The following is a 57671-nucleotide window of genomic DNA, read 5'->3' on the forward strand; positions in this document are numbered from 1 at the left end:
ATCTTCTTCAGTGTAAAAAGGCTTGCCTTCAACACCAGCAATTTTCCAATTGAGCTCTTCAATAGGTTTGCCCTTCAGTTCTTTAATAATTTGGTTCTGCCAAGCCTTGGGCTCTGGCTTTTTAAAGTCATCGAAAAGTCTTTGCTCCATACTCCTTCAATTTAATGACACGAAAATAAGGGATTTCAAATCGCCATGCTGATTTAAAGTGAAATTCACCTCTATCAACTGTATATTGAAAACGCTTTGTGCCATTTAACAGGCACTGAGGCACATAGCTGACGGGGTACATTTTAACGGCTAAATTATTTTCGCCTCTCTTATGAATTCGCCTTTCATGTTCGTCTTATTTTTATCATTTTTGTCGTCCCCCAAAAATCACTTTGGGGTTTTTTATCCAATTTGCATAATCAATTGATGGTGAAAGATTGCGTATCGGTTTGGGAAGACTGTCTCCGATTTATTAGGAGTCAGGTTGGCGACCAAAGTTTCAAAACTTGGTTTGAACCTATAGCTCCGCTCAAGCTGCACGAAGGTATTCTTACAATTCAGGTACCTAGCCAGTTTTTTTACGAGTACCTAGAAGAACATTACGTTCAACTTTTAAGACAAGTAATTCATACTGAATTGGGGCCAAATGGTAGGCTTGAATATTCTGTAATTGTAGATAGTGGAAGTGCTCAGAATCAGGCTTACTCTGTAACTCTGCCAAATCAGACACCAAAAAACAAATGGGAGCAAGACAAACCTGCTAAAATACATAGCCCGTTTGACATGCCTTCGGTCGAGGATGAATTCAGACATTCTAACCTGAACCCAAACTACGATTTCGAAAATTATATTGAAGGGGACTGTAATCGTTTGGCAAGATCTGCGGGTATTGCAGTAGCCGAAAAGCCCGGTGTCACCTCTTTTAATCCATTGATGGTTTATGGCGGTGTTGGCTTGGGAAAAACCCACCTCATTCAATCTATTGGAAATAAAATTAGAAGAGACGATAAAAGGCATTTTGTGCTTTATGTGTCTTCCGAAAAGTTTACTACCCAGTTTACTGACGCAATTAAGAACAACAGCATCCAAAGCTTTACCAACTTCTACTTACAAGTAGATACTTTGATTATAGATGATGTGCAGTTCTTCTCGGGTAAAGAGAAAACTCAGGAAATGTTTTTCCATATTTTCAATCATCTGCACCAGAGCGGCAAGCAAATCATTATGTCGAGCGACAGACCTCCAAGAGATTTGAAAGGCTTGCAAGACAGGTTACTTTCTAGGTTTAAATGGGGGCTAACTGCCGATTTGCAGATGCCTGATTTTGAAACTCGAATTGCCATTATTTCTCGGAAAATGCAGTCTGACGGGATTTATATTCCTGAAGATGTGGTGGAATACTTGGCCTATAGCGTGGACACCAACGTGCGTGAACTGGAAGGTGTTTTAATCTCTTTGATTGCGCATGCTACGCTAAACAAAACAGAAATCAGTCTTGAGCTGGCAAAGCAAACGCTTAAAAACATTGTTCACGACATTGAGTCTGAGGTTGGAGTGGATTACATCCAAAAGTCGGTGGGTGAATACTTCCAAATTAGTGTGGAAGACTTAAAGGATAAAACTAGAAAGAAGGAAATAGTAATTGCAAGGCAGGTAGCGATGTACCTCTGCAAAGAATATACAAATCACTCCTTAAAATCTATTGGTTACCACTTTGGTGGCCGAGATCATTCTACCGTGATTCATGCGGTGCAATCTGTTAGCGATATGATTGAAATTGACGCTAAATTCTGCCATAGTATGGATGAGTTGAAAAAGAAGATGAGGATGAAATCAGTATAATAGAAAAGGGGCTTAAGCCCCTTTTTTAATTCTGTTTATCCCATTACTGAAACCTATACCTCAATGTATTCTGCTTTCCTTTGGCGTCAAGAATATCTATTTGTATTCTGCCGGAATAGCGCTCTAGGTAATTGGCAACAGCCGATGGGTCTCCAGCCCATCTTTGGTTAATCGCTACAATAATATCTCCTTCTTTAAGATCATTAAGCTTTCTCATAAAGCCTGTGTCTTTATTAATTTTAGTAATCTTAACTCCATACTTCAAGCCATTCTTTTCAAGCTCTACTTGAGTTAGCTTTCTCATTTCCGCTCCTAAAAAATCAGAGAAGTGAATATCGTCTTCGCTCAACCCAGATTGGCTATCCAAAATATCTGTATTTCCTAAAACATTCTCCAAGGTCAAGTATGTTTCGGCTACACGCTGATTTCTCCTATACTCTATAAGAACTTTATCTCCAGGTGACATATAAGTGAGTAACTCATCAAAAGTGGATTTGCTATTAATATGTCTTCCATTTAAAGTTAGAATCACATCACCGGCCTCAAGTCCTGCCCTATCTGCTGCACTTTCTCTTTTAATAGATTGTACGAACACTCCTTTTAAATCTTTCAGGTTCTCTCGTTTTGCTAATTCTTCATTGATTTCTGCCACATCGGCACCTGTATAAGCCTTCTGTACATACTTGTACTTCTTCAAATCTTCCACTGCTTTTACAACAATGTCGGAAGGCACAGCAAAACCATAACCTGCATAAGATCCTGTTCTGGAAATGATTGAAGAGTTAATCCCTACCAATTCGCCATCCGTATTTACCAAAGCTCCACCACTGTTTCCAGGGTTAATTGCCGCATCGGTTTGAATGTAAAGTTCTAAGGGAAAGTTCTCTCTTAGGGCTGCGGTTTCGCTACCAATTGCACTTACGATTCCGGCCGTTACGGTAGAGGTTAAGTTGAAAGGATTACCTACTGCCAATACCCAATCTCCAATTCTTACATCTGAGCTACTGCCAATTTCAATGGATGGTAAATTCTTTGCATCAATTTTCAATACCGCCAAATCGAGGTTTGGATCAGTACCTACAAGCGTTGCTCTATAGGTTCTTTTTTCATGCATTACCTCAATTTCATCGGCTCCTTTAATTACATGGTTATTGGTAATAATGTAGCCATCTTTTGAGTAAATCACTCCAGAACCAGAGCCAATGGCCACTTCAGAGCCTGCTCCTTCGCGCCCATAGATATAATCGAAGAAAGACATACTTCTTCTGTTGCGTTGTAGGTTTTTAATATAGACTACACTACGAATCGACTTATCTGCGGCAGTTCTAAAATCGGCCGGGGCTTCAAATGGTCTACTTGTTATTGCTTCACTCGATTTATCATTAGTGTAGCTTGCTTGCCTAAAGCTAGTTGGCACCTCTCTTATAACTTCATTTATTTGAGCAGGGCTCAAGTATTGTTGGAAAACAAAGGCTCCGGCCAATCCGGCCATAAAAGCCAGAAGAATAATCTTTGCTGCGCTTTTCATATCTGTATCCTAAATATTTATTTTATCTAAATTCAAAAATGTAAAAGAGGTTCACAAAAGTCATGTCAACTTTCATTTTACATTATTCAAACATACGTAACGCACATATTGTTGGTAATCTGTGCATTGTTAATTAAGGTTAAAAGCAAAAACAGATTCACTGAGATTCTTGGGTTTCGGTGTTTTCAGGATTCCAAAAAACATATCTTTGCCTCTTATGGGAATACGGTCAATATTTAGCAAGCCTTTGGCAGCCTACATGGCAGCGCAACAGCGCAAATGGTCTTTGAACCCTAGCGCCTCGCAAACCAAGGTTTTTCAGCAAAACATTAAAGCGGCCAGTAGTACCGTTTTTGGCAAAGACCATAATTTTGAAAAAATCAAAACTTATGATGATTTCAAAAAATACGTACCCATTCGTGACTACGAAGAGCTCAAGCCTTATATAGAGAAAATCCTTAATGGCGAATCGGACGTGCTTTGGCCAGGCAAGCCCGCTTACTTTGCAAAAACATCGGGCACTACTTCAGGCACCAAATACATTCCCATTACAAAAGACTCTATCCCCAACCACATTGGGAGCGCTAAAAATGCCTTGCTCAGTTATGTAGCCGAAACAGGAAAATCTAAGTTTTTAGATAACAAACTTATATTTCTTTCTGGCAGTCCAGAAACCTATAAAACTGCGGGAATCAATACAGGAAGACTTTCTGGAATTGTAAACCATCATGTACCAAGCTATTTGCGTGGCAATCAATTGCCGAGTTACGAAACCAATTGTATTGAAGATTGGGAACAAAAACTCGATGCCATTATTGACGAAACGCTTGATCAGCCTATGAGCTTGATTTCAGGCATTCCACCTTGGGTACAAATGTATTTCGACCGCATTCAAGCCAGAACTGGCAAGAAGATAAAAGACGTTTTCCCCAAGTTTGAGCTCTTCATTTATGGTGGGGTAAATTTTGAGCCTTACCGCCAAAAGCTGTTCGAAAGTATTGGAAAAGAAATTGACAGTATTGAGCTATACCCAGCTTCTGAAGGGTTTATTGCCTATCAGGACTCTCAAAAGGAAAAGGGTTTGTTGCTGCTGTTAAATAGTGGCATCTTCTTCGAGTTTGTTCCGGCAGATGAATACTTTGATGAAAACCCAACACGCCTTTCTATTGACGATGTAGAATTGGATAAAAACTACGCTCTCATAATCAATAACAACGCTGGGCTTTGGGGCTATTCTATTGGCGATACGGTAAAATTTGTATCGAAAGACCCGTATCGTATTGTGGTATCGGGCCGAATCAAACATTTTATCTCTGCCTTTGGCGAACACGTAATTGGCGAAGAAGTAGAAAAGGCCATGAAATACGCGGTTGAAAAGCAACCAGAAACTGAATTGGTAGAGTTTACAGTAGCTCCCAACGTAACTCCAGCTAGCGGTTTACCTCTGCACGAATGGTATGTTGAATTTGCCAAAGAACCATCTGATTTGGAGGCCTTTGAAAAAGACCTAAATTTGCAGCTTCGAAAACTGAATTCTTACTACGATGACTTAATTTCGGGTAGCATTCTAAAAAATCTGGAAGTAAAATCATTGTCGCGCGATGCTTTCAGAAATTACATGAAATCGCAGGGCAAGTTAGGTGGGCAAAATAAAGTACCTCGCCTTTCAAACGACCGTAAACTTGCAGATGCACTTTTACATTATCTGAAATAGTTAAGCATTACGTGGAAGAAATTAAGAAGAAGCACATTGCCATTTTGGGCTCAACCGGTTCTATTGGCACACAAGCCTTAGAGGTGATTCAAGCCAACCCAAACCGTTTTCAGGTAGAAGTGCTTACCGCGCAAAACAACTGCGATTTACTGATTCAGCAAGCCATTGCCTTCAAACCCAATGCGGTGGTTATTGGTAATGACGATTATTACGACAAAGTTTTTGATGCTCTAGATCGCCATGACATTAAGGTTTATGCTGGCGAAAATGCACTTTCTTCGGTAGTACAAATGGACAGCATTGATTTGGTACTTACTGCTTTGGTAGGTTATGCTGGGCTAAAGCCTACCATAAAAGCCATTGAAAGCGGAAAGCCAATTGCCTTGGCCAATAAAGAAACCATGGTAGTGGCGGGAGAACTGGTTACCGCATTGGCCGAACAATATGGAGTGAATATTTACCCCGTAGACTCCGAGCATTCGGCTATTTTCCAATGCTTGGTGGGAGAATTTCATAACCCAATCGAAAAAATCATACTTACTGCTTCTGGTGGTCCGTTCCGAGGAAAAGACATCAATTTCCTTAAAACAGTAACCAAAGAACAAGCCTTGAAACATCCCAACTGGGACATGGGCGCAAAAATTACAATCGATTCTGCTTCTTTAATGAACAAAGGGCTTGAGGTAATTGAAGCCAAGTGGCTCTTCAACCTAAAGCAAGAACAGATTGAAGTCATTGTGCATCCACAATCAATCATTCACTCGATTGTGCAGTTTGAGGATGGTAGTATGAAAGCACAAATGGGTTTGCCAGACATGAAGCTGCCCATTCAGTTTGCCATGACCTACCCAGAAAGAATCAAAACGGACTTTCCAAGGTTCGATTTCTTGAATTATCCTGCCCTTACTTTTGAGCAGGCCGATACAAAGACTTTCCGTAACTTGGCCCTGGCGTATGAAGCCCTTAAGCAAGGCGGAAACATGGCTTGTATATTAAATGCTGCCAATGAAGTGGCGGTAGAAAAATTTCTTAAGGATGAAATCAGCTTCTTAGGAATGTCCGATGTAGTTGAAGCTTGTATGCAAAAGGTATCCTTTGTTAAAAAGCCAACGTATGAGGACTATGTCTTTACAGACGAGGAGACGAGAAAAATAGCATTTGAACACATAATTTAATTAATGGAAACTATAGTACAGATTGCTCAGCTGTTGCTGGCCCTATCAATTTTGGTAGGAATTCACGAAGCAGGCCATATGCTTGCCGCTCGTTTTTTTGGAATGAAAGTGGAGAAATTCTTCATTGGCTTTCCTCCAAAAATATTCAGTTTCAAAAAAGGAGATACAGAATACGGTTTAGGTGCTATTCCTCTTGGTGGCTTTGTTAAAATATCTGGGATGATCGATGAATCCATGGATAAAGAGCAAATGAAACAAGAGCCACAACCATGGGAATTTCGTTCTAAACCAGCTTGGCAGCGCTTAATCGTAATGTTGGGAGGTATTATCGTGAATGTAATTGCAGGTATTATTGCCTTTGTAATTCTTACTTACAATCAGGGAGAAGCTTATATTCCAGCCAAACTTTCAAAAGAATACGGTGTAGTTGCTGGTGAAATTGCCCAAGAAGTAGGCTTCCAAACTGGCGACAAGGTAATCAAGGTAAATGGTACTGATTACGACCGTTTTGGTGACATCACCAGTGGTGAAACACTACTTACTACCGATGGTTACTGGACAGTAGAGCGTAGCGGACAGCAGCTTGATATTCCAATCCCAAAAGGCTTTTTGAATAACCTGAGCGATGAAGAATTTCACGACAAGTTCTTAGAGCCAAGACAGCTTTCAATGGTAGGTGGCTTTCAAAAAGGCTTTGATATTCCATTAAAAGAAGGAGATAAAATCTTAAAAGCCAATGGCGTTGAAGTTCAGTATTACGACCAACTGAGGTCTGAAATGGAAAACTATGCGGGTCAAAATGTTGCTTTTTTAATCGATAGAAATGGTCAGGAAATGACTGTAGATATTGATGTTAATGAAGATAAGCAAATAGGTATTGCATTGCCATCGCCTTTAGAAGTAAATGAATATACTTTAGCAGAAGCCATTCCAAGAGGCACTTCAAAAGCATTTGGCGCTGTAATTCTTAACGCCAAGGCCATGGGCAAAATGTTCAAGTTCAATGGCGAAATGTCTGCCAGAAATATGAGTGGGCCAATTGGTATTGTAAACATGTTCCCTAAAACTTGGGACTGGAATGCATTCTGGGGAATCACAGGCTTTATTTCTATGGTATTAGCCTTTATGAACTTATTACCAATTCCAGCATTGGATGGTGGACACGTAATGTTCTTGCTTTTCGAAATGGTATCGGGCAAAGCGCCTTCAGATCAATTTCTTGAAAACGCCCAAAAAGTAGGTATGGCCATTCTCCTTTTACTAATGGTATTTGTATTCGGAAATGATATTCTAAAGCTTTTCGGAATTTAGAACAGAAGCAAAAATTTTAAATAAGGAAGATACCTCACAAGGGTATCTTTTTTTGTTTTTACGAGTGAGGTAAAAGTGATAAATTATTGTGGCGCATGATTATAGCCAGTGTGGCAGCAATAAAATTCAATATATTTATGGCTAACAGTCATATTCGTGGCTGTTAGCCAACATCATAGCTCATAGAATCACAGGTCGAAAATCAATGAAAATAATAAACAAAATATTATTACTTACCCTGACTTTTATTTCTATAAATGTTAATGGTCAAGACAGAAATCAGGATTCAATCTTAGTTGCAGAAACTGTCTATGATTTTTTCGAATGGTATATCTATTCAAACAAATATGAAAACAATGAAGAAAATAGACCTGTTTTCAGAATTAATTCAAGCGATACTGCTCAGTTAGATCTAACAAAGTATTTAGCGAATTTGACCAAATATAAGTTCTCAGAGACTTTGTTAAATAAAGAAAGATTGGCTTACAAAGCCTGCGAGGATAATCTTAATAAAATGACAAAAGAGAAGTTCTTAAGCTTTGATGACATTTTTGAGTATGAAAATATTGGATGCGATTTTGACAACTCCTACAAATGGATTGGAGGTCAGGAGTTATGTGATGGAATCAAAATAAACAGGCAAATTTTTATAGATAATACATCACGCCAAGTAGAGATTGAATACTACAGTATTAACGGAGAGGAAAAATCATTTTGGAGAAACAGCATAGTTATATCGCTGATTAAAGTTAAAAATGAATGGATAATCACTGACGTTGACATTTAAATTACTTTGCGCAGTCTCGATTGTATAGAGGATGCCACACCAAGTCACTTTCAAACCGATAACTGACTGAGCAAACTCTCATACTTTTAGGGCTTTCAATCCGCACTCATCATTCTTAAGTCGCCACCAACAACCAAATCCTCCGCTAAAGCGTTTTTATAATACGTCTAATATATTTATATTTGTACGTATAATAAAAGGATTGCTATGGATACAAAATTGACTTTAAAGCTTGACAAACAAGTGATTGACAAAGCAAAGGCATATGCTTCATCTCAAAAGAGAAGTCTCTCTCGCCTGATTGAATCCTACTTAAAAACATTAATTGATAAGGAAGACGCCTCTTCACAAGACAATATTAAGATATCTCCCTTTGTGAAAAGCATGCAAACAGGAGTTAAAATACCTGCCGATTTAGATTATAAAAAAGACTACGGTGACCACCTTGCAGAGAAGTACAAATGAAAGACAGACTATTTCTCGACACCAATATAGTGATTGATTTATTGGGTGAACGTGCACCTTTTTACGAATCTGCGGCAAAAATTGCAACACTTGCAGACAAAGGGAAAGTACAGATTATCGTCTCTGCTTTAACCTACTCCACAGTGTATTACCTTCTCTCTAGGTATGAGAACAATGAGCTTGTAAAAGAGAAGATAAGGAAACTTAAAGTCATTGCCGAAACTTCAGATTTAACGGACAAAATTATCGACCAAGGACTTTCGTCAAAATTCGCTGACTTTGAAGATGCTTTACAATACTATTCCGCAGTAAAAACAGAGTGCAATTTACTCATTACTCGAAATGGGAAAGATTTTAAAGTATCAGAAATTCCCGTTTTGACTCCAGATGAATATTTGAAGAGCAGAAAAATAAAACCTTAGAAAATGAATTTAGAAGCTCAGAAAACAATCAATTTAAAAGCAGTTCAAATCTTCTAGCCAAATACAAATTATTCGAAATTACTTGGCCTAGAAGAAACTAATTCCCACCCTCCTGCGCCTCTCTATAGATTTCAAACTCTACCCTGCGGTTGACTGCGCGGTCTTCATCCGTTTTTTCTTCTTTAACAATGGGGCGTTGGCTTCCGTAGCCAATGGCATTAATGCGTTGACTATCAACTCCCCCATCTACAATCCAGTTTTTTATCGATTGGGCCCTTTGTTGAGAAAGGGCAAGATTTAAAACTGCATCGCCACTAGAATCGGTATGGCCAGATACATTGAGTTTGAATGACGGATGATCAATTAAAAAATCTACCACTTTCTTTAGGTCACCTTCCATGTCTGGAAGAATGTCTGATTTACCATTTTCAAACTCTAAAGAGGCAAATTCAATTTTACTGGCCACACGTTCTACAATACCCTCATATTCAGTATCGCCATCCAGAAAAAACATTTTCTCTAATCGGAAGAAGTCATCTCCTTGAATCACCACCAAATAATTTCTTTGGTTGATCAAGTCAAATTCAAAAGTACCGTCTTCTCTGGCGAATTTTGGTGCTACTTCCACACCCTCATCCAAATCGATGATTGAGACCACCATATTTTGAGGGATTTTTCCTGTTACGCTCTGTATTCGTCCCATAAATCGGGTAGTGGCCAAAGGTTGCCCACCCATGGGCAATGGAAAAGAAAAAAGGTCCAGATTTTTCATGCTCTTTTCCTCTGAACGAGAATAAAAAATATCTTTAGAAGCCTTATCAATTGTAAAGTAAAACTCTGTTCCAGGTCCGTTCACCAAAGGCCCAATATTGATCGGTTCAGAAAAATTAATTCCTTCTTTATAGGCTTTATAGATGTCGTAATCGCCAAAATTCAACAAGTGACCATTGCTGCTAAAGTAGAGCACATTGTGTTCTGGATGATAAAAAGGACTAACTTCGTTCTGGCGCGTATTTACAATTGGCCCTAGGTTTTGTGGCTGAGCCCATTTGTTTTGCTGGTTCTTATAAGTGTAGTACAAATCTGCCAAGCCAAAGCCACCTTGGCGATCAGATGAAAAGTAGAGGGTATCTTCCGTGGGCGAAAGCGTAGGGTGCGAGTCCCAACCTTTTGAGTTAATCAACTGCCCCATGTTTTTAGGTTCCGTCCAAATGGTGTCACCCTGAAAAACAGAAGTGTACAAATCGCAATTGCCAAAGCTATCGGGTGCATCGCAGCGTGAAAAGAAAATGGTATTTCCATCCTTGGTCATTGCAGCCGAACCTTCATTGTATTTGCTGTTGATTGCTTCAAAAGGCTTAGCTTCGCCCCAACCATTTTCGGTATTCTGGGCTATAAAAATATCTTCATTACTAATTACTTTAATGCCTTCATTGTGTGCATTTCTTTTGGAAGTAAGTAGTAGAATTTCATCGCCTTTGGCTACGCTTGGCGCATAATCCTCCATTAAAGAATTGATTTTATTTCCCATAGTAGTAAGCACACCGCGCGGAGGTATAAGCGTGTCCACCTGTCTGCGATACTCCACTAGTTCATAGTAATACTCTAACGGAACATAATATTCCATTTTATTGGGATTGATGGAATCATACCGCGCTAGTACATCTTCAATTGGGAGCCCTCTTCTATGGTGCTTCAAAACAAGGCTGTAAAGAGGCCGAGCCTGATCTACTGTACCAAAAACTTCCGTCAGCTTCGCAAGCCGCCATAAATAGTAGGTTTGATACGCAAAATTCTGAATACCGAAATTAGATACATATTCCTTCAGTTCAGGGTAAAGTTCCTTCCAGTTCTTCTCCCTATCTAGCTTATCAATCCTTTTAAGTTGCTTATCGTTGGTGTAAAGACCAACCTTGTTTATATTTCTAAAAATGATATCCGTAACCTCCACAGATACCGAATCAGAATTCAATTCTACAAGCTCAGCTTTCTTATTGTCTTTCTTTTTTTTGAAAAACTGTCCATGTACTGTAGAGGTACAGCATAACAGTACGACCGCAATGAGGAATATCGGTCTCATCTTTTTCAAGTGCTCTGGTCTCTTTGGAGTGAAAGATGCATCAAATTACGTGTTTTTCGCCACAATTAAAAAACGGTTCATGACACATTGCCGTTTGGCACACGGCTTGCAATTTAGGTCGTCCAAATTTATTTAAGCACAAACGTGTCATTCTGGCACTTTATATATGAAAATTAATAACCAAATGTTCGGATCTATCATGGCTGGTGACATCGATGACGATGAAGCTGGAGACCTTATTCAGGTAATTGGTGGGGAAGATGAGGACGAATTAAATGAGGATAATCAACCAGAAGAGTTGCCAATTTTAGCGGTTCGAAACACGGTGTTATTTCCAGGCGTACTGATTCCAATAACGGTTGGTCGTCAAAAGTCTATAAAAGTAGTTAAGAACGCTTATAAGGGAAATCGCCTTGTAGGTGTGCTTACACAAGAAAATCCAAAAATAGACGACCCCGCCCAAAAAGACCTTTTCAGGGTAGGAACAGCCGCCAAAATTGTGAAAATGTTGGTTTTGCCTGATGGAAACACTACCATTATTATTCAAGGTAAAAGTAGGTTTGAGGTAGAAGAATATACAGCCGATGCCCCTTACATGAAGGCCAAGGTCAAATACCTTAGTGAGAACTTCCCAAAAAGACTGAGCAAAGAGGTTAAAGCAATCCTTCAGTCGGTTAGAGATGCGGCCAATAAAATCATGTCGCTCAATCCTGAAATTCCAAAAGAGGCACAAGTAGCCTTAGACAACATAGACAAAACGAGTTTCCTGATCCATTTCCTTTGCAGCAACATTAACACTGAAGCCAAGGAAAAGCAGAAGCTTTTAGAGATCAACGATGGTATTGAAAGGGCTACGGCTCTACTTCAATACATGTTGAAAGAAGTACAGCTGCTTGAACTCAAGCACGAAATTCACAGCAGAGTTCATTCAGATATTGACCAGCAGCAGCGCGATTATTTCTTGCGTCAACAAATGAAAGTGTTGCAAGATGAATTGGGAGAAGATGGCCCAGAGCGTGAAGTTGAAGCACTTCGTAAAAAAGGAGAAAGCAAGGTATGGCCCGAAAAGGTTGGCACGCATTTCAACAAAGAATTAGATAAAATTCTTCGCATGAACCCTATGGCAGCGGAATACCCAATTGCCATGAACTATGCAGAATTAATGACCGACCTACCTTGGGGCGACTATTCTGACGATAATTTAGACCTAAAGAGAGCAAAGAAGATTCTTGACAAAGATCACTTTGGTTTGGAAAAGGTCAAAGATAGAATTCTAGAGTACTTGGCTGTACTCAAATTAAAGAACGATTTAAAAGGCCCAATTCTTTGTTTATATGGCCCTCCGGGAGTAGGTAAAACCTCATTGGGAAAAAGCATAGCCAAAGCATTGAACCGTCAGTATGTCAGGATGTCGTTGGGAGGTGTTCACGATGAAGCTGAAATCAGAGGTCACCGTAAAACCTATGTAGGCGCTATGCCGGGTAAAGTGATTCAAAACATCAAGAAATCGAAAACTTCGAACCCAGTATTTGTGCTGGACGAAATAGATAAGGTAAACTCCAACTTCCGTGGCGATCCATCTTCAGCCTTGCTAGAGGTGCTTGACCCCGAACAAAATGCGGAATTTACGGACAACTACTTAGAGGTGGAATACGACCTTTCTAAGGTGTTATTTGTGGCCACAGCCAACTCTTTGGACACCATTCAGCCAGCTTTGCGCGATAGAATGGAGATCATTGAAGTGTCGGGCTATACGGTAGAAGAAAAAATGGAGATTGCCAAAAGACACCTTGTTCCGAAACAAAAAGAGGAACATGGCTTAAAATCTACGGACCTGGTTTTCGATAAAAAATCGCTTCAGAAAATTGTGGATGAGTACACTCGCGAATCGGGTGTTCGAAGTCTGGAAAGAAAAATTGGTTCGGTAGTACGAAGTGCTGCTAAATCAATTGCTTTAGAAGAAGAATACCCTAAAAAGGTGACGGCTGAGTTTATCGAAAAAGTACTTGGCGGCCCTGTTTTCGATAAAGAAACTTACGATAACAACGATTTAGCTGGTGTAGTTACGGGCTTGGCTTGGACCTCAGTTGGCGGTGAAATTCTTTTCATCGAAACTAATTTGAGTCGAGGTAAAGGCAAGTTGACACTTTCAGGTCAGTTGGGTGATGTAATGAAAGAATCAGCCATGGCTGCACTTTCTTATCTAAAATCAGAAGCGCACAAGTATAATATCGACTACCGAGTTTTCGATAAATACGATTTGCATATTCACGTGCCTGCTGGTGCTGTACCAAAGGATGGTCCTTCTGCAGGTATCACTATGCTCACTGCCATTACCTCGGTATTTACGCAACGCAAAGTGAAGAACAAATTGGCAATGACAGGCGAAATCACATTACGTGGTAGAGTGCTGCCGGTAGGTGGAATCAAGGAAAAAATTCTTGCTGCACGAAGAGCAGGCATTAAGGAATTGATTCTGAGCAAAAAGAATGAAAAAGACATTCTAGAAATTGACGAACGATATACCAAAGGCCTTAGCATTCATTATGTTGAAACAGCCGAAGAGGTATTGGCAATGGCATTGATGAAACAAAAAGTAAGCGATGCCATTGAATTAGTAGTAGAAGACTAAAATTCAAACTATTTTCAGGGGAAGAACTTCAATTCTTCCCTGTTTAAATTTCAGAGTATTGAAGCAAACCGTCCGTCTTGTTTTGGTTGTTGGGCTTTTTATCCCTCAGCTTCTCAGTGCCCAGTTAGGCGGGCAGCGGGCTTTTGAATTTCTAAACCTCCCGAATAGTGCTCGCCAAGCAGCTTTAGGGGGTGTAAACCTTACCTCTGGCTGGAATGACCCTGGCATGTTGGCTTCCAATCCAGCATTACTAAATAGCGATTGGCACAACCAATTGGTAATAGACAGACTGGGCTATTTTGCCGACATCGCTCAAACATCCGTTTCCTATGCCCGAAACATTGAAAAAGCTGGGCTTTGGGCGGCCAATCTTACTTACCTGAACTACGGCACCATCGAAAGCTACGATGAAAATGGTTTTCTGAATGGCGATTTCAGAGCGTCCGAATTCGTTTTTGGCTTAAGCCATTCCATGGCTTTTGGCCCTTTTCAAGCGGGTTCTACATTGAAAATTGCTGCTTCCGATTTAGGTTCTTATAAAGCTTCTGCATTGCTCTTCGATTTTGGAGGTACCTTCAAACATCCAGAAAAAGATTTGACTGTGGGCCTAGCCGTGAAAAACTTAGGAGTTCTATTGAGCGACTATACGGAAGACAATCAAAGCGAATTACCTTTAGATGTTCAGTTAGGGGTAACCTACAAACCAGAATTTATGCCCTTTCGGTTTTCGCTTACAGCTCGAAATTTAAATCGCTCCGATGTGGTTTTTTTCGACCCAAAAGGAAATACACTCGTTGGTGCTACAGAAAAGGAACCGGGCTTTAGTGAGGAAGTGTTTCGAAGATTGGTTTTCGGTACGGAATTACTCTTGAGCGACAATTTTCAATTGCGCTTTGGGTATAACCATTTATTAAGAAAAGAGCTTAAACAAGAAGCCACTTCGGGAGGCGCAGGATTTTCATTTGGGCTGATGTTTAAAGTAAAAAGATTTGAATTTTCTTATGCCAGAGCACTTTATCACTCGGCAGGAGGAAGCAACACCATACAATTGACCACCAATTTGAGTGGGATCGTAAAGAAAAAAAACTAAGATGTTAGACGCGAAATATTTAACCCCAAGGCAAATTGTTGCCGAATTAGATAAATACATTATTGGCCAAGCAGACGCCAAGAAAAACGTGGCCATTGCCCTTCGAAATCGTTGGAGAAGAATGCATGTGAAGCCAGAGATGCAGCGCGAAATTGCTCCAAACAATATTCTTATGATTGGAGCAACAGGTGTGGGTAAAACGGAAATTGCCCGAAGACTGGCCAAAATTGCGGATGCTCCTTTCACTAAAGTGGAAGCTTCTAAATTTACGGAAGTGGGTTACGTTGGCCGAGATGTAGAAAGCATGGTGCGCGACTTGGTAGAACAGTCTGTCAACTTGGTGCGCCAGTCCAAAAAAGAAGAAGTAAAAGGCAGGGCCGAACAGGCGGTTGAAGATGTAATTCTTGACGCACTCATTCCCCCAATCAAAAATACACGCCCTTCGGCTACTGTGGTTGAAAATGGAGAGGAACCCGATAAAATGTCGGATGCGGAATTAAATGAAAGAACCCGTGAACGTTTCCGTGAAAAAATTCGCTCTGGCGAAATCGATGACCGCAAAATAGAAATCAGTATTACCTCTTCTGGCGGTGGTATGGGCATGGTAGGTGGCGGCATGGACGAGGTTTCCATGATGAACCTTCAGGACATGTTGAGCAATGTGATGCCCAAGAAATCGAAAAAGCGCAAGGTGACCATTGGCGAAGCAAAAAAGCTGCTTTTAGATGAAGAAAGCGCCAAGCTGATCGATATGGATGAAGTGAAAGAAGAGGCCATTCGCAAAGCTGAAAATACGGGCATCATCTTTATCGATGAAATTGATAAAGTAGCTGGTAGTTCTAAAAAAGGCGGTGGCGGACCTGATGTAAGTCGTGAAGGTGTACAACGCGATCTTTTACCCATTGTGGAAGGCAGTTCTGTAAACACCAAGCACGGCATTATCAATACCGACCATATTCTATTTATTGCTGCGGGTGCTTTCCATGTAGCGAAACCTTCAGATTTGATTCCTGAATTGCAGGGTCGTTTCCCTATCCGTGTGGAATTGAACAGCCTTACAAGAGATGACTTCTACCGCATTTTGAAAGAGCCAAAAAATGCACTTACAAAGCAGTATGAAGCTTTAATGAATTCTGAAGATGTATCTTTAGAGTTTACTGATGAGTCCTTATTGGAATTGGCAGATATTTCTTTCAAGGTAAACGAAGAAGTAGAAAATATTGGCGCCAGACGTTTGTATACCGTGATGAGCAAATTGCTCAACGATATTCTTTTCGATATTCCAGAGAAAATTCCGAACAATGCGAAGGTGGTCGTAACCAAAGAATTGGTGCAAGAAAGACTCGCTGGCTTGGTACAAAGCAAAGACTTGAGCGAGTTTATGCTGTAATGCTTGAATATAAACTTTCCAAAAGTTATTGATTAAACAGTCTGCTAACGAATATCTTACCCATATTCAATGAGTAAAACTTTTGGAAAGTTCAGAGATCACTAATTTTGAATTACTAATTTCGCCCAAAATAGAAACACATGAAACTCTGGCAAAAGGAAACCCGCGTATCTGAAATTGTAGAACGATTTACGGTTGGTCGCGACCTGGAGTTTGATATTCATTTGGCGCCTTATGATGTGCTGGGTTCTTTGGCCCATACCGAAATGTTGGCCAGCATTGGCTTGCTTACTGTGGAAGAAAAAGAGGCCATTCATGTGGAGTTGAAGAATATTTTTAAGTCCATTCAAGCGGGTGAGTTTTCGATTGAAGCAGGTGTGGAAGACATTCATTCTCAAGTGGAATTTATCCTTACCGAACGACTGGGCGATGTAGGAAAGAAAATCCATAGTGGCCGTTCGCGCAACGACCAAGTTTTGGTAGATATGAAGCTTTTCATGCGTTCCGAAATCAAGGCTTTGGTGGAAGGCGTGAATACGCTTTTCGATCGCTTGATGAATTTGAGTAACCAGCACAAAAACACTTTAATGCCGGGCTATACTCACATGCAAGTGGCCATGCCGTCCTCTTTCGGGCTTTGGTTTGGTGCTTATGCCGAAAGCTTGGTGGATGATCTATACGCCCTAGAGGCAGCTTATAAAGTAGTGAACAAAAACCCACTGGGTTCTGGTGCTGGCTTTGGCTCTTCTTTCCCCTTAAATAGAAAAATGACTACGGAGCTTTTGGGCTTCGAAGACCTGAATTATAACGTGGTGTATGCCATGATGGGCCGAGGCAAGGCCGAACGTTCATTGGCGACTGGAATGGCGGCTGTGGCAGCCACTTTGGGCAAATTCGCTATGGATATATGCCTTTACATGGGCTCTGATTTCGGCTTTATCGGTTTCCCCGATGAACTTACCACGGGTTCTAGCATTATGCCACACAAGAAAAACCCTGACGTTTTTGAACTGATGCGCGGCAAATGCAATAAACTACAGGCGGCACCGAATGATATCGCTATGATGTGCACCAATTTGCCAGTGGGTTATCACCGCGAAATGCAGTTGATCAAGGAAGTTATTTTCCCTGCCATTCAAGATTTAAAAGATTGCCTTTTCATGGCTGATTTTATGTTGGAAAAAATCAAGATTAACGACCAACTCATTCAGCAAGACAAATACAATTATCTGTTTACGGTAGAAGAAGTAAATCGCTTAGTGCTTTCTGGCGTTCCATTCAGAGATGCGTATAAGCAAGTCGGCATGGCCATTGAACGAGGCGAATTTAAGCCAGAACGAAGCGTAAACCATAGCCACGAAGGCAGCATTGGCCAATTGAATCATGCAGAAATTAAAGCCATGATGAACAAAGCCACCGCGAACTTCAATTTTACTAAATGGGAAAAGGCTTTTGAGGGGCTAGTAGGTTAAAATAGTTTAGGGTTTAAAGTTCAAGGAGATATTCTCAACTAAGCTGTTCGAGTTGATAGACCAGTTCACCTATATCATCTTGGATTATTGACCAGACTATTTCTAAATCAATGCCAAAATAATCGTGCACAATACGATTTCTGAAACCACGCATCTTCGTCCACTCAATTTGAGGGTTTAAGATTTTAAAGTCGCTCTCAATTCTATTGGCAGCCTCTCCTATAATCTCAAAATTTCGAATTACAGCGTCAACTGTTTTGTCATCTGCTTCAAATTGATCAAAACTCAATCCTTCTGCATACTTAATGATTTTCATTGCTGATTCCAGCATGTCTTGAATAAGAGCTGAGTTGTCCCGCTTAGACATAAATCAAGTCGGATTTGATCTTCTGAAAGTAGCGATCTTTTATTCCTTTTCTAGAAACCAGATCCACTTTGAAGCCTATATAGCTCTCTAGTTCTTCTGCTAACAGAATAAAATCAGAGCCAATTTTATCATTGAATTCTACGACCAGATCGAGGTCACTATGATCATTTTGTTCATTTCGAGCGAAAGAACCAAAAATAGCCAAGGACTGAATAGGATACTTTTTGAAAAGAAAAGTTTTTCTTTCCGCTAAGGCTGCCTTTATTTCAGTCAAGGATTTCATATTTCAAATATATTGATTCCTTGGGACATATTGAATTGGAAAAATACGCCTACTCGCTCACCTCGAACAAATCTGTGCTGGGCCAGCTTTTGATTTGCTTGAAAGATTCGCGCATGGCCCAACGGCTGGTACTCCAAAAGCTACCTCTGCGCGGTGTAGTGTTAGAAATTACTACCCATGAAACTCCATTCAGGTCGCGGGTAAGCAAGGCTGAGGTGCCTGAAAGGGTGCCGGTTCGCCACCAATGCTCACCACTTACACTACGCCAGCCCAAAGGCTGATTTACCCCTCCAACTCCCTTGATCATTTTGTCCATGGAGTCTTTGCTCAAAATATCTTTGTAGCGCTTAGAATAGCCATCTACTATAACAAGCAAGCGCATCATGTCTATTGAATTGGATACCCATCCGCCTGCAGGCCCTAGCATTTTTACATCATCAGCACCATATGGTTTGTCTACCATTTTGCCAGATCCCGTATAGGCCAATTGCTTATTGTCGGGGCTGTAGTCGTAGTATTTCACTTCGTTTTTGAGTCGGTCGCTTTCAAAATTCCCGGCAATTTTCATGTGGCTAATTCCGTTGGGCTTGAGGATATTCTTCTGAACCCATTCTTCATAACCTTCCCCAGTCTTTTCTTCTATAATTCTACCCAACAGGCAATAGCCAAAATTGGAGTAATTATAATGTGTTCCTGGTGTGTAAGGTAAGTGTCGCGTAATTACGAAATGAATTACTTCATCAAAATCAATAGGATAAGCCGCCTTGTCCATTTTATTGATCTTGGCTGGAATAAACATGGGGTCGCCATAGGTAATTAAACTCCAGCCAGCAGTATGGTTGAGCAAATGTTTGACCTTGATTTTATAAAAGTTACGGTTACTTATTCCTTTATACTTAGCGCCTTTTAGAATACCGTTATCTCCAAAAACATAATCGTCTAAGCCAATTTTTCCTTCGTCTACCATTTTTAGAATTGCAATGGCAGTAATCAATTTGGAGATGCTTCCAATCCTGAACAGGCTACTAGGTTCTACTGGCACTTTGTTCTCACTATCGGCATAGCCAAAACCTTTGGCATACACTAGTTTTTCGTTTTTCACTACTGCTACGGTAGCGCCTGTAAGCTTTAGGCTAGTCAAAAGTCGCTCAGCCATTTTATCTATGGGGGCTAATGCGGGATTGTCGGAGTCTTTATTGGTAAGGGTTCGTTTTGCAGGTTTGTTTTCGGTAGGTAGTTCTGGCTTTGTGGGGGCTAGTGAGAGTAGGGATACAAAAATACCCATGGTAAGAATAACCAAAATTACTTTGCCTTTATGCTGCATATTTTAAGAAACGACCCTTTTCGAAAAGCAATTATAAGAAAACTAGAGTTAAACGTAAAGGCCAATGGACAGTCTCTTGCGGTTAGTCCTGAATGAGCCTCTTTTTTACGCTAATAATCGCATTCTTCAGGCGGTTTTAAAGGCTTGGGGTTTAATTTATTATTCACCTACTTTTTTGAGGCATCGTTCAGGCTCCATTCATAGTCCATAAAATCAATATCGGCACTCTTGCTTATTTTTACTTTTGAGTATTTATTCAAGAATTGAATCAAGGTTTGACCTTCCTTAAAATCTCCATCAAACCAGCTAAATATTTTAGATAGTTCTAGTTTATCTTTTGTGATTCTATTTCGGTCGGGATCATTAATAAATGCTTTTGTTTGCTCTACCAATTGTGTTTCTATCTTTTCAGCCTTAAAAGCTTCGGGCCTTAAAACGGGACAAGAAAAGGAAGCGCAGTTAATGACAAAATGGATTCTGGGTTCTTTAAATTCTTTGCGTAGAATGTCATGTTCTATCTTATCTAAACTGAAATCTTCATCTCCAATTTTAAACCATTTCTTTGTCCAAACTGTATAGACTGTTGGAATATTGAGAATGGGATTCAAATCCTTAATGCTTTCAAGCGGATAGTTATCGACAATCAGCTTTACAGTAAAGGCATTGTAAGCATTGATCCAATAGGCTAGTTTCTCATTCTCGCTCCAATTGTTTGATGGGGCGTTGTTACTTAACAAATCAAGATATTTCTCAAACTTATCCTTCTCAGAAATAATCCCTTTGTAATCGATAAAGCCCTCTTCGTTTACATATTTTTTAAGGAGTTCATCCCAAATTTTATGTTCTGGAGCAGTATCAACTCCATTAAAAGCTACTGAATTGCTTTCAGCTAAAACTAGTACCAAAGCCATCAATATCCAGACGATTTTAAATCTCTTCATATTTATACTCATTATGGCTTATACTAGAAAAGAGGCCGATTGTTTTTTCTAAGGCATAAGACATGTCGGCCAAATGATATAAGACAGAGAATAAGAGGGCCTAAAACACTATTTTGCTTGCTAGGGAGCTACCTGTTAAAAAAGTCGACCTGAAATCTGTCTTCTGAATAACTCAATTTTGATACGCTTCCATAATCAATGCTTAATCGAAAAGCATTTTCAGAAGGAATATTAAGCGCCTTAACAAGCATGGCTCTGATTATACCAGCATGACAAACCAAGGCTACTTGTTTTTGACCTATGTTTTTTAATTGTTCAAGAAAACTATCTACACGCTGAATAAGGTCTGAAAATGCTTCTCCGTTTGGCACTTTATGGGTTACAAAGTTTGACATCCAAGGGTTTAATTCTTCTTTCGGAATGTCATCCCAGGCTTTCATTTCCCAATCGCCAAAATTCAATTCTTTTAACAAGCTATCTTGCTTTAGGGTGCCTCCACTGCTAATTAGGTTTGCGAGTTTAAGGCATCTCATTGATGGGCTGGTGAAAACGGTATCAAAAAACTTTGGCAACTTTGATAACACAAGCTTGCTTTCTGCGGGAAATGTGTCCTTAAGTGGAATATCCGTTTGTCCATAACAAATACCCGAGGGAATTTCAGGGCGTGTATGCCTGATTAAAAAAACTTCCATAATAGAATGAGTGATAAGTAAAAAATAACCTCTATGAGTTGTTGAGTAGCTCCTAAACAATCGCCAGTATAACCGTTTATCCACTTTTGAAAATACTTACCAAGGCGCCATTTCACTAAAACAAGTGGTAAAACAAGGGTGAATACCCACGCATTCTGAAAAAGTAACAGGGGCGCTATTCCAAACAGAGCGGCAATTGCCAATTCTGATAATGAAATTTGCTTGCTTACGGGCTTTACTTTTGAAGTAGCATCATCGCGAGAATACTCATGTGTATAAATAAAAGTGGCGGCTACAAAGCGACTTAAGCTATGTCCACTAAAAATTGCGGCAAGTATAAAAATTAGGTTTTCTTCAAATAGGTTGGCTATTCTTACCAACAATACAAGTTTAAAAGTGAGCATAAGCCCAATACCTATGGCGCCATAAGCTCCCACCTGACTGTCTTTCATAATGGTCAGTATTTTCTCTTTGGTCCAGCCTCCTCCAAAGCCATCGCAAACATCTGCAAACCCATCTTCATGAAATGCTCCTGTAATCCAAATAGAGGCTACCATTGAAAGCAAAACACCGATTATTGGTTCATCTAAATACCAAAACGCAGCAAATACAAGACTGGAAAAACTGGCTACAATCCAGCCAACTAAAGGAAAATACCGCGTGGCCTTATTCAAATACTCTTCTGAATGATCTACCCATTTTGGACAGGGGATTCGAGAATAAAACATGACTGCGGTAAAGAAAATCCGTATTTGCTCTTTAAGCATTTGCTAATGGGTACTTACATGGGCAGATTTAAAACTGGCCATTTGGTTTAAAAAATTAACTGAAGACTGTAAAATAGGGTAAGCCAAAGCGCAGCCTGTTCCTTCACCAAGGCGCATATCTAGTTTTAAAACGGGTGTTGCGTTCAAAAATTCTAAAAGCTTCTTGTGCCCTTTTTCTTCAGATTCATGACAAAAAATAGCGTAGTGCTTGATATTGGCATTAAAACGATATGCTGCCAAGTATGCTGCTGTAGCAATAAAACCATCGACAAGGACAATCATTTTTAGTGAAGCGGCCTTGAGCATAGCTCCGCACATCATGGCTATTTCAAAGCCACCATAGGTACGCATAACTTCTATCGCCTCTTCTGGTACTTTATTCTTTTCTAGGGCCGCTTCTAAAATTCTGAATTTGTTTTCTAGTTCTGCTGGATTAAGTCCCGTTCCAAAGCCCACACAATCGGCCAAGGGAAACCCGGTAAACGCATGCATGAGCAATGCTGCCGAAGAGGTATTGCCAATTCCCATTTCGCCAAAACCAATTACATTACAGCCTGTGTTTTTAATCTCATCTACCAGTTCTCCTCCTTTTTTCAAGGCGGCCACGCATTCATCTGCGGTCATGGCTGGTTCGTTTAAAAAACTTTTAGTGCCATTACCAATTTTCGCGTTAATCAGGTTTGGCATATTTCCAAAATCGTGATTTACCCCAGCATCCACTACTTTCAATGTGATCTGGTTTTGCTTCGCGAAAACATTAATGGCGGCTCCTTCATATAGAAAATTAACCACCATTTGATAGGTGACTTCTTGAGGGTAGGCGCTCACTCCATGTTTTGCAATTCCATGGTCTGCAGCAAAAACGAACAAGTGGGGAGCTCTAAGCTCTGGGCTTAAGCTTTGTTGGATCAAACCTATCTGAGTCGCCAGTTTTTCTAATTGGCCTAAGGCTCCAAGCGGTTTTGTTTTTGTATCAATCTTGGCTTTAAGCGACTTATTTATTGCTTGATTGGGGATGGTGATTTTTAGATTTTCCATAGGCTAAAGCAGGTCTTGGAACCAATAGGTTACTTTTTCTTGAGTTTGATTTGATAGTGTGTATTCTTTTGGCACCACTTGGCCTTTTTCGAATATCACTGGGTGCTCAAAGATTGGGCCATCAAAAACAAAACTGTGAAACTCTCCATTTTCTCCGCAGGGGTCTACGGTTTTAGGCAATTCTTTAAGCAAATCATGGTCTATAATTTGACCTGCAAACGATTTATCTAGCTTGCTACCATCTACCGACACCAGCATGGTTTTAAAACCTAGATCAATAAACTCTCTTACTAAATCAGCTGTGTTTTTTTTCCAAAGCGGAAAATGCCCTTTGAATCCTGCTTCCGCCAATCGCTTTTCTCTATAAGCCTTCAGGTCTTCTAAAAAAATATCACCAAAAATTGAATGGGTTATGTCCTGTTTTCTAAAGCTCTCCATTTTTTCGGACATCAGCTGATCGTATTCGGGCATAGTGACTTCGCCAGGAATTGACATAATTGACAAAGGAAGGCCAATGGCCTCTACTTGCCTTTGTAACAAGTTTTTATGGACTCCGTGCATGGAAATTCTTTCCAGTTCAGCATTAACGCTTGTCATTAATGTAACGACTTCAAACTCGTTTTCTTTAAGAACATGGTGCAGGGCTAAAGCACTGTCTTTGCCACCACTCCAGTTAAAAACTGCTTTTTTCTTCATTACTTAAGGTTTAAAGGGAGTCCTGAAACCATTAAAATGGCTTTATCTGCCTTTCTTGAAATATACTGGTTCATCCAACCTTGCAGGTCGGTAAATTTTCTACCTACTTCGGTATGGGAATGTGTACCCATTCCTAGTTCATTTGAAATAATTATAAAAGTAGCGTCTTGCTTACATAGTAAATCGAACTCCGTTTTTGCTTGATTTAAGCATTCTTCAACATCATTTTTGGTGTCCACAAAAAAATTGGTGAGCCAAAGGGTAACGCAGTCAATAAGCACTACACGGCCTAAAAAATCATGTTTACTTAACGCCTTTTCTTCTTCAATATTTTCCCATCTTTCATCTCTATCGGATTGGTGTCGGGCTATTCTGTTTTGGAAGTCACCATCCCATTGACGGGCTGTAGCAAGATAAATGGGGTTGTCTGTTAACGACAAGGCTAGCTTCTGACCATAGCTAGATTTTCCTGACCTTTGGCCTCCTGTGATGTAGTAAATCATAATACTTTAAGCTCTAAAAATGAATAGTGATCAGGGCCGTATGTTTCGCCAACCGAAATGGATAGTGGCTTTTTGTGTGCTGGGCCATCAATTACCAAGGTGTGGTATTCACCATTTTCTCCACAAACATCAATCTCCAAGTCACGAAAAACTTGGATAAGTTCTCTATCAATTACTCTTCCCAGAATGCGGGGGGCTAGTTCCTTTTTGCACGAAACCACAAGGGCTTTTACGCCTCTTTCAAGCATTTCAAAAACCAATGCTTCTCTATCTTCTTGCCAAAGCGGTAAAAGGGCGGTTACCCCAGCTGCTTCAGATACTTTTTCTTCCCAATCTCTGTGCGATTGAATATCGATATCTCCAAAAACTGCATGATCGAAATGGTATTGGCCTTTAAGCTGTTTGAGGTTTTTTACATAGTTTGCCTCGTAATCTTGCCATGTACTTTCAATAAAAGCAATGGGCAAACCAATACATTCTGCTTGGGCTTCTAGCACCTCGCGCGGAATACCATGAGACCTAGATTTATCCCCATATTCGTTCATTACATTGAAAAGCACTGCTGGTTTTACCTCTGTTTGAAGCGCTCTAAAAAAAGCCAAATAGCTGTCCTTTCCCCCGCTCCAAGAGCAAAGAAAAGAACAACTATTTTTTGGTTTACTATTTTCCAAAACGATTACAGTGAACCAGTTATGCCAATAGTGAAGTTTGCAGGGCGAGTAGTGAAACCATAAACACCCACAAAATCTTCATCCAATAAGTTATTTACTGTTCCAGAGAGGGTGAGTGTACCATCAAACAGTTTATGCGAAATAGATAAGTCTACCATGTTGTAGGCTTCAAGCTTCACCAAATAAGGATCGGAGAAAATAGCAGCTTCACGTTCGCCAAAACGAGTATAGTTTACTCCAACACTTGTATTTGATGTAATGGCATAACGTGTATTGAAACCTAATTTTAAATCAGGAATTCTGTAAAATTGAGCTGGGTTTCCAAACTGATAAGAAGCCAGATGTCCGCTGAATGAAAGTGGCTCAATAATTTGCCACTGGAAATCAATCTCGTAACCTTCTATTTCTCTTACTCCAGTTACATTGGCATAACCTCCACCAACGTAATTTCCTGACTGATCAAACCTCGACACGAAATCTATAGCGTTCTCTTCTTCGCGTTTAAAGTATTCAGCGTTTACTGTAAAGTTATTGCCTAGGTAAAGTGAAAGACCAAATTCTGCTGATTTCGTTTCTTGCGGCTCTAATTCGGTATTGCCATACAATGGCGCAAATAGCTGGTATAGGCTAGGCGAAATAAAGGCGGTAGAGTATGAACCAAAAGCCTTTAATTTACTCTCGTTGCCTAAATCAAATAAGTATGATGGGTTAACACTGTAAACGAAGTTTGAACCGTATTCACTGTTGATGTTTAATCTAGCACCTGCATTGAGGGTTAATGCATCAGTAAGGTCAGCTGCTAAATTCAAATAAGGGTCAATGTTGGTGGCGTTTGGTTCGTCATCGCCCGCTACAAATTTATAGCCTTGATACTGTACACCAACAATGGTCTTTAATCGGCTACTGAATATGTATTCATTGGTTAAATCGGCTTGAGTGTTTTCTCCTTCACTTTTAGAAGGATAAGCCGAAATGAAGTCTCTCTCAATCTGATTGTAGTTGAATCTCAACTGTAAGTTTCCCTTGTTGTATTTAAGCTTTGGGTTTAAGCCAAAGGCGGTTTGCTTCAAAGTAAATTCATTATCGGCATCGGCAAAGGCTCCATTATCATAATCAGATCTTAATTTTTCATAAGAGAAGTTTGCTCCTAAATTAAACGCCTCGGAAAAATCGTAACCAAATTTGGTTCTTCCTGAATAACGATGAAATCCATCATTGCCGAAATCGGTAGCTGGATCATTGTCTTGCGCTGCAGAAATTCCTTCGCTAATTGCGAAAGCACCTGCCACCAAATAGCTAAACTTCCCTGTTTTACCTTGCACATCGGCATTGGTATTTGAGGTGCTAAAAGAACCGATTGATTGTGATAAGGTTACTTTTGGCACTTCTGTAGAGGGTGCTTTCATTTTAATATTGATTACACCGGCCGCAGCTCCTGTTCCATACAAAGTACTTGCTGCACCTTTCAAAACTTCTATGTATTCCACGGCTTGTGCATTCAGCAATCTTAAGTCGTAGTCGTTGGCAATTGACGAAGGATCATTGATTGGCAAGCCATCAATCAAAATCAAGGTTTGAGCATTTCTTCCTCCTCTAATATTATAGTCTAAATTGGTGCCCAGTGTACCAAAGGCTCCATCTACATTAATTCCTGGTAGTTGATTTAAAAGATCGGCTACTGTTCTTCCCGGAGAATTACTGATTTCATCGGCAGTAATTTTGTAAATCACCTTCCCCGATTTTTCAATAGGTGTTTCAAACTTATTGCCTGTAACTACAACTTTGCCTAGGTCTCTTACTTGCCCTTCCTCTTGAGCAAATAGATTAAACGAAACCGTCAAAATTGTCAGTGCCGCAACACTTAGTTTTCTAAAAATAGTTTTCATTGATTGTTGATTTGAATTAATAATTCTTGAATTGTTCTATAGGTAGTGTCGTTGTAATTCAGGTGCCAAAGCGGTGCTTTTAATGTGCCTGAAATTTGAATTTCTATTTCAGAGGGTTTCTGAGTGATTTCATATCCTGCCCTTTCTAAAGCGCTTTTTGTCCAGCGTTTTAAAATGGTATCTCCTTCTAACTTTACTTTTCTTTTTACTTGGGTTGAAATTCGTTTGAAGCTTCCTAACTCATAATCGAATTGAAGTTGCTCTCGCTTAAATGCTTCTTCCAGTGCTCCATTCAATACCAAATCTTCTGGTAATCCCGAGTCAATGGTTTGGTTCTGATTTATGAGCCAAAGGTGATCGGCATTGGCCAAGGCCATATCCAATTCGTGGGTAGTAAGTAAAATGGCCTTGTCTTCCTTAACTGCCAGTTCACGCAGTAAATGAAAAATCTCCATTCTGTTCGGAAGGTCTAAGTGGGCGGTGGGCTCATCTAAAAAAATGACCTCTGTGTTTTGCGCCAGTGTTCGAGCAATCATTACCTTCTGCCTTTCTCCATCACTCAATTCTCCAATGTGTTTATTGGCAAACTCAAGAATTCCCGTGGCCTCCATGGCCATAAAAATGATGTCTTTGTCTTCTTGGCTCAATGTTCCTAGCCAACTGGTATAGGGAAAACGGCCTAGGGAAACCAAGGCATAAACCGTGAGGTTTCCGGGTGCAATCCTATCTGTCAATACTAGGCTTAGTTGTTTCGAAAGACTTTTAGCATCAATAGATTGAATGGCTTTTCCTTGCATAAAAACCTCGCCATCGAGTGGTTTCTGAATACCCCCAATAGTGCGCATCAAAGTAGATTTACCAGCACCGTTAGTGCCAAGCAAGCAGGTAAGCTTCCCTTTTTGTAAACTCAAATTGAGGTTTGACAAAACAGGCTTTGCTTCTTTTTTCCCTTTATAACCTACCGTGAGGTTTTTGGTGCTAAGTATCGTTCTCATCTCTTTCATTATTCCGTCTTTAAAAAGAAGCTTTTAGGTTCTTGCGTTTAACAATGATCCAGATGACAATGGGCGAACCGATAATGGCTGTTATGGCATTGACAGGCAGTACTGTTTGGCTGCCAGGTACTTGAGAAATGATGTCGCAAACCAACATTAAGATTCCACCAATAAGTGCACAGGTAGGTACTAAAGTGCGGTGGTCGGAGGTGTTTAAGAAGCTGCGCGAAAGGTGTGGTACTGCTATACCCACAAAACCAATTGGACCACAGAAACCCGTGATGGCGCCCGCCAAAATACTGGTGGTGGCTATTATAGCTACCCTCGCCCACTTTACATTGAGCCCCATACTTTGTGCATAATCTTCGCCCAAAAGCAATGCATTCAATGTTTTGGAAAGGAAGAATGTAAGTACAACGCCTGTTGCCACTATGGCTACTAATGCACCAAGCTGCTCATTGGTAACTCCGCCAAGACTACCAAAAGTCCATAAAATGTATTCTTGAATTTGTTCGGGGTTGCTAAAAAATTGCCAAATGCTGACGACTGCGATAGTAATATTGGCTACCATAAGGCCAACGATCAACATCACTACATTGTCTCTAATTTTAAATGAAATACCCAAAATGAGTACCAGTACCAATGCAGCACCTAAAGTTGAAGCAATAATGATGAGCCAGCTTCCATCCACTCCTAATTCGCGAATGGAAAAAGTAGTGGTTACTGTACCCGCAGCCAACATAACAGCGGCAACTCCTAAACTAGCTCCAGCAGTAATGCCTAGTACCGAAGGCCCCGCTAACGGATTTCTGAATAATGTTTGCATTTGAAGCCCTCCCAGCGAAAGTGCAGCCCCAGCTAAAATTGCCGTTACTGCTCTTGGTAGTCTTATTTTCAGAATAATCCCTTGCCAGCCACTGTTGTCAATCTCTTGACCCAAAAGGGTTTTCACTACCTCACTCACAGGAATTCGCACCGAACCCAAACCGATGTCGAGCAAAAAAAGCACGATAAGCATTAACCCTAATAGGGTCAACGATTTCGCTCTAAGGCGTTTTCCTTGAGTGATCTCATTCATAATAAGAGGGATTTAAAAGCTTACTTCAGCTGATTGTAGTATACCAACTGGTGGTCTGGAAGAAGTTCGGGATGAAAGATTTTCACAACATCCTTTAATACAATATGAGGCTCAATAACACCAGTTTCGTAATAGTCATTGCCCCCACCTTCGGTATTTCGACCAAAAACATTGTAGATCGTTTTGTTTTTATAGGATTTGAAATCCATATAACGTGGGTCTCTTTCACGTATATTCTCTAATGTTCTGGCGCTACCTGGTGCAATCCAAAAATCGGCATTCAAGCCTATTTCATATACGGTTTCAAAGCTCAATTTAATGCTACCAGTAGAGTTGTCGTCTTTCCAAGGATAGTCGGCTCTAGCTATTTTCAACATATTATAAGCAAAGCTCTTGCCGCCAGAAACATGCCATGCATCGCCCTGAGCAATTCCGGTAATAGTTAATGGGGCTTCTTTTACCTTTTCTGCAATAAGGTCTAAAACGGACTGAAATTCTTCTTCAATCTCAGCAAACTTTTGGTTGACAAGTGCTTCTTTATTAAGCAAAACAGCCAACAGTTTTACCCATTCTGCTCTACCTAGCAAATCAATTTCTTGCCAATCTGCATTGAGGACTACTGGAATATTCAGGCGTTGAAGCTGCTGAAAAGATTCGTTTTGTGAGTTTGGATAACCGACACCTAAAACCACTTCAGTCTCCATGTCTATAATAGTTTCTACATTTAAAGTACCTGAGGGTTCTACTTCTATTATTTTTCCAGCATCTACCATTTCGATTACGGTAGGATTACTCACGTATTGCTTTCTTTCAATTCCTTTGAGCTGATCAAATGCATCGAGTATTTTGAACATTCCCAGATGCGTGGTAGACAATGAAACCGCTTTCTGTACAGGAATGGAAATAACAGGTAAGTCAACTCTTTCTGGAGCTGGCGTTCCTCTTTGAACCAAAAGGAAACTCACCGTATCGACTACATCATTATAGTGTCTAAAGAGGTGAAGCGTTTTGTAGTTGTTATGGTACTCAATATCAAAACCAATGGAATGGTCTATAGAAACCTTCTCTGGAAAATAATCCTTTTTAGGATCGAAATCTGGAAAATCAGATTGATTTTTGGAGTTGGATTGGCAGGCGAAAAAGCCAACCATTAGGAAACACAGCAGGGTATATACCGCCCCACGGTGCGCATTGCGTTTTTCAGTTTTCTTCATGCTATTGCCCTTCCTCAGAGGGTGGTTTAGTTGAACTTTGCAATGGCAGGTCTTCTGACTTTCCTAGTGTATTGCGCCTTCCCGTTCCAAATTCTGAAACAGTGGCAAAGTGCGACACACTTTTTTGTAGGATTACAGCAGCTGGGACTGTCCGGGATTTACACCCGATTCCCTTTTAATTCCGAAAACCGAAGCTTTCAGGAAACCCTTGCGGTAGCGCAAATGTATAGAATAAAATTTTGATTGTAGAAATGATGGCGGAAATATTCGTTTCTCCTTAGAAAACAAGAAAGCCTTCCCGAAAATCGAGAAGGCTTTCAAAATCTTAGTTTCTACAGATTACTTGAAGTCGATCAACTCAACTTCGAAGATCAAAGTGGCGTTTGGAGGAATTACACCACCAGCACCGTTTGGCCCATAAGCCAAGTCTGAAGGAATGTATAACTCAATTTTACCTCCTTTTTTCATCAACTGAACACCTTCTGTCCATCCTGGAATTACTTGATTTAAACCAAAGGTAATTGGTTCTCCGCCAACAGAACTGTCGAATACAGTGCCATCCAAAAGTTTACCAGTATAGTGTACTGTTACTTGATTTTCAGCTTTTGGAGATGCCCCCGTTCCTTCTTCAATGATTTTATATTGCAAGCCGCTACCAGTTGATTGTACACCTGGCTTAGATGCGTTTTCAGCCAAAAAAGCCTCACCTTCTTCTTTTACACCTGCCATTGCTCTCTGTTGGTCGGCAATCAGAATTTCTTGACACTGTTGTAAAGAGAGTTGAGCTGTATCGGCCAAAGCTTCTTTTACAGCAGCCGCTACCATGTCAGCGTCTAAGGTTTTGTTTTGCTGCTTTAGCATTTCTGCAATCTGAACACCGTAAGCATAGCTTAAGCTATCTTGCTGGGTTTTCATTTGTGCAATAGGCATAGTACCGTTGTCATCGCTACATCCAATAGCCGTGGCCAATAGAATTACCAAGCCAATAGAAAGTATGTTTTTCATAATCGTTTAATTTTAAAGTCAGGCGCAAAGGTAAAAATTAAATACTCGTTTAATAATCTAGTCCTCAACTCCTTTAAGAATTGACTCATCGTTAATTTTCGGCTTGCTAATTATTTATTGTAAAACATCCAGCTGCTTTTAAAATCCTCCTTTAAGCGCTGGTTGGTTAATATGGCGCGTACCATTTCTACAGGCATGCTATTTTCTCTTAATACTGCATCGTGAAACTCCTTAATGGTCATTTTACCACTTTCTACTAGTTCCTTCTTTAAAGCATAGAACTGCAATCCTCCTGTCATATATGCCAATTGATAAAGTGGCCCATAGTTGCCTTCAAAAGAACGTCTGACCTCACCTTCTGCATTTGCGCGTTCGTGCCCCACTCTGTCAACCAAAAAGTCAATACACTGCTGAGGAGTCCATTCGCCTAAATGGTAATTAAGTGAGAAGATGATTCTTGCAGAACGGTGCATTCTCCAAAAAAGCATTCCTATGCGGTCTTCTGGTGATTGTGGAAAATCCATATCCCAAAGTAAAAGCTCCCAGTAAAGCGCCCAGCCTTCTGTCCAAAAAGGGGTACCATAAGAACGGTATTCCTTGTTTCGGTTGTTCATAAATCCTTGAAGATGATGACCTGCAATTAGCTCATGATGAACTGTAGCACGAGAAAAATGAGGGTTATTGCCCCGCATACTCATCAGTTTATCTTCATGGTTCATTTCATCCGTTGGATAAGAAATTTGAAGTGTTTCTCCTCCCAAAAAGAAAGGACTGATCAATTGCCTTGCTGGTGAAATCATGCTCATTCTCCAGGTTTCTTCTGCAATAGGAGGAATGGTAAGCAAGTTATTCTTCTTCAAAAAATCTACCGACTCATTATAGAGTTTTAGCATTGCCTCAGGCTGATGACCTTCTGGTACGAAGGACATTTTTACTTTCTCCTGTGCTGCTCTCCAGTCATCGCCAAAGCCCATTTCTCTTGAGGCTTTTAACAATTCCGCATCGGCCCATGCAAATTCCTTATTGGCGATATCCACCAACTGTTCTGGTGAATAAGGAATCATTTCGTACTTCAATTGTCTAATTAATTCCTCTCTTCCAATTGGGTTACCTATAATTCCACTGCCATCATCTTTTGGCAAAGTTGATTTGTCTACCTGCGCACTTAGTAATTTAGAATAATCGTCCAAAGCTTTGTCCAACACTTCGTAAGGCTTGGTTACCCACCAAGTAAACTGAGGATCGTACCCCTTGTAGAAATCAAAAACACTCTTCAAAGCACGCTTCTGTCCGCGAATGGTTCTTTCTGCTCTTCGGGTTAGTTCTCTTGAAAAAGTCGGGTTCTCTTTCTTTAATTCAGAAGAAGCCGTTTTCAATTTTTTTACAATGTCATTCAGGTCTGCCGCAACTTTTTCACTATCCAAATGCAAACCTCTTCTTCTCTTTTTCTCTAGTTCATAAAGTGACTCAGCAGGGCTAAGCCATCTTTTTAGCTGGCTTACTTCTTTTTCTTCTACCGATAAATCGAAAAGGTTCTCATCAATAAAGCGCTTCTGGAGCAAGTAGTCTACCTGCCCTCCTGTAGAAAGTTTATTGAAATTAAACTTTTCAAGTTTTGATAACTGGTCTTTGAAAAAGCTTTCAAAACGATCTCTTCTTTCAGGGGAGTTTTCAATGAAATAAAAACGAGAAAGGCTCCCATAATCAGCCCTCAGGTTGACTGAGTAGTCATACAGTTCCGTAACACCAGATTGGTTGTCGGGCTGTTGGGCAATTGATAGTTGGCCAGAAGCAATAAAAACGGAGGCAATAAAAAATAACTTAAATAGCTTTTTCATTTTTAGAATAGTTTAATCAAAAGGTAAAAATAGAAGGGAAAACCGAAGTTCACTGTTGATGTTTCAAAGTCGTACAATTCTCATGATGAATGGCAACAGGACAACAAAAAAGAAGGGATTGCCTTGTTGGTTATAGGCAATCCCTTCAATTCGGTAAAGAATATGTTTTTCTTTTACTTCATTTCATTTTCTGGAACGAACTTAAACTTTTGCCCACCAACTGAGGCCTCATACATTAATCCACCTTTGGCTTGGGTAAAAACTGCTACACCATCTGTATAGCTTGCGTCTGCCGATATTCCAGACTTCAACGCTACAGCTGAAACCTGGGCTGCAAACTGATATTTGTTGTTAATAAATCTATTGAAGCTATCTGCATCTTCAAAGAAAATGACCTCGCTATATTCTTGTCCACCCAACTGGAAACCCACTGTAATTTGAGTCATGTTAGATCCTCCAATCATATCGCCTTGCTTGTACACAATACCTTTTCCAGCAGCCCCTCCAATTCCAATCGCTCCTTTCCCGATTGAAGGAAAAACAGCATAGCCAAATGAGTTTTCAAAGAAGGTCTCTAAACCACTGTCAACTTTTTTGAATTCAGTAATGGTCTTCTGAGCTTTCTTTACATCATATTTTTCCTTCTTTTGGGCAATGGCCTGCGTTGAAAAGAATACACCTGCAACTAAAAATGCGGTTATTAAACTTTTGATTTTCATAATACTATTCGTTTTGTCGATCTCCATTGATCAATTCTTATTCCAAATTCTATAAAACACTATTTCCTGAAATATAAATCTTGTCCTTCTTCAGGCTGAATTTCAACCACATTAGAAAGTACCAATTTTATTAAGGTTCTGGAAGCCATAAAATTTGATAGATTAGCTGCCTTGGCATACTCAGTAAGCGTAATGGCTGAATTGCTCTCTAAGAGCTCCATCAACTTTCTTTCCTTTTCGCCAAAGGTAAACTGAGTGTCTTTAGCTTTCACTCGTCTTCTTAAAATTTCTCGCATTTCCTTACTGGCCTGTAAGCTCTGTTCTCCAACCCTAACGTAGACTTTTCCTGCTCTGGTATCTGGACTATCTCTTAACTGTAAAGGCAATTTATCGCCCTTTTCAACTTGCAAAACAGCTATCCCTTTCTTCTCATTCAGTTTTAGAGTCTGCAAAGAGTAATTCAGTCTTGGCCAGATTAGGCTATCAATGGCTTGCTCTAGCACAAAAACTTCGCCCTCTATATCACGAGTACCTGAGACGGTACCATCATCATCTACCCCAAGAAGAAGTATCCCGCCTTGGGTATTGGCAAAAGCGACCAGTTCTTTGGCTATTTTATCTGGAAAGTTGGCTTTCTTCTTAAACTCAAGGCGAACACCCTCACCTTTTTTGGTCATCTCATTCAGCCTCTGTAAGCTCCAAAACTCTATTGTCATGAAATTAAACGCTTTCTATCAATTAATTATATTTTCTGTAAATTGATTCTTATTCTATCAACTCAATTCTAATGCTATGAATACCAAAAGACTCATGTTACTATTTCTTTGTATTGGACTTTTTTCTTGTCAAGAGAAGAAAGAAAACTCCTTTTTATTTACCCTTCAAGTTGAAGACCCAAATTTAGAGCAAGAATACTCTATTCATACTTCTTCATTTGGTACTGAAGCAGCTTACTCATTCACTCTTGATGAAAACGGAAGTTACGCCACGGAAGTTAAAGTTGACGAACCCAAAACCATAAGCCTCTCGGGTAATTTTTATAAGCCATTATATGTCACTCCTGGCAAATCATTAACTGTGAAAGTTAAAATGGATGACAAAACTCCAGTATTTTCTTATGAAGGAGAAGGCGCGGTTTATCCGCAAATTTTTGATCAGCTAGCAACACTCGATCAAGAGTTTTCTGATAAATATGAAGAGCTAGATCACCGCCAATATTCTTTAGACTGGGACACCTTTAAACAAGAGCTCGATGAACTAACTGAAAAGAAAAGAACTATTGTAGAAACGAAAACCAACAACCTATCTAAAGACTTTGAAATAGTTCTAGAAGCACACCTGTTTGCCAGTAAAGTAAATGAGATGAACTTATATGGTAGCTATTACAATGCTTACAAAAAAGAGGAAGGAGAAGCAGACTTTTCAGTGCCTGGGAAAGCCGATTTCTACAGTCAAGCTTTTGTCTTCGATGCCAAAGCTCTAGCATCAGCTGAATTTTCCAATTTAATTTCCTCATATGTTACCAGTAAGGGAATAGATCAGCTAGGAGATTTAGGAGATACTCCATGGTATTCCATTCCAGACAACTGGTCGAAAATCTATGAGTTTACCAAAACCAACAAAAACATCCCGGATGCTTATAAAGCATATATGTTAGGCTCCTATGTGAGCTCCTTGACCATGGCATTGGGTATTGATGGTGCATGGGATATTAAAGAAGACTTTGTAAAGTCTTACCCCAACTACAATCAAGTTGATCAGATCAATGCAGCTTACGAAAAATGGGAACCTTTAAGAAAAGGAAATGTAGCTCCAGATTTTGAATATGAGTCACTCAATGGAGAAATGGTATCTTTAAGTAGCCTAAAAGGAAGTGTAGTATATGTTGATGTTTGGGCTACTTGGTGTGGCCCCTGCATTAGTGAGTTTCCTAGTTACAAGGCATTGAAAAAAAGACTGGAAGACGCTAAAGATGTAAAATGGCTTTATGTATCGGTTGATGAGGCGAAGGATAAAGAGAAATGGGTCAATTTTTTGGCAAAAAATGAACTTGATGGAATTCAGCTGTTTGGCGGTAATGGCTGGGACACATCCATTACTGAAAAGTATCAAATAAGAGGAATACCTAGATATTTGCTTATTGACAAGGATGGTAAAATTCATTCATCAAATGCCCCTCGCCCTTCCTCAGGAGATATCATTTACGATGAGATCCAAAAACTCAGAGGAGTAAGACTAGAGCGAGCAACCTCTTTGAAATAACACTTTAATGAAGGCAAGGAAGCGCAATTCCTTGCCTTTCTTTCTCTATCAACAAGGCGCTACATCCTACTGTCATTCCAGCACTTCACGCTTTTACTCGTAGCAAGAGTTTGTTCACCATTCAAATCATGAAAGTACTCTTCGAAAAGTAATTTAGTTTGAGTCTCACATTTTCTGAAATAGTCAAACGCCCAAACTTAGTTAGCAACAGCGGCTTAAGATGATTGCGGGAGTACTTTCATTTAAAGCTCCTTGAAAGCTTTTGTTCATAATTCAGGTAAACCCAATTGCTCTTTAAGACATTGACGCTTCAATTTCAGAAGGTCTTTTTCCCTCTTCCATAATGACATGACAGCAAGACTATCATTTACTAGGTCTCTAATAGAAAGAGTAGGAATAACAGAAAATTAAGCACAAACGGGATAAAACAAAAAACGTCTCAAAATAAATTGAGACGTTTTAAAGTGTGTGTATATGTGTGTATATGGAATTCTAATTATTCTATTTTAGCCTAGTAAGAACGCGTAGCCTTTCTTACCTTTTTTACCTCTTGTCAGAACAATGCACTGAATAACATCACCTTCTCTAAGACCTCTTATTGGTCTGTCATTGAAAAAGTCGAATACTTCTCCTGTATTAGGGTTCATAACTTCTCCAAACTGCACTTGGCGTTTGTCAACAAATGAACCATCAGGGGCATCCATTCCTCCTAAGTCACCTTCTGGTCTAGTAGTAGTTTCAACCACTACAACTGGGTTAGTTTCATCAAAACTCTTAAGACCAAATTTTTCTTTAAGAATTTCAAGACTTTTCTCTTTGTATGATTCTCCTTTAACACTTAAGTCAACAAGGTTAGACAATCCTTCGTCCGTTTCTCCGTCTTTCAAAAGTGTAAGAGCTAAATACCATTGTGCTTGCTCATTATACTCTGAGTAATTATTCAGGACAATATTCAAATCATTTTTAGCTGCTTCGATATCTCCTGTTTCAATATGAGTAATACCTAAATAAAAATAGTTCTCAGCATTTTTTTCAGTTTCAACCAACTGAGAAAGCCCTCTTTCAGCTTCTTCGTAACTGCCTAAATCGTAAGCATAATAAGCTTGGTTCTTTAAATTTGTTAAGTCAACAGCTGACCCTCTTTCAATACCTGACGCGATATTGGTATACGCTTGGTAATATTGTCCGAAAATCTTTGCGCCATCAACCTCTGATGTACCGCTAAAGAAACCAAAGTAACTTAGTGATACAATCAAAAGCAGCGAAGCTGCAATCGAAATGTATTTTTTCATAGTAGTGTGGGTTTTAGTTATTTGTCGTTTTTCAATTGAGGCTTCTTGGTCTTTTAAAGATTGAAGTACTTTCGATCTAACTTCTTCTCTTATAATATTTTTGATGAGTTTTGCTTCTTGAAATTCCAATTGAAACTCAGGGTCACTTTTTAGCCTATCATCGAAATCCAGCATCTCTTTGGTATCGAGATTGCCATTCAAATAAGCATCAATTAAATCTAAATTCTCTTTCATCGGAATTTACTCTTCTATTAGTTTCTTTATCCTTTGAATACACTTGTATTTCAAATTTTTAACGGTCTTAGCGTTATTGTAACCCATTATTTCAGCTATTTCCTCATTGGGAAGCTTGTTGAAATAGAATAACTCTAAGATTCGTTTACAAGGATCTCCCATTGAACTGATGATCTCACGGACTTTATCATACTTTTCGATTTTTTCCACTTCGAAATCGTCATCTTCAAGTATAAGATCATCATCATTAAATTTCCCTTGAAATGTGATTTTGGTCTTCTTCCTTAAATCACCAAGCAACTTATTTTTTCCAATGGAATAAAGGTATGTTTTGATTCCAGCAGCGTTCATCTCCTCAAAACTGCCATCTACAACATTCTCGTAGAAAGACAAAATAGCATGCTGGTATATATCTACAGCTTGCTCTTCTGAACAGTTATGAGTGTTTGTGATGTACGCGATAAAGCTTTGCCTATAGTCAGAATATATCTGTTCAAGTGCTTGCTGATCACCGCGCTTTAGTCTCACAATAAGACTGCTTTCGCTCATGCCTTCTCTTATTAATGATTTAAAACCCCAAAGGTCACCCTTGAAAAGTGATTTTTTTTTATTTTTTTTTAAAACCCTGCTTTTTTGGGGTAAAATAGGCAAATAACCTACCTGCTAATTTCTATATTGCAACCCTAAGAACTATAACTTTTTTCGATTTTAAAGTGATTTTTTTTAAAAAATTAAAATTAATAGGTTTTCAAGGGTGACCTTTGCCTTTTTAAATCATTAAAGTTAAAAGAGACATTTTGCAATTGAAAGGGACATCATACTATTTGATAGACGATAAGATTCACTTAATGGAGGACAGCTTTTCTAATGAGCCTTCATTTGCTGTGAATCAATCTGATCGGAAATTACTAGAAGACATCAACATTTTGGTTGTTGATGATAATCCTATTAACCTAACAGTTGCTGACAAGACTCTAGCTAAATTTGGAGGCACCTCTTTTAAATGCCTTAGTGCTGAAGAATCTTTAACAGTTTTCAAATCAACACCAATACAGCTAATCCTAATGGATTTGCATATGCCTGGTATCGATGGTTTTGCCGCTACCAAACTGATTAGGGAAACAGAAGAATATAAAAACAACCCTGTACCCATATTGGCTTATACAACATATAGCTACAATGATGTTAAGGCTGAAATTGAAGACTGCGGTATGAGCGGATACATAGGAAAGCCATTTACTCATATCCAAGTGATTGATACAATTTTGGAAGTTGTTGGCATTCAAAAATAGCATTCTCACCTCTTTCTTTTTTTAAATTCATTTGCTAGGCTACCTTGGTTGGTAATTAGAACATGTTACCCTATTTTTGGCGAAAACAACACCCATAGCCATGCAAAGAGACCAGCTCATTTTCGATCTTATTAAAAAAGAACGTCACAGACAAACCGAAGGCCTTGAATTAATTGCTTCGGAAAACTATGTATCAGATCAAGTCATGGAAGCCATGGGTTCGGTACTTACCAACAAGTATGCAGAAGGACTACCTGGAAAAAGATATTACGGTGGTTGTGAGGTTGTGGATGAGGTCGAATCGTTAGCAATTTCAAGAATCAAAGAATTGTTCGGAGCTCAGTGGGCGAATGTTCAACCGCATTCTGGCGCGCAGGCTAATGCTGCTGTAATGCTAGCATGCTTAAAGGCTGGAGACAAAATACTGGGTTTTGATCTATCACATGGAGGTCACCTTACCCATGGTTCTCCTGTAAATTTTTCAGGAAAACTATATCAGCCTTCCTTTTATGGAGTTGAACAAGAAACGGGGCTGATCGATTGGGACAAAGTTGAAACTACTGCCTTAGAAGAAAGACCTCAAATGATTATTTGTGGTGCATCTGCTTATAGTAGAGATTGGGATTATAAACGTCTTCGTGAAATAGCAGATAAAGTTGGAGCCCTCCTTTTGGCCGACATTTCGCATCCGTCTGGTTTAATTGCAAGGGGAATATTGAATGACCCATTGGAGCATTGTCATATTGTTACTACCACTACTCATAAAACCCTTAGAGGACCAAGAGGTGGTTTGATTATGATGGGTAAAGATTTCGAAAACCCTTGGGGAATAACAACTCCAAAAGGCGAAGTACGAATGATGTCTCAATTGCTTGATTCTGGAGTTTTCCCTGGTACCCAAGGTGGCCCTTTGGAGCATGTTATTGCAGCAAAAGCAGTTTCATTTGGAGAAGCTCTAAGCGATCAGTATATGGATTACATTCTTCAAGTAAAGAAGAATGCCAATGTAATGGCAAAGGCCTTTATTAATTCAGGTTATAAGATCATTTCTGGCGGAACAGATAATCATATGATGCTGATTGACCTTAGAAGTAAGGGTCTTACTGGAAAAATAGCTGAGGCTACTTTGGGCAAAGCAGATATCACTATCAATAAAAATATGGTTCCATTCGATGACAAATCTCCTTTTGTAACATCAGGAATGAGAATTGGTACTGCGGCAATTACCTCACGAGGTTTGGTAGAGTCAGATATGGAGCGAATTGTAGAGATGATTGATCAAGCTCTTTTGAACCATGATAATGATTCGAAACTAAGCGCAATTCGTGGGGATGTTAATTCATGGATGCGAGATTTTCCACTTTTTCAGGCTTAATTAATTGGCACTAGATCAGCTAGACGACAAATCAGAGATGGGTTTTTTAGACCATCTTGAAGAGCTAAGGTGGCACTTGGTGCGATCCGTGATTGCTATAGCTGTCTTAATGATCACAGCCTATATATTTCAAGGATACATTTGGGATGTTGTTATTTTGGGGCCAACTAAATCTGACTTTTGGACTTACCAAAAGCTATGTGAGTTGGCAGAAATGCTTAGATCCCCTGCGTTGTGCCTTGATGAAATTCCAATTTCGCTCCAAAACAGGGAGATTACTGGGCAGTTTGTAATGAGTATTACTTCTTCTGCCGTAATAGGGTTAATTGTAGCCTTTCCTTATGTTTTCTGGGAGATTTGGCGTTTTGTAAAACCCGGTCTTAGAAGTTCAGAAAAAAATGCTTCACGTGGTGCAGTATTGGTTGTATCCTTTTTATTTCTTACTGGAGTGGCATTTGGATACTTTATCATTACTCCGCTATCTATTAATTTTCTAGCCAATTATACACTGTCAGATTCAATTCAAAACTTGATCGATATAAAATCAATTTTGAATATGCTCATTATGCTCTCTCTCGCTTGTGGGTTTATGTTTCAGTTGCCTGTTATTTCATACTTTATGACAAAGGCTGGTTTAGCTAGCCCAGCACTGATGAAGCGATATAGAAAACACGCATTTGTAGCAATTTTAGTAATTTCAGCAATTATCACTCCGCCCGATGTAATGAGTCAGATACTTATTGCAATACCAATTATAGGACTATATGAAGTTAGTATTTTAGTTTCTAGAGGGGTGGAAAAATCAAACGAAAAAAAGAAAGCATGAAAAATATAGGGATTGGTGGAGACCACGCAGGTTTTGAATACAAAAGTGAAATTATACCTTACTTGGAGGGTTTAGGCTTTAAGGTTACCGACTTTGGGCCTAACTCAACAGACTCGGTAGACTATCCTGACTACATTCATCCAATGGCTGCTAAAGTTGAAGCTGGTGAACTAGACTTAGGAATTGCCATTTGCGGAAGTGGTAATGGTGTTTGCATGACGGCCAACAAGCACCAAGGAATTCGGGCTGCACTTACTTGGAACACAGAGCTAGCCGCCTTAGCTCGTCAACACAATAATGCCAATGTAATTTGTATTCCGGCTCGTTTTGTGGATTTAAAGTTGGCTAAAGAAATGGCTAAAGTTTTTCTTGAAACTGATTTTGAGGGGGGTAGACATCAAAAAAGAGTTGACAAAATTAATTGCTAGTTGACGTCCTTTTATAAGGAGCTAAATAAAAGAGCAATTGAAGATATTACTAAAAGAAGAAAGACAACCTCTGCAACCCAGCGTTTACCTCTTGTCAGTAAAAACTGAGCTGTAAAAAATGCAATTGGTATGGCAATGGTTTCTGCTGACAATAAGGTCAACTGATTATCTAACCTTAAAATCACCAAAGCAAAAATCAGCATCCATAGCATCATCCTCTGTATCAGAATTTGATGGTTGGTGAGCCCTGCCCCTTGAAAGCTTTGTGCTCCAGATAAAACACTCAGCAATAATGGGAGGCCAAAAACCAATAGCATTTTATTGATTATTTCACCGTCTATTTCATTGAGTTGAAACAGGTGTGCAAAGTAATTTTCAATAAAAGCACCTCCTTGCTCAAAGGCTAAGTAGTATATCCAGAAGATTAGAAAGCTAAAAACAAAGCCATAGGCCATAAGAAAATACCTTCTAACCAAAGTACCCGAATAAACTACATAAATAAGAATCGCAAAAATCAGGAAGATAGAATATGGAGCATAGCACAATGCACCTAAGCCCAATAAAAACCCTGTAGTTAAAATATTCTCTTCCGACCCTCTAAACTTTAAGTGGATAAGAATTTTATCCGTTGCTAAAAGTAAAAACGTATTGGCCATCAACGCTGGGCTCAAGTATAAAAAGTCTTGAGATGAACTTAAAATTATAGCGTAAAGTATGCCCGGTAAATAAGTATTATCTTCAAAAGCTGCATTTCGCTGTAGTGTTGAGTTTAAAATTACTGCTTGAATAAAAACTAATACTGTGGACACCACCACCGAAACCAATACGGAGTTATTGAATAACAAAGTCAGTAGCCCATAGAAAAAGACATACAGTGGCCCAGCAGAAATAGAGTTTGAAATTACTTCACCCGCATTTTCATTTAAAGCAGTACCAAGTAAATAAGAGCTATTCTGAATAGCCGCTTCATCTAAACCCATTATAAGTAATACAACTCTAGTAATGAGTAAAAAGGCAGCTATAAACAATAGCAAGTAAGGATCGTTCTTTCTGAAATATCGAAGCAATTTGAATGCAGTTAGAATGAGTTGGTAAAATAAGCCAAAAAAAGCGCAGGAAGGAAAATAGATAAATTAATAAGATATTTGCAGCATGACCCAAAGTAAAAGACAGCTTAAATTTTCTAAACTAATTCAGAAAGAGATAAGCGAAATATTTCAAAAGGAACATTCAGATAAATTCATTGGCTCGTTGGTTACGGTTTCTGACGTAAACATGAGCCCAGATTTGGGTTTGGCCAGAATCTATCTCAGCATTTTTCCAGTAAAATCTACCGAAAAGATAATGGAAGAACTGGAAGCTGCTAAAAGTAGAATTAGAGGCAGTTTGGGTAAACGTATTGGTAAAGAAGTACGAATCATTCCCCATATCGCTTTCCATGCCGACACCACCGCTGAAGAGGCTGAGAAAATGGATCAAATCATCAATAAACTGAATATTCCATCGGATACTGATAACGATACTGAAGAATAGATTTTGAACCTCTCCAGTTTTATAGCAAAGCGTTACTTCGCTTCAAAGAAAAAAAAGAACTTCATACAGGTACTTTCGTGGATTTCCGTGATAGGCGTAGCGGTAGGCACGGCTGCCCTAATTGTGGTGCTTTCCGTTTTCAATGGCCTTCAAGACTTTGTTCGTTCAGTTTACAACTCTTTTGATGCTCCCCTAACCATTCAGGCTGCTGTGGGTAAATCTTTTGAAATGACACCTGAGTTACGTTCAAAAATAGAATCGATTGAGGGAATCAATGTGGTAACCGAAGTAATCGAAGATAACGCTCTAATTCTTTTTCAGGATCAGCAAGTAGTGGCTAAAATTAAGGGGGTTGAAAGTAATTACGCTACTGTAAACCGCCTAGATACTTTTCTGGTACGCGGAAAAATGAAGCTAACGGAAAACAACATTAGCTATGCAATTCTAGGAACGGGAGTGGCCTATGAATTAAGTCTTAGGCTTGATGCAAATGCCTATGGAATGCAAATCGTTTACCCTAAAAAGCTTAGGCCCGGAATGCCCATTACCAATAACTCAATCACCCGTAAAACTATAGTCCCTGCTGGTATCTTTAATATTGAACCAGTCTATAACGAAAGCTATGTTTTTGTTCCTTTAAGCTTTGCCAAAGAGTTGATGGATTACGGGAACAAAAGAACTTCGGTAGAACTATACCTCAATGAAGGAGCAAGCATTAAGAAATTAAAGGAGCAAATTGAAAGCTCATTAGGAAGTGAATTCAAAGTATTAGATAGTGACGAGCTTCACTCTAGTTTGTTAAAAGCCATAAAAATTGAAAAGCTATTTGCCTACATCACCCTCTCTTTCATTATGGCCATAGCCTCATTCAATATTTTCTTTACCCTTTCTATGCTAGCCATAGAAAAGAAAAGGGACATCTCAGTACTTTATTCCTTCGGTGCTACAGCGCAGTTTATCCGACAAATTTTCTTGAAACAAGGCAGCATAATTTCGCTTGTAGGTTCAATCATTGGCTTGTTATCTGGTTTAACCCTTTGCCTCTTACAACAAAAATTCGGTTTGGTAAGCATGGGAATGCAGAGTGCAGTAATGAATGCATACCCTGTTAAACTAGAATTAATGGATTTTGTAATGGTAGGTGTCAGCGTTGTGCTCATTACAATTTTAATATCCTATCGCCCAGCCATTATCGCGTCACGAGTGGAAACCATCAAAAATCTGAACTGATTTTCAACCAGTTAAATTTTTAGAGTAGTTTTTTGTTCATTTTCGGCCAGTCCTTCTCAAATTAATAATTAATTTGCGGGTCGCATTTTTTTGAAATGAAGGTATCTACAGGCAAACCATTCCAGTTAATCTATTCGCTCTTTCAGCACGAATACTTAGGCTATCTATTCGAATCCTTTGTAGTTCAGCTAGATGACAAAGGGCGCTTAACCCTACAGCATCAAAATATTTCATCAAAAAACGCCAAAGAGTTTGGTGCTGGAATGGACGAACGGGACTTTGAGCTAATAAAGCTGATGGACCAAATGCAGCAAGAAGCTATTACGCTTAAGTTCTATAAGAAAAAAATCAAGCCTGCTGAATTCTTTTTTAAAGTTTACGACAAAGAGAAAGGTGATGTAGAGTTACAAAACACCATTGATCACTACCTAGAAGTAAGGCGTTCCAGAATTTTAGACCTTATGGAAGGTAAAATGATCTTTGAAATGGGCCGAGATGGTGAACCCGCTTGGCGACAAATCCATTGGATGGAACAAAAGGCCAGTGTACTTTTTCATTTCAGAAGAAACGAAGACAACACCCATTACTTTCCTACCATTAAACACAACGGAGAAAAGCTAGAGTGGCAGTATAATGGCTCCTTCTTAATCTGTAATCAACCTGCTTGGCTTGTTGTAAACGACCAGCTGTTCCGCTTTGAAAAGGGAGTAGACGGACCTAAGCTAAAGCCTTTTCTTAACAAGAAATTTGTTGTAATTCCCAGAAAGGTAGAGGCCACATACTATGAGAAGTTTGTTAGCAACTTGGTAGCCTCGTTTGATGTATATGCCAAGGGCTTTGACATTAATACTGAAAGGCATGACCTAATTCCGGAAATCACCTTCTCCGAGCTATCAAGCACACAAACAGCAACACCAGATCTTTTTGGGTCGGGGAGAAACAGCGGAAAAGGCGAGCCAGAACTGGCCAAACTGCTCTTTAAAATTGGCTTTAAATATGGCCCATACACATTCCCGTACGATGTAAATGCCACCTCGTCTGTAAAATTAGAGCGCAAAGGCGAAGAATACATTTTTCATAAAGTAAAACGAAATGTAGAGGCCGAATTAAGTATTATTAAAAAATTAGGAGAGAAAGGTTTGGCGCTAAAAAATGGACGTCAAACACTTACCCGTGGAGCTGGATTCGCGTGGCTTGCTGAGAAAAAAGAATTTATTGATAACGAGGGCATTATTGTTCGCCAAAGCGAGAAAGACAGCAAGCGTTATTTTGTTGGTGAAGCTCATATCGACATCAAAGTGAATGAAAACATCGACTGGTTTGATATTCACGCCATTATAAAATTCGGTGATTTCGAAATTCCTTTTGAACAATTAAGAAAACTCATTTCGGGTAAGAAGAGAGAAATTGTACTGCCAAACGGAGAAATTGCTGTGATTCCAGATGCCTGGTTTGTCAACTACGCTGAACTTTTTGCCTTTATGGATCATGAGGGTGCTCCTAAGCTCAAAAAGCATCATCTATCCCTAATTCAAGATTTACAGAACGGCCAACTGGCGCAAGTCAGTATGGATAGAAAATTAAGGCAGCTTGAAAATTTTGAAGAAATTGAAGATTATAATATCCCTTCCAGTTTTAATGGAGAGTTAAGACCCTATCAAAAAGCAGGGTACAACTGGATGCGCTTCCTTTCAAGCTTCAACTTTGGTGGTTGTTTGGCAGATGACATGGGTTTGGGTAAAACCGTTCAAACCTTGGCCATGCTTCAGTCAGAGAAGGACAATGGTAAGAAGAATGCATCACTATTAATCATGCCTACTTCCCTAATTTATAACTGGGAGATTGAAGCTTCTAAGTTTACCCCAGATTTAAAAGTACTGGTTTACACAGGCTCTGGAAGAAACAAAGATGTAGCAAGTTTTGAAGGGTATGATTTAGTTCTTACTTCATATGGTATTACAAGAATAGATATTGATGTACTAAAGCTTTATTATTTCAACTATGTAATTCTTGACGAGTCGCAAGCCATTAAAAACCCATCTTCCAATATTGCCAAAGCGGTACGCAAGCTAAAATCCAAATTTCGACTGATTCTTACAGGTACACCACTTGAGAACAGCACTTTAGATTTATGGTCTCAAATGAGCTTTGTAAACCCAGGGCTATTGGGCACTGAAAGCTACTTTAGAGATGAGTTTCAATTACCAATTGAAAAAAAGCAAGACCAAGAAAAGGCCAAAAGATTAAATGTCATTATCAAACCCTTCATTCTAAGAAGACAAAAATCGCAAGTGGCTAAAGACTTGCCTGAAAAGGTAGAAAATGTGAAGTACAGCACAATGACTGCCCAACAGGAAGAAAAATACGAAGAGGTAAAATCGTATTACCGAAACAAAATTCTAGATAATATAGAGAAAACTGGCGTTAAAAAGTCACAGTTACTTCTACTCCAAGGTCTCACTCAACTCAGGCAAATTGCCAATCATCCAAAAATGACCGACCCAGAATACATTGGCGATTCTGGAAAGCTGGAAGATGTTACCTACATGATAGAGTCGGCCTTAAGTAAAGGGCATAAAATTCTCATATTTAGTCAGTTTGTAAAGCACCTTTCCATTGTAAGAGAATACTTCGATAATAAAAAGTTGAACTACGCTTATTTAGACGGAGCTACAAAAAACAGACAAGAGCAAGTTGAGCGTTTTCAAGAAGATGAAAGTATCCGACTTTTTCTGATTTCACTTAAAGCAGGTGGTGTAGGTTTAAACCTAACCAGAGCAGATTATGTGTTTTTGTTAGACCCATGGTGGAACCCAGCAATTGAAGCCCAAGCTGTAGACCGAGCCCATAGAATTGGGCAGAAGAACACTGTCTTCACTTATAAATTCATCACTAGAAATACAGTAGAAGAGAAAATTCTTGCGTTGCAACAAAACAAAATCAAACTGGCCTCAGATTTAATTACCACCGAAGAGAGTTTTATCAAAAAATTAGAAGCGAGCGACATTGAAAGCTTACTGAGTTAATCTGATTTACTGACTATAAATTGAAACAATAAGTCGGATCGGAAGCTATTTAATTGCACTAATGCAGATTAAATATAACTATAATATGTATTTTACATTTTTTAACTAAAAAGTTAATTCCAAACGCATCTTTTTTCCTCAAAACTCAGTTAGATTTGAGAATTGACATTCATTTTTAATATACTCTCTTCATAGTTAGTAAAAAAAGATGTTGATAATTCGATTGAAAAGCGGGTATAGAAGGTACCCGCTATTTTTTTATCCTCCCTTTCCATTTAACTTGCCCATAGAATGGCGAAGATTAAATCTGTTTACGTTTGTCAAAATTGTGGAGTCCAATCTGCCAAGTGGGTAGGCAAATGTAATTCATGTAACGAATGGAATACCTATGTTGAAGAACAGGTTGGTGCGCCAGAAAAAGAACTTACTAATTGGAGAGAAAACAACTCAAAGACCACTACATCAAAACCCATCAGACTTAACGAAATAGAAAGTAATACCGAAAAGCGAATTGTTACTTATGACAAGGAGTTGAACCGAGTATTAGGAGGTGGAATTGTACATGGTTCACTAGTACTTATTGGTGGTGAACCAGGTATTGGCAAATCTACCTTAATGCTTCAGCTGGCACTTTCTTCTAAGCGATTAAAAGTACTTTATGTTTCTGGAGAAGAAAGTCAGCAGCAAATTAAAATGCGTGCACAGCGAATTGGGCAGTCCTCAGAAAACTGCTTCATTCTTTCAGAAACTTCTACACAACACATTTTCACTCAAATCAGAGAAATTCAACCCGATATTCTCGTTATCGATTCCATTCAAACACTTCATACCCCAAGAATAGAATCGGCAGCAGGAAGCGTATCGCAAGTGAGGGAATGTACTGCTGAATTACTCAAATTTGCCAAAGAGAGCAACACTCCTGTTTTCTTGGTGGGCCATATTACCAAAGAGGGAAGTTTGGCTGGCCCTAAAGTATTAGAGCATATGGTTGACACCGTGCTTCAGTTTGAAGGCGACCGCCACTTGGCTTACCGAATTTTACGAACAGTGAAAAACCGTTTTGGCTCAACCTCTGAGTTAGGCATTTACGAAATGCAGTCTACAGGGCTTCGTGAAGTTTCAAACCCATCTGAAATTCTAATCAGCCAACGCGAAGCCGATTCGCCTGGCGTAGCCATTGGCGCATCCATAGAAGGCAACCGACCGCTATTGATAGAGATTCAGTCATTGGTAAGCACATCTTCTTACGGAACGCCTCAGAGAAGCTCTACTGGCTTTGATGCCAAACGGCTCAACATGTTGTTGGCCGTATTAGAAAAGCGTGGTGGTTTTAGGCTTAGTAGCCAAGATGTGTTCTTAAACGTAGCAGGCGGAATCAAAATTGAAGAACCAGCAATTGACCTAGCCGTTTGTGCCTCTTTGGTAAGTGGCTTACACGATGCGCCAATCTCGGATAAAACAGCTTTTGCTGCCGAAGTTGGCTTAGGCGGAGAAGTGAGGGCCGTAAACAGAATAGACAACCGAATTTCGGAAGCAGAAAAATTGGGTTTCACCGAAATTTTCATTTCCAAATACAACATGAAAGGCTTAGATCAGAAGAAGTACAAAATCAAAATCAGACCTTTCAGTCGGCTTACCGATGTTTTTGAAGAACTGCTAGGGTAATTTCAGAAAGTAAAAACGACTTCAAATCTATCAATTTGCCAACCCTCATTCTTTCTAACCATCCAAACGCGCATTAGCCGTCCAGATTTACCGTTTTCCATATGAAAGAAATAAAAGAAGGCACGATCATTTTGAATTGTTGGCTTCGATATCTCTATATACCCAACCTTTGTAGGAAACCAATTTCCATGAAAATTAGACCAGAAATTACTTCTACCAACCGTTGCTCCAAGGCTATCTAATTTTTTCTTTTCAATGGTTTGAACATTAGGAATTTGGTCAAACACAATTGACTCATTAACCACATCCTTATTTTCTAATATAAAACGACTTGTTAACTCTCCTATAGAGTCTGTTGAAGAGTAGTTGAATGCAAAATTACCAATAGAGTTAACTAACAGATAATCGCTTAAATAGCGAGGTTCTCCCGTTTCAATATCTGCATACAACAGTGGCTCAATCCCTGATTTTAGAATAACCTGCTCTTCTTCAGTCAATTCAAACTTTCTGGTAACTTGCTCTCTTTTGGCTCCACATGACTGAACCAAGAGTATAGCTACTACCAAAAACGTTACTTCTTTTTTCATTTCATTTTTCTAAAATCAAACCCAGCATTCCCTTGAAGCCCACCTGTATGTAAAGCCATAATTGTGGTTCCCTTTTCAAAGAAATCCTTATCGATCAAATCAAAAAGGCCATAGAACATTTTGCCAGTGTATATAGGTTCTAAGGGGATATCATAAGTATCCTCAAATTCTAGAATAAAGCTAATTAGATCAGGCTTTACTTTAGCGTAACCCCCAAAATGATACTCAGAATTAACTACCCAATTAGCGTATGTACTTGTACTATAAGTAAGCAGAAGTTGCTCAACCTCATTTTGAAGAAAATTCCCTTTCAAGGAAGAAAAGCCTAATACTTTTTTCTGTCCATTCAGCCCAGAAATTAAACCCGAAAGCGTTCCTCCAGTACCTACAGGGCAAGTGATTATATCAAAATCTTGATCAACCTCTGTTATAACCTCCTCACAACCCTTTACGGCCAACTCATTTGTTCCCCCTTCGGGCAACATGTAGTAATTACCAAACTGCTTTTCGAGCTGTTTTAATACTTCTCTCTCATCTTTTCTTCGATAGGTTTCCCTATCCATATAGTGCAAATGCATGCCTTGAGATTTGGCAAATGCCAATGTGGGGTTTAGCTTTTCATGGGCTTCTCCTCTGATAACGCCAATGGTTTTAAAGCCGAAGGTTTTGCCTACACCCGCCACCGCATATATATGGTTTGAAAAAGCACCGCCAAATGTTAAAAGCGTAGTATGCCCCTCCGCTTTGGCTTGCTCCAAGTTGTATTTCAGTTTTCTGAACTTATTACCTGAAATCACAGAATGATTGAGGTCATCGCGCTTCACTAGTACCCGTATTCCCTTTTTTTCAAACAGCGAATTATGAATTTCTTGAATGGGGGTGTTCGGCAATTGCATGAATGAAGATAGATGAGTTTTTATAGCTATTCGAATGATGGAACAAATTTGATAAAACAGTAGCTACAAAAAAAAGATGCTGTCACTTTCGCAACAGCACCATCTTCAACCAAAAACATTAAAATCTCAATCTACTCTGTCTCTACTTTTAACCTAAGCATTTACCTAACACTCAAAGTTACCAACACGATTTTAACGTTACCTTCTCTAGCCAGCGGCTAGCAATTTCTTTATTCGAGTTTATAACGATTAGTCATTGAACCGTATTACAAATTCTTTCGACTTTCTTCTAAATTATCCTCATTTACCGAACTCATAGGAGTGACTAATCGTTCACTAATTAACTATTATTAACATATGGATCCTTTCAAAAATCTCCACCTCGACATTCCCAAAACCCAAAAGAAAAGAGTAGTAATTATAGGCGGTGGTTTTGCTGGAATTCAGATGGCCAAAGGACTAAAAGGCCACGGTTTTCAAGTAGTTTTATTAGACCGAAATAACTATCATACCTTTCAGCCTCTGCTCTATCAAGTGGCTACAGCCGGCCTAGAGCCAGATTCTATTGCTGGGGCACTTCGCCAATTGTTTAAGAACTACCCCGACTTCTATTTTAGAATGGCCAAGGTGACCAAAATTCACCCTGAAAAACAAAAAATAAGCACGCTCATTGGAGACTTAGCTTTTGATTATTTGGTAATCGCCAATGGGTCTAAAACAAACTACTTTGGTAATCAGGAAATGTTCAATCTTACCTTTCCCCTAAAGCAAATTCCTCAAGCGTTGAACCTAAGAAGCCAAATGCTTCAGAATTTTGAGCAAACGGTGCTTACCAGAGATCTTCACGAAAAAGATAGGCTTACAAACTTTGTAGTGGTTGGGGGCGGACCAACGGGCGTTGAGGTTTCTGGTGCGTTAGGCGAATTAAAGAAGCACGTTCTGCCTAAAGATTACCCCGATATTGATTTCAATATTATGAACCTGCATTTAATAGACGCAGGGCCGAGGCTTTTGGCTGGAATGACAGAAAAGGCAAGTGAAAAAGCGCTTAAATATTTAGATGCCTTTGATGTAAAAGTGAAGCTAAACACTTTTGTGAAAAACTATGATGGGGAACAGGTAACACTTTCTGATGGCACGGTAATTCCGGCCAAAACAGTAATTTGGGCTGCTGGCGTAAAAGGAAATATTATTGATGGCGTTCCAGAGAACTCAATTGAGCATGGACGTATTCTAGTAGATGATTTTAATGCTGTTAAAGGAGTAGAAAATATGTTTGCCCTTGGCGACATTGCCTTTATGAAAACAGAAAAATACCCAAAAGGTCAGCCTATGCTAGCTCCAGTAGCTATTCAGCAAGGAAAGCTATTGGCCCGTAACCTTGTCAGACTGTCTAAAAACGAGGCCATGAAGCCTTTTGACTTTATAGACAAGGGTTCGATGGCCACAGTAGGTAGAAACAAAGCCGTGGTAGATATGCCAAAGTTCACATTCGGTGGTTTTTTTGCTTGGCTAGTTTGGATGTTTGTTCACTTACTATCGATTATTGGATTCAGAAACAGACTAGTTGTTTTTAGTAACTGGGTTTGGAACTACTTTACTTACGATCGAGGAACACGGTTAATTATCCGAACCTTTGTTCGAAACAAAAATTACAAACAAGGTGAATCTTTGTAGTCAGGTATTCTTTCTGCCTTTTATAAAATCATGAACTGTAGACTGCACTTTTATTCTTACTTTTTGGGGTGAGGAAGAAACGGTTATATTGGACGTTACAAATCGTTGGTTGGGCTTTGCCTGCCATCATTAACCTTATTTTTATTTCGGCACTTGGTGAGCGACCCGAACAAATGCGTACCCAGCAATTTGAGGCGGTTATGCAAAGCCTCATTCCCTTTCTTGTTTCTCACTTTATAATTCGAAACATAATAATTAAGTACGGTTGGCTTAAGGTTGACTTGGGTAAAATTGTATCGAGAGTTGTAGGGCTCATCCTTATTGTGGCAGTGTTTTCGGGCTTATTATACCAATTTTCTTATTTGGTTTTTAGAAATGAAGGAGTAATCAATAGCGAGTTCTTTGTTCAGTTCACTTTTGACTTTTTAGTTACTTCATTCTTATATGTAATATGGACCACAGTTTATTTCCTCTACCATTATTTAGAAAGCAATAATCGATCGTTAAAATATGAGGCGGCCATTAACGAAATGCAATTAAACCAACTCAAATCACAGCTGAACCCCCACTTTATTTTTAATGCTCTTAACAGTGTAAGGGCTTTAGTTGATGACGAGCCTGCCAAAGCAAAAATTGCAATTACCCAACTGTCCAATATTTTGAGAACTTCCCTCATTATGGACAAAAAACGAGTAATCAATTTTAACGATGAATTGAATACAGTAAGAGCATACTTAGCGCTTGAATCCATTCGATTTGAAGAGCGCCTTAAAATCAAATACAATATCGATCCGCGTTCTAACCATTTTCAGATTCCGCCCATGATGCTTCAAACCTTAGTTGAAAATGCAATTAAACATGGGGTTTCTAATTTGGTTGATGGGGGAATTATAGAAATCAAAAGTATTACGGAAAATTCGGTACTAAACCTACGGATAAAAAATAGCGGCCAGTATGTTCATGGCGTAAAAAAACCTGGTAAAAAAGGTGGTTATGGTATTAGTAATACCAAAGAAAGACTAAAACTGATCTACGGATCGGAAGCGAGGTTCAATATTTACAATGAAAATGATAAGTTTGTAATTACAGAAGTTAGAATTCCTCAAGGAATTTAACAGTTAGCCCATAAATTATGAAAGCACTTATAATAGATGACGAAAGATTGGCTCGAAAAGAGCTAACTAATTTGCTTCAGGAATACCCTGAAATCGACATTGTAGGAGAAGCGGTAAATGCTGAGGATGCCTTAGAAAAGATTAATTCGTTAAAACCGGATTTACTTTTTCTAGACATTCAGATGCCGGAAAAAACTGGCTTCGAGTTGCTTGAATCCTTGGACAATGTGCCAGAAGTTATTTTCACCACTGCTTACGATGAGTATGCCCTTAAAGCATTTGACTTTAATGCTCTCGATTATTTATTGAAGCCAATTGAGCCAGACCGTTTAAAAGATGCTTTGAATAAGTTGTTCAAGCGTGTTCAGCCCGAAGAGGTTGGTGAAACTGAAGACAAGAAGTTAGGCCCGAACGATCGTGTTTTTGTAAAAGATGGAGACAAGTGTTGGTTTGTGAAGTTAGAAAATATCCGTTTGTTCGAGTCGGATGGAAACTACATCAAAATCTATTTCGACAACTTTAAACCAATGATTCACAAGTCATTGAACGCATTAGACGAAAGGTTAGACGATAGATCATTCTTCCGCGCAAGTAGAAAGCACATCATTAATCTTACTTGGGTAGAAAGCATAGAATCATGGTTTAACGGTGGTTTAATGGTAGTTTTACGTGGTGGAGATAAAGTTGAAGTAAGCCGAAGACAAGCTGCGCGATTTAAAGAGATGATGAGCCTCTAAAAAATTGTTTTCTAAGTTGAAAACTATTATCATGAATATGCGTAGCATTGTCCCAACATGAAAATAGTTTTCAGCTTTCTTATTTTAATGCTTTCGTTTCAGGGGCTTAGAGCTCAGGTAGAAACGGATAGTATTACCCAAGTTAAACCTGCGGGGTTTCCTGTAATTGCGAAGGATACTCTTTTTTATTTACAACATGGCATAGGCCCCTTTTCTGCTCAAGAAAGGGTAGATCAAATCAACAGGAAAATTGCCGATTTCCTTTCTAACAACGCCCAAGTTGTTGATTCTCTAAAGATTTCGAAAAATAATACGACCCAAGATATCACTGTTGAAGGGACTATTATTATGAGCGTAACGGATAGAGATGCTGTACAGCTAGGACTCAATCTTACCCGAAGCACTAATTACTATTTCAATCTTCTTAAAGAGGGGTTGACAAAAGAGACCGTTTTTAACTGGCAAGGTCTAATAATCAATATACTAATTGCCCTTTTAATCCTCGGTGCCTTTCTCTATGGCCTTAAGTATTACAATAGATTCTTCAGGGCTGTTTATCTTAAAATTCATGCGCAAAACGGCAAAAGAATAAAGAGCATTACAATTAAGAACTATCAACTTCTCAAGTCGGATATACTTACATCTATTATAGTTTATGCAGCCAAAGGGCTAAGGATTGTGATTCTGGTTCTAGTAGTTTATTTACTTCTACCAATTCTATTCAGCCTTTTCCCTTGGACACAGGGCATTGCCGACACTTTGTTTCAACTTATTCTTACACCACTTAAAAAGATAGGCAGTGGATTTCTGAGCTACCTGCCCAACCTATTAACTATCGGGGTTACGGTTATTGTAACCCGTTACTTCCTTAAAATGATCAAATTCTTTAAGGTAGAAATTGAGAATGGAAGGCTGATTGTACCTGGCTTTTTTCCTGATTGGGCAAGACCAACCTATAATATTGTTAAGGGAATTATTTTAGCCTTGGTGCTCATTGGTATTTTCCCCCTTTTGCCCATGGGTAATACTGAGAGCTTTAAAGGTGTTTCAGCTTTCTTTGGTCTTTTAGTCGCGTTAGGTGGTGCTTCGGCCATCTCTAATGTTATTGCAGGGATTGTAGTTACCTATATGCGTTCATTTAAGTTAGGCGACCGTGTAAAAATAGGCGATGTTGTTGGTGATGTAAAAGAGAAGTCTTTACTCAATACTCGAATCAAAACGATTAAGAATGAAATCATTACCATTCCCAATTCGAACCTACTTACCAGCCACACTATAAACTACACCACGGCAAACGATGAAGATGGGCTCATTCTACATACAACGGTAACCATTGGTTATGATGTACCATGGAGACAGGTACATCAACTGCTGATTGATGCTGGCTTAAAAACAGAGCATGTGAAGAAATTACCTAAACCATATGTTTTCCAAACTAGCCTAGATGATTTTTACGTGAGCTACCAAATAAATGTAAGGACACGAGAGGTACAAAAAATGTCTAAAATCTATTCAGATTTACACCAAAACATCCAAGATGGTTTTAATGAAGCAGGTGTTGAGATTTTATCACCACACTACAGGGCGCAACGCGATGGTAACCACATTACTATTCCGCAAGAGAACCTTCCAGACGATTACGTAGCGCCTTGGTTCAGAATTAAAAAAGTGTAAACCCGAGTTTATAAAACTCTATAAAAAGGTAATGTGGCCAAAAATAGTTGGTGACTTTGCGTTGAAATTTGCATTATATTGACATCGTAAACCTAAAGAGGAAGCGAGCTCTGCTGAGGAGCAACTTGCCAGCAATAGGGTTTACCAAGTAGAATAGCCTCCCTATTTTGGGAGGTTTTTTTATTCATCTTGTCATATGGCTAAAGAAAACCTGAGCGCTGATTTTTGAAGTACAAATACCATTGGATGAACTGCCTTTTGTGTTGATAGGAAAGCCCTCTATGCACATTGAGGTGTCCTTTTAGATGACCAAAGAATGATTCCAACCCATTTGTTGATTTAGGTATTCTTGGGTTGTACAAATAGTGGAACATATCAGGCAAAGCATTCCTGATCACCATGAATGATCGTCTTACCATTTTGTGGGTAAACCAGTATCTGCCAGTATCAGGATTGATGGTCTTTTGATTCACAAAGTCTTTATATACCTCATACCATTGAACTAGCTCAACAAGCCAATAGTCTCTTTCTTGAGACGATGTGATCAGATGAATTTTAGACACTATAAGCCTCAATTTTTTACCAGCATCGCTCTTTGGTTTATTGGATAACCATATCCGACACATGCGCTGTATATGAACCACGCACCTTTGGGTAGGTACTTTAGGACAAACCAGTTTGATTGCCTTGAGCAAAGCTTTATGGCCATCACTGGTGATACTTTCAACCTGTACACCCAACTTTAATAAGTTAGAAAGATCTTCGGCTAACTCTTCAAACCACTCACCATCAGTCAACCGATAAAGCTGGGTGTACTTAATTGTATTGTCCCGATAAAGTATCAAGCAAAGACCATCTTTAAAGTAAGTGCCATCTATCAATAGGTTTACTTGTCGGGAAGGATAAACACTCAAAACAGGTGGTTTGGATAGATATTCATAGAAATAACGCCTTAATGTGCGAGCCGAATAACCGCTAGACAACGATAGTTCCTCGATTGTCCTACGCTCTAAAACCCATTTTTCAAACCAAACAAACCTGTTGGAATTGCTAACCGCCTTATTACTTGAAGTAAAAAGAATGCCACAGTTATTGCATTTATATCGTTGTTTGCCTGCCTGATAACCCCATTTTATACTGGCCAGAAAACCACAGGCCCAGCAACGCTTTTTTTGAACTATTCATAGATACAAAAATGACTTATTGAAACACGTTTCAATAAGTCATTTTAAAACAGCCAGTAATTATCTGTCAATCAATATTTTACAGTCATTTAGTTAGTGGATTACCAACTATTTTTGGCCATTATATCTATAAAAAAGCCCTGAGTAAAGTCTTACTCAGGGCTTCATTTTTTCTGCTCCTTTTAGTAACCCCTTTCTAAGCAAAACCTTGATAGAGAAGCGACAATACAAAAAGAACAATGAATATAAAGAATAGAAATTTTGCGATACTCGATGTTACCGAAGCAATTCCTCTAAATCCGAATAGGGCTGCAATAATTGCCACCACAAAAAATACAATTGACCAGTATAACATGATTTTAAATTTTTAGTGAATACTTATTTATGATTTTATAATCTTACTGACTGTAAGACAATTACATATCCAAACTTCAAAATGCTTATTCTGACCTCCATTCGGTATTTTCATATTCTATTGTTCCTTCTTTGTAGAAATTAATCCACGATAACACCTTTCTTGTTGTGGTTATTTTCAACATGAGCTGAGCATAAAAAAAGGTTCATCTTTTCAGATGAACCCTTCTTTCTTCAAAATCAACTCTACTTATTAATTGATAATGTATTTAATTCCTATGGCCGGATCTGGTGCGCCATAAAAATTCCCATTAGTATCTATTTCTAAGAAAGGTTTTAGGCCAATGCTAAAAGCAAAGGGGATTTCA

At 39.2% G+C, this 57671-nt stretch carries 53 protein-coding genes and 1 riboswitch (2 of these 54 only partly in view); of the genes, 24 read left to right on the plus strand and 29 right to left on the minus strand.

Going from position 1 to position 57671, the window contains the following annotated elements; all coding sequences use genetic code 11:
- A protein-coding gene (locus tag AAC026_RS01135; protein WP_339694299.1) for a methylmalonyl-CoA mutase family protein crosses the window boundary here: on the minus strand, window positions 1-150 show its beginning. It extends 987 nt beyond the left edge of the window; the window shows 150 of its 1137 coding nt (coding positions 1-150); the start codon lies at window positions 148-150; the stop codon falls past the left edge of the window.
- A 267-nt stretch (window positions 151-417) separates the two neighbouring features.
- On the opposite strand from AAC026_RS01135, the gene dnaA reads away from it, so the two are divergent.
- A complete protein-coding gene (gene dnaA, locus AAC026_RS01140; protein WP_339694302.1) occupies window positions 418-1833 on the plus strand; it encodes a chromosomal replication initiator protein DnaA in 1416 nt (471 codons plus the stop codon).
- A 43-nt stretch (window positions 1834-1876) separates the two neighbouring features.
- Here the strand turns inward: dnaA and AAC026_RS01145 are convergent, their stop codons facing one another.
- Window positions 1877-3361: a trypsin-like peptidase domain-containing protein gene (locus tag AAC026_RS01145; protein WP_339694305.1), complete on the minus strand. Its 1485-nt coding sequence runs from the start codon at window positions 3359-3361 to the stop codon at window positions 1877-1879.
- A gap of 217 nt (window positions 3362-3578) precedes the next feature.
- On the opposite strand from AAC026_RS01145, the gene AAC026_RS01150 reads away from it, so the two are divergent.
- The 6 genes from AAC026_RS01150 (at window position 3579) to AAC026_RS01175 (ending at window position 9235) form a co-directional block, all read left to right on the plus strand.
- Window positions 3579-5075, plus strand: coding sequence for a GH3 auxin-responsive promoter family protein (locus AAC026_RS01150; protein WP_339694308.1), 1497 nt, complete (start codon window positions 3579-3581; stop codon window positions 5073-5075).
- 11 nt (window positions 5076-5086) lie between these two features.
- The gene (locus tag AAC026_RS01155; RefSeq protein ID WP_339694311.1) at window positions 5087-6250 is read left to right on the plus strand and encodes a 1-deoxy-D-xylulose-5-phosphate reductoisomerase; all 1164 of its coding nucleotides are present in this window, start codon (window positions 5087-5089) and stop codon (window positions 6248-6250) included.
- 3 nt (window positions 6251-6253) lie between these two features.
- Window positions 6254-7561, plus strand: a complete 1308-nt coding sequence (gene rseP / locus AAC026_RS01160) for an RIP metalloprotease RseP (RefSeq protein ID WP_339694314.1) — start codon at window positions 6254-6256, stop codon at window positions 7559-7561.
- Window positions 7562-7766: 205 nt separating this feature from the next.
- Complete coding sequence (locus tag AAC026_RS01165) at window positions 7767-8348, plus strand: hypothetical protein (protein WP_339694317.1); 582 nt, start codon at window positions 7767-7769, stop codon at window positions 8346-8348.
- Between the two features lie 207 nt (window positions 8349-8555).
- On the plus strand, window positions 8556-8813 hold the full coding sequence (locus tag AAC026_RS01170; RefSeq protein WP_339694319.1) for a DUF6364 family protein: 258 nt from the start codon (window positions 8556-8558) through the stop codon (window positions 8811-8813).
- The gene (locus tag AAC026_RS01175; RefSeq protein ID WP_339607499.1) at window positions 8810-9235 is read left to right on the plus strand and encodes a PIN domain-containing protein; all 426 of its coding nucleotides are present in this window, start codon (window positions 8810-8812) and stop codon (window positions 9233-9235) included. Before AAC026_RS01170 ends, AAC026_RS01175 begins: the two co-directional genes overlap by 4 nt.
- Window positions 9236-9332: 97 nt before the next feature.
- On the opposite strand, the gene AAC026_RS01180 is transcribed toward AAC026_RS01175, so the two are convergent.
- Window positions 9333-11315 carry an OmpA family protein gene (locus AAC026_RS01180; RefSeq protein WP_339694322.1) on the minus strand — a complete coding sequence of 661 codons (1983 nt, stop codon included), beginning with the start codon at window positions 11313-11315 and terminating at the stop codon, window positions 9333-9335.
- 166 nt (window positions 11316-11481) lie between these two features.
- On the opposite strand from AAC026_RS01180, the gene lon reads away from it, so the two are divergent.
- From lon to argH, 4 genes are all read left to right on the plus strand, one after another.
- Entirely contained in the window at window positions 11482-13947 is a 2466-nt protein-coding gene (lon, locus tag AAC026_RS01185; RefSeq protein ID WP_339694324.1) for an endopeptidase La, read from the plus strand.
- A gap of 58 nt (window positions 13948-14005) precedes the next feature.
- Window positions 14006-15037 carry a type IX secretion system protein PorQ gene (gene porQ, locus AAC026_RS01190; protein WP_339694326.1) on the plus strand — a complete coding sequence of 344 codons (1032 nt, stop codon included), beginning with the start codon at window positions 14006-14008 and terminating at the stop codon, window positions 15035-15037.
- Between the two features lies 1 nt (window position 15038).
- Window positions 15039-16427 (plus strand): ATP-dependent protease ATPase subunit HslU, encoded by a 1389-nt coding sequence (gene hslU / locus AAC026_RS01195; RefSeq protein WP_339694329.1) that lies wholly within the window; start codon window positions 15039-15041, stop codon window positions 16425-16427.
- Between the two features lie 140 nt (window positions 16428-16567).
- A complete protein-coding gene (argH, locus tag AAC026_RS01200) occupies window positions 16568-17899 on the plus strand; it encodes an argininosuccinate lyase (protein WP_339694332.1) in 1332 nt (443 codons plus the stop codon).
- A 34-nt stretch (window positions 17900-17933) separates the two neighbouring features.
- On the opposite strand, the gene AAC026_RS01205 is transcribed toward argH, so the two are convergent.
- The 18 genes from AAC026_RS01205 to AAC026_RS01290 form a co-directional block, all read right to left on the minus strand.
- A complete protein-coding gene (locus AAC026_RS01205; RefSeq protein ID WP_339694333.1) occupies window positions 17934-18266 on the minus strand; it encodes a DUF86 domain-containing protein in 333 nt (110 codons plus the stop codon).
- Window positions 18259-18549: a nucleotidyltransferase family protein gene (locus AAC026_RS01210; RefSeq protein ID WP_339694336.1), complete on the minus strand. Its 291-nt coding sequence runs from the start codon at window positions 18547-18549 to the stop codon at window positions 18259-18261. Before AAC026_RS01210 ends, AAC026_RS01205 begins: the two co-directional genes overlap by 8 nt.
- 49 nt (window positions 18550-18598) lie before the next feature.
- Window positions 18599-19873 (minus strand): serine hydrolase domain-containing protein, encoded by a 1275-nt coding sequence (locus tag AAC026_RS01215; protein ID WP_339607121.1) that lies wholly within the window; start codon window positions 19871-19873, stop codon window positions 18599-18601.
- A gap of 167 nt (window positions 19874-20040) precedes the next feature.
- Window positions 20041-20814: a DUF547 domain-containing protein gene (locus AAC026_RS01220; RefSeq protein WP_339694339.1), complete on the minus strand. Its 774-nt coding sequence runs from the start codon at window positions 20812-20814 to the stop codon at window positions 20041-20043.
- A 128-nt stretch (window positions 20815-20942) separates the two neighbouring features.
- The gene (gene cobC / locus AAC026_RS01225) at window positions 20943-21506 is read right to left on the minus strand and encodes an alpha-ribazole phosphatase (RefSeq protein WP_339694341.1); all 564 of its coding nucleotides are present in this window, start codon (window positions 21504-21506) and stop codon (window positions 20943-20945) included.
- Entirely contained in the window at window positions 21491-22273 is a 783-nt protein-coding gene (locus tag AAC026_RS01230; protein ID WP_339694344.1) for an adenosylcobinamide-GDP ribazoletransferase, read from the minus strand. Before AAC026_RS01230 ends, cobC begins: the two co-directional genes overlap by 16 nt.
- A 3-nt stretch (window positions 22274-22276) precedes the next feature.
- Window positions 22277-23311, minus strand: coding sequence for a nicotinate-nucleotide--dimethylbenzimidazole phosphoribosyltransferase (cobT, locus tag AAC026_RS01235; RefSeq protein ID WP_339694347.1), 1035 nt, complete (start codon window positions 23309-23311; stop codon window positions 22277-22279).
- A 3-nt stretch (window positions 23312-23314) separates the two neighbouring features.
- Window positions 23315-24007 (minus strand): diphthine--ammonia ligase, encoded by a 693-nt coding sequence (locus tag AAC026_RS01240; RefSeq protein WP_339694350.1) that lies wholly within the window; start codon window positions 24005-24007, stop codon window positions 23315-23317.
- Window positions 24007-24510 (minus strand): bifunctional adenosylcobinamide kinase/adenosylcobinamide-phosphate guanylyltransferase, encoded by a 504-nt coding sequence (locus tag AAC026_RS01245; RefSeq protein ID WP_339694353.1) that lies wholly within the window; start codon window positions 24508-24510, stop codon window positions 24007-24009. Before AAC026_RS01245 ends, AAC026_RS01240 begins: the two co-directional genes overlap by 1 nt.
- Window positions 24507-25181: a diphthine--ammonia ligase gene (locus tag AAC026_RS01250; protein ID WP_339694355.1), complete on the minus strand. Its 675-nt coding sequence runs from the start codon at window positions 25179-25181 to the stop codon at window positions 24507-24509. Before AAC026_RS01250 ends, AAC026_RS01245 begins: the two co-directional genes overlap by 4 nt.
- Before the next feature lie 5 nt (window positions 25182-25186).
- Window positions 25187-27067 (minus strand): TonB-dependent receptor plug domain-containing protein, encoded by a 1881-nt coding sequence (locus AAC026_RS01255; RefSeq protein WP_339694358.1) that lies wholly within the window; start codon window positions 27065-27067, stop codon window positions 25187-25189.
- On the minus strand, window positions 27064-28071 hold the full coding sequence (locus AAC026_RS01260) for an ABC transporter ATP-binding protein (protein ID WP_339607112.1): 1008 nt from the start codon (window positions 28069-28071) through the stop codon (window positions 27064-27066). The genes AAC026_RS01255 and AAC026_RS01260 overlap by 4 nt, the downstream gene beginning before the upstream one ends.
- Window positions 28072-28081: 10 nt before the next feature.
- On the minus strand, window positions 28082-29140 hold the full coding sequence (locus tag AAC026_RS01265) for an iron ABC transporter permease (RefSeq protein WP_339607111.1): 1059 nt from the start codon (window positions 29138-29140) through the stop codon (window positions 28082-28084).
- Between the two features lie 20 nt (window positions 29141-29160).
- Window positions 29161-30354, minus strand: coding sequence for an ABC transporter substrate-binding protein (locus tag AAC026_RS01270; RefSeq protein ID WP_339694361.1), 1194 nt, complete (start codon window positions 30352-30354; stop codon window positions 29161-29163).
- 26 nt (window positions 30355-30380) lie between these two features.
- A riboswitch (cobalamin riboswitch) is annotated at window positions 30381-30579 on the minus strand.
- 114 nt (window positions 30580-30693) lie between these two features.
- Window positions 30694-31359, minus strand: a complete 666-nt coding sequence (locus AAC026_RS01275) for an FKBP-type peptidyl-prolyl cis-trans isomerase (RefSeq protein WP_339607109.1) — start codon at window positions 31357-31359, stop codon at window positions 30694-30696.
- A 110-nt stretch (window positions 31360-31469) separates the two neighbouring features.
- Window positions 31470-33197, minus strand: a complete 1728-nt coding sequence (locus AAC026_RS01280; RefSeq protein WP_339694364.1) for a DUF885 family protein — start codon at window positions 33195-33197, stop codon at window positions 31470-31472.
- Between the two features lie 173 nt (window positions 33198-33370).
- Window positions 33371-33916 carry a YSC84-related protein gene (locus AAC026_RS01285; RefSeq protein ID WP_339694366.1) on the minus strand — a complete coding sequence of 182 codons (546 nt, stop codon included), beginning with the start codon at window positions 33914-33916 and terminating at the stop codon, window positions 33371-33373.
- 59 nt (window positions 33917-33975) lie between these two features.
- Window positions 33976-34632: an ATP-binding protein gene (locus AAC026_RS01290; RefSeq protein ID WP_339694369.1), complete on the minus strand. Its 657-nt coding sequence runs from the start codon at window positions 34630-34632 to the stop codon at window positions 33976-33978.
- 76 nt (window positions 34633-34708) lie between these two features.
- On the opposite strand from AAC026_RS01290, the gene AAC026_RS01295 reads away from it, so the two are divergent.
- Window positions 34709-36178 carry a TlpA disulfide reductase family protein gene (locus AAC026_RS01295; RefSeq protein ID WP_339694372.1) on the plus strand — a complete coding sequence of 490 codons (1470 nt, stop codon included), beginning with the start codon at window positions 34709-34711 and terminating at the stop codon, window positions 36176-36178.
- A 506-nt stretch (window positions 36179-36684) separates the two neighbouring features.
- Here AAC026_RS01295 and AAC026_RS01300 read toward each other — a convergent pair.
- Together AAC026_RS01300 and AAC026_RS01305 are read right to left on the minus strand one after the other, a co-directional pair.
- Entirely contained in the window at window positions 36685-37704 is a 1020-nt protein-coding gene (locus AAC026_RS01300) for a hypothetical protein (protein ID WP_339607104.1), read from the minus strand.
- 6 nt (window positions 37705-37710) lie between these two features.
- Complete coding sequence (locus AAC026_RS01305) at window positions 37711-38253, minus strand: sigma-70 family RNA polymerase sigma factor (RefSeq protein ID WP_339607103.1); 543 nt, start codon at window positions 38251-38253, stop codon at window positions 37711-37713.
- Between the two features lie 248 nt (window positions 38254-38501).
- Between AAC026_RS01305 and AAC026_RS01310 the strand changes: the two genes are divergently transcribed.
- The 4 genes from AAC026_RS01310 to rpiB all read left to right on the plus strand — a co-directional run bounded on the left by AAC026_RS01310 (window position 38502) and on the right by rpiB (window position 41625).
- Window positions 38502-38996 (plus strand): response regulator, encoded by a 495-nt coding sequence (locus tag AAC026_RS01310; RefSeq protein ID WP_339607102.1) that lies wholly within the window; start codon window positions 38502-38504, stop codon window positions 38994-38996.
- Window positions 38997-39096: 100 nt separating this feature from the next.
- Complete coding sequence (gene glyA / locus AAC026_RS01315; protein WP_339694375.1) at window positions 39097-40371, plus strand: serine hydroxymethyltransferase; 1275 nt, start codon at window positions 39097-39099, stop codon at window positions 40369-40371.
- 4 nt (window positions 40372-40375) lie between these two features.
- Entirely contained in the window at window positions 40376-41197 is an 822-nt protein-coding gene (gene tatC, locus AAC026_RS01320; RefSeq protein WP_339694377.1) for a twin-arginine translocase subunit TatC, read from the plus strand.
- Window positions 41194-41625 carry a ribose 5-phosphate isomerase B gene (gene rpiB, locus AAC026_RS01325; protein ID WP_339607099.1) on the plus strand — a complete coding sequence of 144 codons (432 nt, stop codon included), beginning with the start codon at window positions 41194-41196 and terminating at the stop codon, window positions 41623-41625. Before tatC ends, rpiB begins: the two co-directional genes overlap by 4 nt.
- Window positions 41626-41636: 11 nt before the next feature.
- On the opposite strand, the gene AAC026_RS01330 is transcribed toward rpiB, so the two are convergent.
- Window positions 41637-42692 (minus strand): DUF6427 family protein, encoded by a 1056-nt coding sequence (locus tag AAC026_RS01330; protein WP_339694379.1) that lies wholly within the window; start codon window positions 42690-42692, stop codon window positions 41637-41639.
- An 85-nt stretch (window positions 42693-42777) separates the two neighbouring features.
- On the opposite strand from AAC026_RS01330, the gene rbfA reads away from it, so the two are divergent.
- The 4 genes from rbfA (at window position 42778) to radA (ending at window position 49079) form a co-directional block, all read left to right on the plus strand.
- Complete coding sequence (gene rbfA, locus AAC026_RS01335; protein ID WP_339694381.1) at window positions 42778-43158, plus strand: 30S ribosome-binding factor RbfA; 381 nt, start codon at window positions 42778-42780, stop codon at window positions 43156-43158.
- A gap of 3 nt (window positions 43159-43161) precedes the next feature.
- A complete protein-coding gene (locus tag AAC026_RS01340; RefSeq protein WP_339694384.1) occupies window positions 43162-44388 on the plus strand; it encodes an FtsX-like permease family protein in 1227 nt (408 codons plus the stop codon).
- Between the two features lie 95 nt (window positions 44389-44483).
- A complete protein-coding gene (locus AAC026_RS01345; RefSeq protein WP_339694387.1) occupies window positions 44484-47414 on the plus strand; it encodes a DEAD/DEAH box helicase in 2931 nt (976 codons plus the stop codon).
- 291 nt (window positions 47415-47705) lie between these two features.
- The gene (gene radA, locus AAC026_RS01350; protein ID WP_339694389.1) at window positions 47706-49079 is read left to right on the plus strand and encodes a DNA repair protein RadA; all 1374 of its coding nucleotides are present in this window, start codon (window positions 47706-47708) and stop codon (window positions 49077-49079) included.
- Window positions 49080-49081: 2 nt separating this feature from the next.
- On the opposite strand, the gene AAC026_RS01355 is transcribed toward radA, so the two are convergent.
- On the minus strand, window positions 49082-49666 hold the full coding sequence (locus AAC026_RS01355) for a hypothetical protein (RefSeq protein WP_339694391.1): 585 nt from the start codon (window positions 49664-49666) through the stop codon (window positions 49082-49084).
- A complete protein-coding gene (locus AAC026_RS01360) occupies window positions 49663-50562 on the minus strand; it encodes a pyridoxal-phosphate dependent enzyme (protein WP_339694394.1) in 900 nt (299 codons plus the stop codon). The genes AAC026_RS01355 and AAC026_RS01360 overlap by 4 nt, the downstream gene beginning before the upstream one ends.
- Window positions 50563-50919: 357 nt before the next feature.
- On the opposite strand from AAC026_RS01360, the gene AAC026_RS01365 reads away from it, so the two are divergent.
- The 4 genes from AAC026_RS01365 to AAC026_RS01380 all read left to right on the plus strand — a co-directional run bounded on the left by AAC026_RS01365 (window position 50920) and on the right by AAC026_RS01380 (window position 55765).
- On the plus strand, window positions 50920-52239 hold the full coding sequence (locus tag AAC026_RS01365; RefSeq protein ID WP_339694397.1) for an NAD(P)/FAD-dependent oxidoreductase: 1320 nt from the start codon (window positions 50920-50922) through the stop codon (window positions 52237-52239).
- A gap of 68 nt (window positions 52240-52307) precedes the next feature.
- Window positions 52308-53354 (plus strand): histidine kinase, encoded by a 1047-nt coding sequence (locus AAC026_RS01370; protein WP_339694399.1) that lies wholly within the window; start codon window positions 52308-52310, stop codon window positions 53352-53354.
- A gap of 17 nt (window positions 53355-53371) precedes the next feature.
- Window positions 53372-54091 (plus strand): LytTR family transcriptional regulator DNA-binding domain-containing protein, encoded by a 720-nt coding sequence (locus tag AAC026_RS01375; RefSeq protein ID WP_339607398.1) that lies wholly within the window; start codon window positions 53372-53374, stop codon window positions 54089-54091.
- Between the two features lie 57 nt (window positions 54092-54148).
- Window positions 54149-55765, plus strand: a complete 1617-nt coding sequence (locus tag AAC026_RS01380) for a mechanosensitive ion channel family protein (RefSeq protein WP_339694402.1) — start codon at window positions 54149-54151, stop codon at window positions 55763-55765.
- 200 nt (window positions 55766-55965) lie between these two features.
- On the opposite strand, the gene AAC026_RS01385 is transcribed toward AAC026_RS01380, so the two are convergent.
- The 3 genes from AAC026_RS01385 to AAC026_RS01395 form a co-directional block, all read right to left on the minus strand.
- Complete coding sequence (locus tag AAC026_RS01385; RefSeq protein ID WP_339694405.1) at window positions 55966-56679, minus strand: transposase; 714 nt, start codon at window positions 56677-56679, stop codon at window positions 55966-55968.
- A gap of 466 nt (window positions 56680-57145) precedes the next feature.
- On the minus strand, window positions 57146-57304 hold the full coding sequence (locus tag AAC026_RS01390) for a DUF1328 domain-containing protein (protein WP_084362715.1): 159 nt from the start codon (window positions 57302-57304) through the stop codon (window positions 57146-57148).
- A gap of 252 nt (window positions 57305-57556) precedes the next feature.
- Window positions 57557-57671, minus strand: the 3' end of a protein-coding gene (locus tag AAC026_RS01395; protein ID WP_339607396.1) for a hypothetical protein. Its footprint extends 374 nt past the window's final position; only the last 115 of its 489 coding nucleotides appear in the window; its start codon lies off the right edge, out of view — the gene reads right to left on this strand; its stop codon occupies window positions 57557-57559.

The sequence above is a fragment of the uncultured Roseivirga sp. genome (assembly GCF_963973945.1).
Taxonomy (GTDB): domain Bacteria; phylum Bacteroidota; class Bacteroidia; order Cytophagales; family Cyclobacteriaceae; genus Roseivirga.

Excerpts from the sequence above, each read along its gene's own strand:
- dnaA (WP_339694302.1), top strand. The coding sequence starts at position 418 with ATGGTGAAAGATTGCGTATCGGTTTGGGAAGACTGTCTCCGATTTATT.
- AAC026_RS01145 (WP_339694305.1), bottom strand. The coding sequence starts at position 3,361 with ATGAAAAGCGCAGCAAAGATTATTCTTCTGGCTTTTATGGCCGGATTG.
- AAC026_RS01150 (WP_339694308.1), top strand. The coding sequence starts at position 3,579 with ATGGGAATACGGTCAATATTTAGCAAGCCTTTGGCAGCCTACATGGCA.
- rseP (WP_339694314.1), top strand. The coding sequence starts at position 6,254 with ATGGAAACTATAGTACAGATTGCTCAGCTGTTGCTGGCCCTATCAATT.
- AAC026_RS01165 (WP_339694317.1), top strand. The coding sequence starts at position 7,767 with ATGAAAATAATAAACAAAATATTATTACTTACCCTGACTTTTATTTCT.
- AAC026_RS01170 (WP_339694319.1), top strand. The coding sequence starts at position 8,556 with ATGGATACAAAATTGACTTTAAAGCTTGACAAACAAGTGATTGACAAA.
- AAC026_RS01175 (WP_339607499.1), top strand. The coding sequence starts at position 8,810 with ATGAAAGACAGACTATTTCTCGACACCAATATAGTGATTGATTTATTG.
- AAC026_RS01180 (WP_339694322.1), bottom strand. The coding sequence starts at position 11,315 with ATGAGACCGATATTCCTCATTGCGGTCGTACTGTTATGCTGTACCTCT.
- lon (WP_339694324.1), top strand. The coding sequence starts at position 11,482 with ATGAAAATTAATAACCAAATGTTCGGATCTATCATGGCTGGTGACATC.
- hslU (WP_339694329.1), top strand. The coding sequence starts at position 15,039 with ATGTTAGACGCGAAATATTTAACCCCAAGGCAAATTGTTGCCGAATTA.
- argH (WP_339694332.1), top strand. The coding sequence starts at position 16,568 with ATGAAACTCTGGCAAAAGGAAACCCGCGTATCTGAAATTGTAGAACGA.
- AAC026_RS01205 (WP_339694333.1), bottom strand. The coding sequence starts at position 18,266 with ATGTCTAAGCGGGACAACTCAGCTCTTATTCAAGACATGCTGGAATCA.
- AAC026_RS01210 (WP_339694336.1), bottom strand. The coding sequence starts at position 18,549 with ATGAAATCCTTGACTGAAATAAAGGCAGCCTTAGCGGAAAGAAAAACT.
- AAC026_RS01215 (WP_339607121.1), bottom strand. The coding sequence starts at position 19,873 with ATGCAGCATAAAGGCAAAGTAATTTTGGTTATTCTTACCATGGGTATT.
- AAC026_RS01220 (WP_339694339.1), bottom strand. The coding sequence starts at position 20,814 with ATGAAGAGATTTAAAATCGTCTGGATATTGATGGCTTTGGTACTAGTT.
- cobC (WP_339694341.1), bottom strand. The coding sequence starts at position 21,506 with ATGGAAGTTTTTTTAATCAGGCATACACGCCCTGAAATTCCCTCGGGT.
- AAC026_RS01230 (WP_339694344.1), bottom strand. The coding sequence starts at position 22,273 with ATGCTTAAAGAGCAAATACGGATTTTCTTTACCGCAGTCATGTTTTAT.
- cobT (WP_339694347.1), bottom strand. The coding sequence starts at position 23,311 with ATGGAAAATCTAAAAATCACCATCCCCAATCAAGCAATAAATAAGTCG.
- AAC026_RS01240 (WP_339694350.1), bottom strand. The coding sequence starts at position 24,007 with ATGAAGAAAAAAGCAGTTTTTAACTGGAGTGGTGGCAAAGACAGTGCT.
- AAC026_RS01245 (WP_339694353.1), bottom strand. The coding sequence starts at position 24,510 with ATGATTTACTACATCACAGGAGGCCAAAGGTCAGGAAAATCTAGCTAT.
- AAC026_RS01255 (WP_339694358.1), bottom strand. The coding sequence starts at position 27,067 with ATGAAAACTATTTTTAGAAAACTAAGTGTTGCGGCACTGACAATTTTG.
- AAC026_RS01260 (WP_339607112.1), bottom strand. The coding sequence starts at position 28,071 with ATGAAAGAGATGAGAACGATACTTAGCACCAAAAACCTCACGGTAGGT.
- AAC026_RS01265 (WP_339607111.1), bottom strand. The coding sequence starts at position 29,140 with ATGAATGAGATCACTCAAGGAAAACGCCTTAGAGCGAAATCGTTGACC.
- AAC026_RS01270 (WP_339694361.1), bottom strand. The coding sequence starts at position 30,354 with ATGAAGAAAACTGAAAAACGCAATGCGCACCGTGGGGCGGTATATACC.
- AAC026_RS01275 (WP_339607109.1), bottom strand. The coding sequence starts at position 31,359 with ATGAAAAACATACTTTCTATTGGCTTGGTAATTCTATTGGCCACGGCT.
- AAC026_RS01280 (WP_339694364.1), bottom strand. The coding sequence starts at position 33,197 with ATGAAAAAGCTATTTAAGTTATTTTTTATTGCCTCCGTTTTTATTGCT.
- AAC026_RS01285 (WP_339694366.1), bottom strand. The coding sequence starts at position 33,916 with ATGAAAATCAAAAGTTTAATAACCGCATTTTTAGTTGCAGGTGTATTC.
- AAC026_RS01290 (WP_339694369.1), bottom strand. The coding sequence starts at position 34,632 with ATGACAATAGAGTTTTGGAGCTTACAGAGGCTGAATGAGATGACCAAA.
- AAC026_RS01295 (WP_339694372.1), top strand. The coding sequence starts at position 34,709 with ATGAATACCAAAAGACTCATGTTACTATTTCTTTGTATTGGACTTTTT.
- AAC026_RS01300 (WP_339607104.1), bottom strand. The coding sequence starts at position 37,704 with ATGAAAGAGAATTTAGATTTAATTGATGCTTATTTGAATGGCAATCTC.
- AAC026_RS01305 (WP_339607103.1), bottom strand. The coding sequence starts at position 38,253 with ATGAGCGAAAGCAGTCTTATTGTGAGACTAAAGCGCGGTGATCAGCAA.
- glyA (WP_339694375.1), top strand. The coding sequence starts at position 39,097 with ATGCAAAGAGACCAGCTCATTTTCGATCTTATTAAAAAAGAACGTCAC.
- rpiB (WP_339607099.1), top strand. The coding sequence starts at position 41,194 with ATGAAAAATATAGGGATTGGTGGAGACCACGCAGGTTTTGAATACAAA.
- rbfA (WP_339694381.1), top strand. The coding sequence starts at position 42,778 with ATGACCCAAAGTAAAAGACAGCTTAAATTTTCTAAACTAATTCAGAAA.
- AAC026_RS01345 (WP_339694387.1), top strand. The coding sequence starts at position 44,484 with ATGAAGGTATCTACAGGCAAACCATTCCAGTTAATCTATTCGCTCTTT.
- radA (WP_339694389.1), top strand. The coding sequence starts at position 47,706 with ATGGCGAAGATTAAATCTGTTTACGTTTGTCAAAATTGTGGAGTCCAA.
- AAC026_RS01355 (WP_339694391.1), bottom strand. The coding sequence starts at position 49,666 with ATGAAAAAAGAAGTAACGTTTTTGGTAGTAGCTATACTCTTGGTTCAG.
- AAC026_RS01360 (WP_339694394.1), bottom strand. The coding sequence starts at position 50,562 with ATGCAATTGCCGAACACCCCCATTCAAGAAATTCATAATTCGCTGTTT.
- AAC026_RS01365 (WP_339694397.1), top strand. The coding sequence starts at position 50,920 with ATGGATCCTTTCAAAAATCTCCACCTCGACATTCCCAAAACCCAAAAG.
- AAC026_RS01375 (WP_339607398.1), top strand. The coding sequence starts at position 53,372 with ATGAAAGCACTTATAATAGATGACGAAAGATTGGCTCGAAAAGAGCTA.
- AAC026_RS01380 (WP_339694402.1), top strand. The coding sequence starts at position 54,149 with ATGAAAATAGTTTTCAGCTTTCTTATTTTAATGCTTTCGTTTCAGGGG.
- AAC026_RS01390 (WP_084362715.1), bottom strand. The coding sequence starts at position 57,304 with ATGTTATACTGGTCAATTGTATTTTTTGTGGTGGCAATTATTGCAGCC.